This is a genomic window from Rhodococcus sp. Leaf278, from assembly GCF_001426085.1.
Taxonomy (GTDB): Bacteria; Actinomycetota; Actinomycetes; order Mycobacteriales; family Mycobacteriaceae; genus Rhodococcoides.
Map to the genome: position 1 here is coordinate 115343 of NZ_LMRR01000012.1, position 57523 is coordinate 172865.

General features: G+C 64.3%; 55 protein-coding genes, 1 tRNA gene, 1 other RNA gene and 1 pseudogene (2 of these 58 cut by a window edge). 43 read left to right on the top strand and 15 right to left on the bottom strand.

Features of this window, described 5'->3' with window-relative positions; all coding sequences use genetic code 11:
- The 11 genes from ssrA to ASG84_RS13300 form a co-directional block, all read left to right on the top strand.
- Window positions 1-225: a transfer-messenger RNA gene (gene ssrA / locus ASG84_RS26940) on the top strand (it extends 146 nt beyond the left edge of the window).
- Window positions 226-343: 118 nt separating this feature from the next.
- Window positions 344-1003 carry an alpha/beta hydrolase gene (locus ASG84_RS13255; protein ID WP_057477521.1) on the top strand — a complete coding sequence of 220 codons (660 nt, stop codon included), beginning with the start codon at window positions 344-346 and terminating at the stop codon, window positions 1001-1003.
- Window positions 1000-2271: an NAD(P)/FAD-dependent oxidoreductase gene (locus ASG84_RS13260; protein ID WP_057477522.1), complete on the top strand. Its 1272-nt coding sequence runs from the start codon at window positions 1000-1002 to the stop codon at window positions 2269-2271. Before ASG84_RS13255 ends, ASG84_RS13260 begins: the two co-directional genes overlap by 4 nt.
- Window positions 2262-3041 (top strand): DUF1365 domain-containing protein, encoded by a 780-nt coding sequence (locus ASG84_RS13265; RefSeq protein ID WP_057477523.1) that lies wholly within the window; start codon window positions 2262-2264, stop codon window positions 3039-3041. The genes ASG84_RS13260 and ASG84_RS13265 overlap by 10 nt, the downstream gene beginning before the upstream one ends.
- A complete protein-coding gene (locus ASG84_RS13270) occupies window positions 3038-4351 on the top strand; it encodes an SAM-dependent methyltransferase (protein ID WP_082520966.1) in 1314 nt (437 codons plus the stop codon). Before ASG84_RS13265 ends, ASG84_RS13270 begins: the two co-directional genes overlap by 4 nt.
- Window positions 4348-5673, top strand: a complete 1326-nt coding sequence (locus ASG84_RS13275) for an SAM-dependent methyltransferase (protein WP_057477524.1) — start codon at window positions 4348-4350, stop codon at window positions 5671-5673. The genes ASG84_RS13270 and ASG84_RS13275 overlap by 4 nt, the downstream gene beginning before the upstream one ends.
- 56 nt (window positions 5674-5729) lie before the next feature.
- Window positions 5730-6461: a DUF1295 domain-containing protein gene (locus tag ASG84_RS13280; RefSeq protein ID WP_235581667.1), complete on the top strand. Its 732-nt coding sequence runs from the start codon at window positions 5730-5732 to the stop codon at window positions 6459-6461.
- An 86-nt stretch (window positions 6462-6547) separates the two neighbouring features.
- Window positions 6548-8188, top strand: coding sequence for a phosphoglucomutase (alpha-D-glucose-1,6-bisphosphate-dependent) (gene pgm, locus ASG84_RS13285; RefSeq protein WP_057477525.1), 1641 nt, complete (start codon window positions 6548-6550; stop codon window positions 8186-8188).
- Between the two features lie 77 nt (window positions 8189-8265).
- Window positions 8266-9423: an MFS transporter gene (locus ASG84_RS13290; RefSeq protein ID WP_057477754.1), complete on the top strand. Its 1158-nt coding sequence runs from the start codon at window positions 8266-8268 to the stop codon at window positions 9421-9423.
- Between the two features lie 25 nt (window positions 9424-9448).
- Entirely contained in the window at window positions 9449-10195 is a 747-nt protein-coding gene (locus ASG84_RS13295) for a DsbA family protein (RefSeq protein WP_057477526.1), read from the top strand.
- A 127-nt stretch (window positions 10196-10322) separates the two neighbouring features.
- Window positions 10323-10395, top strand: a tRNA-Ala gene (locus ASG84_RS13300).
- An 84-nt stretch (window positions 10396-10479) separates the two neighbouring features.
- Here the strand turns inward: ASG84_RS13300 and ASG84_RS13305 are convergent.
- Complete coding sequence (locus tag ASG84_RS13305) at window positions 10480-10824, bottom strand: histone-like nucleoid-structuring protein Lsr2 (protein WP_057477755.1); 345 nt, start codon at window positions 10822-10824, stop codon at window positions 10480-10482.
- A 540-nt stretch (window positions 10825-11364) separates the two neighbouring features.
- Here ASG84_RS13305 and ASG84_RS13310 point away from each other — a divergent pair.
- Together ASG84_RS13310 and ASG84_RS13315 are read left to right on the top strand one after the other, a co-directional pair.
- The gene (locus ASG84_RS13310) at window positions 11365-12450 is read left to right on the top strand and encodes an N-acetylmuramoyl-L-alanine amidase (RefSeq protein ID WP_057477756.1); all 1086 of its coding nucleotides are present in this window, start codon (window positions 11365-11367) and stop codon (window positions 12448-12450) included.
- Window positions 12451-12461: 11 nt separating this feature from the next.
- Complete coding sequence (locus ASG84_RS13315) at window positions 12462-13505, top strand: CobW family GTP-binding protein (protein ID WP_057477527.1); 1044 nt, start codon at window positions 12462-12464, stop codon at window positions 13503-13505.
- Window positions 13506-13510: 5 nt separating this feature from the next.
- Here ASG84_RS13315 and ASG84_RS13320 read toward each other — a convergent pair whose 3' ends face one another.
- Genes ASG84_RS13320 through ASG84_RS13330 form a run of 3 tightly spaced genes read right to left on the bottom strand, consistent with a single transcriptional unit; the run spans window position 13511 to window position 16114 of the window.
- Window positions 13511-13924: a molybdenum cofactor biosynthesis protein MoaE gene (locus ASG84_RS13320; protein WP_057477528.1), complete on the bottom strand. Its 414-nt coding sequence runs from the start codon at window positions 13922-13924 to the stop codon at window positions 13511-13513.
- The gene (moaCB, locus tag ASG84_RS13325; protein WP_057477529.1) at window positions 13917-14936 is read right to left on the bottom strand and encodes a bifunctional molybdenum cofactor biosynthesis protein MoaC/MoaB; all 1020 of its coding nucleotides are present in this window, start codon (window positions 14934-14936) and stop codon (window positions 13917-13919) included. The genes ASG84_RS13320 and moaCB overlap by 8 nt, the downstream gene beginning before the upstream one ends.
- A complete protein-coding gene (locus ASG84_RS13330; RefSeq protein ID WP_057477530.1) occupies window positions 14924-16114 on the bottom strand; it encodes a molybdopterin molybdotransferase MoeA in 1191 nt (396 codons plus the stop codon). Before ASG84_RS13330 ends, moaCB begins: the two co-directional genes overlap by 13 nt.
- A 186-nt stretch (window positions 16115-16300) precedes the next feature.
- Here ASG84_RS13330 and moaA point away from each other — a divergent pair, with 186 nt between their 5' ends.
- On the top strand, window positions 16301-17356 hold the full coding sequence (gene moaA / locus ASG84_RS13335; protein WP_156399523.1) for a GTP 3',8-cyclase MoaA: 1056 nt from the start codon (window positions 16301-16303) through the stop codon (window positions 17354-17356).
- A 22-nt stretch (window positions 17357-17378) separates the two neighbouring features.
- The gene (locus ASG84_RS13340; protein ID WP_057477758.1) at window positions 17379-17633 is read left to right on the top strand and encodes a MoaD/ThiS family protein; all 255 of its coding nucleotides are present in this window, start codon (window positions 17379-17381) and stop codon (window positions 17631-17633) included.
- 34 nt (window positions 17634-17667) lie between these two features.
- On the opposite strand, the gene nadE is transcribed toward ASG84_RS13340, so the two are convergent.
- On the bottom strand, window positions 17668-18513 hold the full coding sequence (gene nadE / locus ASG84_RS13345; protein WP_057477531.1) for an ammonia-dependent NAD(+) synthetase: 846 nt from the start codon (window positions 18511-18513) through the stop codon (window positions 17668-17670).
- A gap of 67 nt (window positions 18514-18580) precedes the next feature.
- On the opposite strand from nadE, the gene ASG84_RS13350 reads away from it, so the two are divergent.
- Entirely contained in the window at window positions 18581-19363 is a 783-nt protein-coding gene (locus ASG84_RS13350) for a fructosamine kinase family protein (RefSeq protein ID WP_057477532.1), read from the top strand.
- A gap of 10 nt (window positions 19364-19373) precedes the next feature.
- Here the strand turns inward: ASG84_RS13350 and ASG84_RS13355 are convergent, their stop codons facing one another.
- Window positions 19374-19973 carry a TetR/AcrR family transcriptional regulator gene (locus ASG84_RS13355; protein ID WP_057477533.1) on the bottom strand — a complete coding sequence of 200 codons (600 nt, stop codon included), beginning with the start codon at window positions 19971-19973 and terminating at the stop codon, window positions 19374-19376.
- Between the two features lie 104 nt (window positions 19974-20077).
- Here ASG84_RS13355 and ASG84_RS13360 point away from each other — a divergent pair, with 104 nt between their 5' ends.
- The 7 genes from ASG84_RS13360 to nrdF all read left to right on the top strand — a co-directional run bounded on the left by ASG84_RS13360 (window position 20078) and on the right by nrdF (window position 26367).
- Window positions 20078-20644, top strand: coding sequence for an NAD(P)H-dependent oxidoreductase (locus ASG84_RS13360; protein ID WP_057477759.1), 567 nt, complete (start codon window positions 20078-20080; stop codon window positions 20642-20644).
- A 43-nt stretch (window positions 20645-20687) separates the two neighbouring features.
- The gene (ykgO, locus tag ASG84_RS13365; RefSeq protein WP_027496600.1) at window positions 20688-20810 is read left to right on the top strand and encodes a type B 50S ribosomal protein L36; all 123 of its coding nucleotides are present in this window, start codon (window positions 20688-20690) and stop codon (window positions 20808-20810) included.
- Window positions 20811-21224: 414 nt separating this feature from the next.
- Window positions 21225-21458 carry a redoxin NrdH gene (locus ASG84_RS13370; RefSeq protein WP_032398330.1) on the top strand — a complete coding sequence of 78 codons (234 nt, stop codon included), beginning with the start codon at window positions 21225-21227 and terminating at the stop codon, window positions 21456-21458.
- A gap of 24 nt (window positions 21459-21482) precedes the next feature.
- Window positions 21483-21944: a class Ib ribonucleoside-diphosphate reductase assembly flavoprotein NrdI gene (gene nrdI, locus ASG84_RS13375; protein WP_057477534.1), complete on the top strand. Its 462-nt coding sequence runs from the start codon at window positions 21483-21485 to the stop codon at window positions 21942-21944.
- A 35-nt stretch (window positions 21945-21979) separates the two neighbouring features.
- The gene (gene nrdE / locus ASG84_RS13380) at window positions 21980-24145 is read left to right on the top strand and encodes a class 1b ribonucleoside-diphosphate reductase subunit alpha (RefSeq protein ID WP_057477535.1); all 2166 of its coding nucleotides are present in this window, start codon (window positions 21980-21982) and stop codon (window positions 24143-24145) included.
- Window positions 24146-24236: 91 nt separating this feature from the next.
- On the top strand, window positions 24237-25331 hold the full coding sequence (locus tag ASG84_RS13385) for a type IV toxin-antitoxin system AbiEi family antitoxin domain-containing protein (protein ID WP_057477536.1): 1095 nt from the start codon (window positions 24237-24239) through the stop codon (window positions 25329-25331).
- Window positions 25332-25401: 70 nt separating this feature from the next.
- Window positions 25402-26367 (top strand): class 1b ribonucleoside-diphosphate reductase subunit beta, encoded by a 966-nt coding sequence (gene nrdF, locus ASG84_RS13390; RefSeq protein WP_057477537.1) that lies wholly within the window; start codon window positions 25402-25404, stop codon window positions 26365-26367.
- A 24-nt stretch (window positions 26368-26391) separates the two neighbouring features.
- Here the strand turns inward: nrdF and ASG84_RS13395 are convergent, their stop codons facing one another.
- The 4 genes from ASG84_RS13395 to ASG84_RS13410 form a co-directional block, all read right to left on the bottom strand.
- Window positions 26392-26589 carry a hypothetical protein gene (locus tag ASG84_RS13395; RefSeq protein WP_057477538.1) on the bottom strand — a complete coding sequence of 66 codons (198 nt, stop codon included), beginning with the start codon at window positions 26587-26589 and terminating at the stop codon, window positions 26392-26394.
- 3 nt (window positions 26590-26592) lie between these two features.
- Window positions 26593-27510, bottom strand: a complete 918-nt coding sequence (locus ASG84_RS13400; protein WP_057477539.1) for an SPFH domain-containing protein — start codon at window positions 27508-27510, stop codon at window positions 26593-26595.
- 99 nt (window positions 27511-27609) lie between these two features.
- Window positions 27610-28083, bottom strand: a complete 474-nt coding sequence (locus ASG84_RS13405; RefSeq protein WP_057477540.1) for an NUDIX hydrolase — start codon at window positions 28081-28083, stop codon at window positions 27610-27612.
- A 4-nt stretch (window positions 28084-28087) separates the two neighbouring features.
- Entirely contained in the window at window positions 28088-29173 is a 1086-nt protein-coding gene (locus ASG84_RS13410) for an iron-siderophore ABC transporter substrate-binding protein (RefSeq protein ID WP_235581652.1), read from the bottom strand.
- A 301-nt stretch (window positions 29174-29474) separates the two neighbouring features.
- On the opposite strand from ASG84_RS13410, the gene ctaD reads away from it, so the two are divergent.
- From ctaD to yczE, 4 genes and pseudogenes are all read left to right on the top strand, one after another.
- Window positions 29475-31265, top strand: a complete 1791-nt coding sequence (gene ctaD, locus ASG84_RS13415) for an aa3-type cytochrome oxidase subunit I (protein WP_057477541.1) — start codon at window positions 29475-29477, stop codon at window positions 31263-31265.
- Between the two features lie 144 nt (window positions 31266-31409).
- Complete coding sequence (gene serB, locus ASG84_RS13420) at window positions 31410-32636, top strand: phosphoserine phosphatase SerB (RefSeq protein ID WP_057477542.1); 1227 nt, start codon at window positions 31410-31412, stop codon at window positions 32634-32636.
- Complete coding sequence (locus tag ASG84_RS13425) at window positions 32633-33454, top strand: peptidyl-tRNA hydrolase (protein ID WP_082520969.1); 822 nt, start codon at window positions 32633-32635, stop codon at window positions 33452-33454. Before serB ends, ASG84_RS13425 begins: the two co-directional genes overlap by 4 nt.
- Window positions 33455-33532: 78 nt before the next feature.
- Window positions 33533-34114, top strand: a pseudogene (gene yczE / locus ASG84_RS28755) (membrane protein YczE); the annotation flags it as partial.
- 11 nt (window positions 34115-34125) lie between these two features.
- Here the strand turns inward: yczE and glgX are convergent.
- Complete coding sequence (glgX, locus tag ASG84_RS13435) at window positions 34126-36291, bottom strand: glycogen debranching protein GlgX (protein WP_082520970.1); 2166 nt, start codon at window positions 36289-36291, stop codon at window positions 34126-34128.
- Window positions 36292-36322: 31 nt separating this feature from the next.
- Here glgX and ASG84_RS13440 point away from each other — a divergent pair, with 31 nt between their 5' ends.
- Genes ASG84_RS13440 through ASG84_RS13460 form a run of 5 tightly spaced genes read left to right on the top strand, consistent with a single transcriptional unit; the run spans window position 36323 to window position 41098 of the window.
- On the top strand, window positions 36323-37165 hold the full coding sequence (locus ASG84_RS13440) for an ABC transporter ATP-binding protein (protein WP_057477763.1): 843 nt from the start codon (window positions 36323-36325) through the stop codon (window positions 37163-37165).
- A 50-nt stretch (window positions 37166-37215) separates the two neighbouring features.
- The gene (locus tag ASG84_RS13445) at window positions 37216-38031 is read left to right on the top strand and encodes an NUDIX hydrolase (RefSeq protein ID WP_057477543.1); all 816 of its coding nucleotides are present in this window, start codon (window positions 37216-37218) and stop codon (window positions 38029-38031) included.
- A 26-nt stretch (window positions 38032-38057) separates the two neighbouring features.
- Window positions 38058-38837 carry an enoyl-CoA hydratase/isomerase family protein gene (locus ASG84_RS13450; RefSeq protein ID WP_057477544.1) on the top strand — a complete coding sequence of 260 codons (780 nt, stop codon included), beginning with the start codon at window positions 38058-38060 and terminating at the stop codon, window positions 38835-38837.
- A gap of 58 nt (window positions 38838-38895) precedes the next feature.
- The gene (locus ASG84_RS13455) at window positions 38896-39885 is read left to right on the top strand and encodes a class I SAM-dependent methyltransferase (protein WP_057477545.1); all 990 of its coding nucleotides are present in this window, start codon (window positions 38896-38898) and stop codon (window positions 39883-39885) included.
- Between the two features lie 40 nt (window positions 39886-39925).
- Window positions 39926-41098, top strand: coding sequence for a THUMP-like domain-containing protein (locus tag ASG84_RS13460; protein ID WP_057477546.1), 1173 nt, complete (start codon window positions 39926-39928; stop codon window positions 41096-41098).
- On the opposite strand, the gene ASG84_RS13465 is transcribed toward ASG84_RS13460, so the two are convergent.
- On the bottom strand, window positions 41086-42408 hold the full coding sequence (locus ASG84_RS13465; protein WP_057477547.1) for an outer membrane protein assembly factor BamB family protein: 1323 nt from the start codon (window positions 42406-42408) through the stop codon (window positions 41086-41088). The two genes, ASG84_RS13460 and ASG84_RS13465, sit on opposite strands and share 13 nt — an antisense overlap.
- 148 nt (window positions 42409-42556) lie before the next feature.
- Between ASG84_RS13465 and ASG84_RS13470 the strand changes: the two genes are divergently transcribed.
- A complete protein-coding gene (locus tag ASG84_RS13470) occupies window positions 42557-43318 on the top strand; it encodes an acyltransferase (protein WP_057477548.1) in 762 nt (253 codons plus the stop codon).
- A 57-nt stretch (window positions 43319-43375) separates the two neighbouring features.
- Here the strand turns inward: ASG84_RS13470 and ASG84_RS13475 are convergent, their stop codons facing one another.
- Genes ASG84_RS13475 through ASG84_RS13485 form a run of 3 tightly spaced genes read right to left on the bottom strand, consistent with a single transcriptional unit; the run spans window position 43376 to window position 46964 of the window.
- Window positions 43376-44623 carry a glycosyltransferase family 4 protein gene (locus ASG84_RS13475; protein WP_057477549.1) on the bottom strand — a complete coding sequence of 416 codons (1248 nt, stop codon included), beginning with the start codon at window positions 44621-44623 and terminating at the stop codon, window positions 43376-43378.
- Window positions 44620-46152, bottom strand: coding sequence for a 1,4-alpha-glucan branching protein domain-containing protein (locus ASG84_RS13480; protein ID WP_057477764.1), 1533 nt, complete (start codon window positions 46150-46152; stop codon window positions 44620-44622). Before ASG84_RS13480 ends, ASG84_RS13475 begins: the two co-directional genes overlap by 4 nt.
- Before the next feature lie 23 nt (window positions 46153-46175).
- Window positions 46176-46964 carry a class I SAM-dependent methyltransferase gene (locus ASG84_RS13485; RefSeq protein WP_082520971.1) on the bottom strand — a complete coding sequence of 263 codons (789 nt, stop codon included), beginning with the start codon at window positions 46962-46964 and terminating at the stop codon, window positions 46176-46178.
- 220 nt (window positions 46965-47184) lie between these two features.
- Here ASG84_RS13485 and ASG84_RS13490 point away from each other — a divergent pair, with 220 nt between their 5' ends.
- From ASG84_RS13490 to ligA, 10 genes are all read left to right on the top strand, one after another.
- A complete protein-coding gene (locus tag ASG84_RS13490) occupies window positions 47185-47985 on the top strand; it encodes an electron transfer flavoprotein subunit beta/FixA family protein (protein WP_057477551.1) in 801 nt (266 codons plus the stop codon).
- Between the two features lie 42 nt (window positions 47986-48027).
- A complete protein-coding gene (locus ASG84_RS13495) occupies window positions 48028-48984 on the top strand; it encodes an electron transfer flavoprotein subunit alpha/FixB family protein (RefSeq protein WP_057477552.1) in 957 nt (318 codons plus the stop codon).
- Window positions 48985-49132: 148 nt separating this feature from the next.
- A complete protein-coding gene (locus ASG84_RS13500) occupies window positions 49133-49951 on the top strand; it encodes a GNAT family N-acetyltransferase (RefSeq protein WP_057477553.1) in 819 nt (272 codons plus the stop codon).
- Window positions 49948-50877 carry a lysophospholipid acyltransferase family protein gene (locus ASG84_RS13505; RefSeq protein WP_057477554.1) on the top strand — a complete coding sequence of 310 codons (930 nt, stop codon included), beginning with the start codon at window positions 49948-49950 and terminating at the stop codon, window positions 50875-50877. Before ASG84_RS13500 ends, ASG84_RS13505 begins: the two co-directional genes overlap by 4 nt.
- Window positions 50878-50960: 83 nt before the next feature.
- Window positions 50961-52199 carry a cysteine desulfurase family protein gene (locus ASG84_RS13510; RefSeq protein WP_057477555.1) on the top strand — a complete coding sequence of 413 codons (1239 nt, stop codon included), beginning with the start codon at window positions 50961-50963 and terminating at the stop codon, window positions 52197-52199.
- Entirely contained in the window at window positions 52199-53287 is a 1089-nt protein-coding gene (gene mnmA, locus ASG84_RS13515) for a tRNA 2-thiouridine(34) synthase MnmA (RefSeq protein ID WP_057477556.1), read from the top strand. The genes ASG84_RS13510 and mnmA overlap by 1 nt, the downstream gene beginning before the upstream one ends.
- Complete coding sequence (locus ASG84_RS13520) at window positions 53284-54303, top strand: methionine synthase (RefSeq protein WP_057477557.1); 1020 nt, start codon at window positions 53284-53286, stop codon at window positions 54301-54303. The genes mnmA and ASG84_RS13520 overlap by 4 nt, the downstream gene beginning before the upstream one ends.
- Window positions 54304-54436: 133 nt before the next feature.
- Entirely contained in the window at window positions 54437-55624 is a 1188-nt protein-coding gene (locus tag ASG84_RS13525) for a GGDEF domain-containing protein (protein WP_057477558.1), read from the top strand.
- A gap of 66 nt (window positions 55625-55690) precedes the next feature.
- Window positions 55691-55873: a hypothetical protein gene (locus ASG84_RS13530; RefSeq protein ID WP_032378171.1), complete on the top strand. Its 183-nt coding sequence runs from the start codon at window positions 55691-55693 to the stop codon at window positions 55871-55873.
- Between the two features lie 55 nt (window positions 55874-55928).
- On the top strand, window positions 55929-57523 hold the 5' portion of the coding sequence (gene ligA / locus ASG84_RS13535; protein WP_057477559.1) for an NAD-dependent DNA ligase LigA. Its footprint extends 556 nt past the window's final position; only the first 1595 of its 2151 coding nucleotides appear in the window; its start codon is at window positions 55929-55931; its stop codon lies beyond the right edge, outside the window.

A 57523-nucleotide genomic window follows, 5' to 3' on the forward strand; every position in this document is an offset into this window, starting at 1 on the left:
GTCTGTCAGTCCGGGCTTGCCCTCGGTCCGGGTACTGGCATCAGCTAGAGGGCTTACCGATTCATCCGGCCGCGGGATGATGAGGAACATCAAACAGTGGCTGGGATCGTCATCCTGACTTGTTCGCGAGATCGGGAGATCCAAGTAGAGACATAGCGGACTGCACACGGAGAAGCCCTGGCAATGCAGCAGAGGACCCGGGTTCGATTCCCGGCAGCTCCACCGCAGGAGACCGGGCCGAGAGAGACTCTCTCGGCCCGGTCTTCTTTGCTTTGTCGGACAGGTCACATGTGCCCCTCCGAACCGATCCCACCCGAAGCGGCCTCGGTGCCGAATAACCGGCATGAGCAACGAGCCGACTCCAGTACTGCGCACCGGCAGGCGGGTGTCCGACCCTGCATTGGTCGTGTTGGTCCTCGGCGGCGGCAAAGACGTCAGCCGGGCGCGCAGTCGACCGTGGCACCTGGCCGGTCTGCGAATGTGGCCCTTCACCTGGATGCTTCGGCGTGTGGGACGCGCACACGACATTTCGGTGCAGCAGTTGCAGTACCGGTTCCGCGGCTGGAACGCCCCCGAACGGTCTCCGGTCGAGGACGCCCGGTGGGCGTTGAACCGAATCCGCGCCGAGCATCCTGACGTTCACGTGGTGGTCGTCGGCCATTCGATGGGGGGCCGCACCGCAGCTGCCCTGATCGACGACCCTTCTATCGTGGGTGTCGTCGCTTTGGCCCCGTGGTGGCCGGAGGGGGCGGAGGCCGATGCGTCCAGGCCGGGTAAAAAGCTGCTCGTGATGCACGGAACTGCAGACAAGTGGACCGATCCGAGAACCTCGCGCCGGGCGACCGAACGTGCGTCGGAGCGCGGGGCGTCCGCTCGCTACCTTTCCGTTCCGGGTGGGCATTTCATGCTCCGCAATCCGCGGCTGTGGTCGAGGGCGACGCGTGACTTCGTTCTCGGTATCGCCGCCGATGTGCAGGTCGACTGCATGGGCACACAGTCGTGACGCGCCGTCGGGTTGCGGTTGTCGGGAGCGGTGTCGCCGGACTGACGGCCGCATACGCCCTGTCGAAGAATTCGTCGGTGACGTTGTACGAGGCGGACTCCCGCCTCGGGGGCCACGCGGACACGCATTACGTGGACGGCCCGGACGGTCCGGTAGGAGTCGACACCGGGTTCATCGTGCACAACGACCGCACGTATCCGACGCTGCTTCGACTGTTCGACGAGCTCGATGTGCCTACTCAGGATTCGGACATGAGCATGTCCGTGCGCTGCGACGGGTGCGGGCTGGAGTATTCGGGTGGCCAGGGAATGCGCGGAATCCTCGCGCAACGTACGGCGGTGTTCAAGCCACGATTCGTGTCGATGTTGCTCGATGTCAAGCGGTTTCACCGGCTGGCGACCGAATTGCTCGACCGGGACGACTCCGCGGATTCCGACATCACCCTCGGACGTTTTCTCGCCCAACACTCGTTCTCGGCATATTTCGAATCCCACTTCATGACGCCGTTGGTGTCGGCGGTGTGGTCGTGTGATCCGGACACTGCTCTCGCTTACCCAGCTCGCTATCTGTTCTCCTTTCTTCAGCACCACGGAATGCTCACCGTCACAGGGTCTCCCAGCTGGCGTACGGTCACGGGCGGGTCGATCGAATACGTTCGGCGGGTGTCGTCGCATATCGACGAGGTGCTGGTCGATACCCCGGTGCGCGCGGTCTACAGGTCGCACGACTCCGTGCAGATCCGGGACGGTCACGACGATCTGCGCACGTTCGACGCCGCCGTCGTCGCGGTTCATCCCGGTGCAGCGCTGAAGATGCTCGCAGAACCGACTGCGCTCGAACACAGCGTTCTCGGAGCGATGCCGTACTCGACCAATCACACTCAATTGCACACCGACTCATCGGTGCTACCACGAAACGCCAGGGCTCGGGCCTCGTGGAACTACCACCTCCCGTCCTGTGCCGCCAGGCCCGACCGAGTTCTGGTGAGCTACGACCTGACGAGGTTGCAGCGATTGGACGATACGCATCGAAGAATGTTGGTCACCCTCGGTGGAGCGGATCGCATCGACCCGAACACGGTGCTCGACGACATGACCTACGAGCACCCGCAGTACACCCCCGAATCCGTGGCAGCGCAGCGACGGCTTCCCGAATTGGACACCGATACGGTGGCGTTCGCCGGGGCGTACCACGGCTGGGGATTTCACGAGGACGGTGCGTTGTCCGGAGCACTCGCTGCACGACGAGTGGGTGCCACGTGGCTCTGACGTCCGTTCTGCCGGCCACTCGCGCACACGGAGCGGCCCTCTATGTCACGCGGATAGATCACGTGCGGCGCGCGCCTATTCGAAACACGTTCTCGTACAAGAGTTACAGCTGGTTCGTCGACCTCGACGCATTGCCCGAACTGCCGCGGATACTGCGGCCGCTGGCCTCGTTCGATCCCCGTGATCACCTCGGAGACCCCAACTCGACCATCCGCCGGAACGTCGACGCGTTCCTGGCGGAGAACGGTATCGATCTGGGCGGCGGACGAATCACGATGCTGGCCAGCGCGCGGGTATTGGGGCACACGTTCAACCCACTGAGTGTCTACTGGTGTCACGACCCGGACGGAGACCTCCGCTGCGTGGTGGCCGAGGTGCACAACACCTACGGAGAGCGATACCGGTATCTCCTGCATACCGATCGTCGCGGCGCGGCCCGGACCTCCAAGAAGTTCTACGTCTCGCCGTTCAACGACGTCGACGGTGAATACTCCATGCAGCTACCCGAGCCGGACGCCGCACTCCGCCTGTCGATCGTGCTCGAACGTCCCGGCCAGCCTCCGTTCGTGGCGACCGTCGACGGCCGTCGGCGCGAGGTGACGACGCGGTCGATTCTTCGCACCGTACTCGAGATCCCGATTGCGCCGCTGCGAGTGGTGATACAGATCCGCTGGCAAGGCATTCGGCTCTGGGCGCGGGGCCTGACGATCGTGCAGAAACCTACCCCTCCGGGGGAACGAGTATCCCAGAAGGAAGAGGCCCACAGATGACGACTGTGTCGAGATCCAATTCTGTGTCGAATCCGTACGGTGGTGCCGCCACGGGTCCGCGCCCGTCGGTCGATCCGCGCGTCTGGCCCCAGATCGCGCATGTTCCCGGCGGCATGAAGGTGGCTGCCGCCGCGCCCGTCGCCAATTTCCTGTTCCGTCGTGCGGTCGCGGGACTGCAGGTCCGGGTCGCGATGCCCGACGGCGAAGTGATCGGGGCCGGGTCGGACGACGCACCGTTGATGACCGTCTATCGGCCGCACGACTTCGCCGCACGGGTCGGCGACAGTGGACTCATCGGATTCGGTGAGGCATACATGGCCGGAGACTGGGATGCCGAGGACCTCACTGCCGTGCTCGAGGTCTTCGCCCGGCGGATGGCGTCGTTGATTCCCAAGTCCCTCCAGCGACTCCGAGGGCTCTACATCCCGAAACCGCCGCGGAGCGAGCGCAATACGACGAAGAACACGCGATCCAACATTTCACGGCACTACGATTTGTCCAACGACCTCTTCGAGCTCTTCCTCGACGACACGATGACCTACTCGAGCGCGTTGTTCGCCGGATCGGGAAGCGACAACGACAGTGAGGAGCTCGCCGACGCCCAGCGTCGCAAGATCGACCGGCTACTCGACCGCGCGGGCGTCGGAGATGGAAGCAGGGTTCTCGAGATCGGCACCGGATGGGGCGAGCTGGCTATCCGAGCGGCCGCTCGCGGTGCGACGGTACGGTCGGTCACGTTGTCGACCGAACAGCAGGAACTCGCGCGCAAGCGTTGCGCCGCTGCGGGTTACGGAGATCGGATTCAGATCGATCTGCTCGATTATCGTCTGGTCGACGGCGAGTACGACGCGATCGTGTCGGTCGAGATGATCGAGGCCGTCGGTCATCAGTACTGGGGAACGTACTTCGAGACGATCGACTCGTTGCTTGCGCCGGGTGGGCGAGTTGCACTCCAGGCCATCACGATGCCGCACGACCGCATGCTGGCCACCCGAAACACCTACACCTGGGTACACAAGTACATCTTTCCCGGCGGGTTCCTCCCGTCGGTGCGGGCCATCGAGGAAGTGACCGAGCAGCACACCTCGCTTCGGGTTCGCGAGCGTCTGTCCATGGGCGACCACTACGCGCGCACACTTGCGCTGTGGGACAGCCGCTTCCGCGAATATCGAAGCGAGGCAGAGGATCTCGGTTTCGACGAGGTGTTCGCGCGTATGTGGCACTTCTACCTGTGCTACTCGGAGGCCGGATTTCGATCCGGGTACCTCGATGTTCAGCAGATCGTGCTCGACCGAAGGGACAATCGATGACCACCTCGACACTTTCCGTGGACCGGACCGATCGCAGCGTCGGTGTCGCGCATCGGATTGCCGAATTGATAGAGCCCTTGGTGGGTGGTCCACTTCCCGTTCGGCTGGAGGCGTGGGACGGATCCGTCGCAGGCGATGCCTCGGCACCGAGAGTGCTGTTGCGGAGTCCGAGCGCCCTTCGTCGATTGCTGTGGAGCCCCGGCGAACTCGGTGCTGCGCAGGCGTACGTCACCGGGGAGTTGGACGTCGACGGCGACCTTGCCGCGGCTCTCGATCACGTGTGGGGTGTGGTGCGTGAGCGCCGACTCTCGGCGGTCCGACCGGGGCCGGCGTCCCTACTGCGATTGGCGAGACTGGCAAAGGATCTCGGAGTGTTCGGCCGCCCACTCCCGCCGCCCGTGTCGCAGGCCTCGGTGAAGGGTCGGCTGCACTCGGTGCTCCGCGACCGCGCTGCGATCAGCCACCATTACGACCTGTCCAACGATTTCTACGAACTGGTCCTCGATTCGCACATGGCGTACTCGTCCGCGTACTGGACTTCGAATTCGCCGGACTACACCCTCGATGACGCCCAGCGCGACAAACTCGATCTCGTGTGTCGCAAGATCGGCCTCGACAAGCGCACCGGGCAGCGCTTTCTGGACGTCGGCTGCGGCTGGGGGTCCTTGAGCCTACATGCAGCTCAGGAGTACGGAGCGAAGGTCGTCGGCGTGACGATCTCCCGCGAACAGAAAGCGTTCATCGACAAGCGAATTGCCGATCGGGGACTGCAGGACAACGTCGAGATCAGAATCCAGGACTACCGGGAGATTCCGGACGGCCCGTTCGACGCGGTGGCGTCGATCGAGATGGGTGAGCATGTGGGGGAGGCCAACTACCCGACCTACACCGCCGCGCTGCACGCCAACGTCAAGCCGGGGGGACGCGTGCTGATCCAGCAGATGTCGCGGAGAGAAGGCGACAACCCCGGCGGCGGAGCATTCATCGAATCCTTCATCGCGCCGGACATGTACATGCGCCCGGTCGGGCGGACAGTTGCCATGATCGAGGAGGCGGGGCTCGAGGTTCGGGACGTGCATGCGCTCCGGGAGCATTACGTGCGGACCGTCGACGTCTGGACCGAGCGCTTCGAGGCGCGCTTCGACGAGGTGGTGGCAATGGTCGGTGAAGAGGTCGCCCGGGTGTGGCGGTTGTACCTGATCGGCGGCGGAATGGCCTTCCGGGACAACCGGATGGGCGTCGACCAGATTCTTGCGGTCCGGTCGGAGAACGGATCGTCGGAGATGGAACCGGTTCGACCGGTCTGGGTGCCCGCGCGGTGAACTGGTCCGATTTCCTGACCGTATCGCTCGCGAGCCTCGGCGGCACCGCCGTCCTCATGGTCGTCACCGCCCTCATCGGTGCGCGTATCGGACGGCACAACGTCGTGGACGTGACGTGGGGCGGCGGGTTCGTTCTGATCGCGTTGATCTCGGCTGCGACCGGCACCGGTGATGTATGGCGTCGATTGCTGCTGCTGGTGCTCGTCGGTGTGTGGGGACTTCGGCTCGCACTGCACGTCTTTCAGCGCTCACGTGGACACGGTGAGGATCCGCGCTACACCGAACTGCTGTCCAAGGCCACCGGAAACGAAACCCTGTATGCCCTGCGCAAGATCTATCTGACGCAGGCGGCCGCCTTGTGGTTCGTGTCCCTGCCGTTGCAGGTGTCCGCTGTCGCGCACGGATCGGTCGTACCCGTGGTCGTGCTCGGGGTGCTCGTCTGGATTCTCGGATGGACGTTCGAGGCAGTGGGTGATGCGCAATTGAAGGCCTTCAAGGCCGACGCGTCGAACAAGGGCAAGATCATGGATCGTGGTCTGTGGTCCTGGACGCGGCACCCCAACTACTTCGGAGACTCGGCGGTGTGGTGGGGACTGTTCCTCGTGTCGGCGTCGGCGTGGCCCGGGGTGTTCACGATTCTGTCGCCCATCGCGATGACGTACTTCCTGGTGTTCGCCACCGGCGCACGGTTGCTCGAGCGCAGCATGGAAAAGCGTCCGGGATATCGCGAATACCAACAGCGGACCAGCTATTTCCTCCCTCGGCCGCCGAAAGGACCCAGCAAGTAGCTCGCGGGTGGGGTAGCGGCGTTAGGGTTGTCGAGGAGCTCGATCCATCGATCGAGTTCGGTTCGACCACAACGAGGAGGCGCACCGTGGCGCACGAGAGAGCTGGAACCACTGCATTGCCGGAGGATCTGGTGGATCTTTCGCAACTCGTGACGGCGTACTACTCGCGGGTTCCCGACGTGTCGGAGCCGAGCCAGCAGGTGGTGTTCGGTACGTCGGGGCATCGTGGGTCGAGCCTGGATTCGGCGTTCAACGAGGCGCATATCGTGGCGACCACCCAGGCGATCGTGGAGTACCGCGCTGCGCAGGGCATCACCGGGCCGTTGTTCATCGGCAGGGACACCCATGCGTTGTCGGAACCGGCGTGGACGACTGCGCTGGAAGTGTTGGCGGCCAACGATGTAGACGTATTGGTCGACTCGGGGGATCGATACACCCCCACTCCCGCCGTCAGTCATGCCATTCTGCGATACAACGAGTCCGGCCCGGCCGCGAAGGCCGACGGAATAGTGGTGACCCCGTCGCACAACCCGCCCCGGGACGGCGGCTTCAAATACAACCCTCCGCACGGTGGACCCGCCGACAGTGATGCCACGTCGGTCATTGCCGCTCGCGCGAACGAGCTACTGCGCGAGGGTATTTCGGGCATCAAGCGGGTGACTCTCGCTCAGGCGTTCGCGGGGAGCGTGTCGCGGTACGACTTCCTCGGTACCTACGTGGACGATCTGCCGAACGTGCTCGACCTCGATGCCATTCGGGCAGCCGGGGTGCGCATCGGTGCCGACCCGTTGGGCGGCGCAAGCGTCGACTACTGGGACGCCATTGCCGAGCGTCACAACCTGGATCTGACCGTCGTCAATCCGTTGGTGGACGGCACGTTCCGATTCATGACGCTCGACACGGACGGCAAGATCAGGATGGATTGCTCGTCGCCCAATGCGATGGCGTCGCTCATTGCTGCTCGAGACCGATTCGACATCTCGACGGGCAACGATGCCGACTCCGATCGGCACGGCATCGTCACTCCCGACGGTGGCCTGATGAATCCCAATCACTACCTCGCCGTGGCCATCGACTACTTGTTCACTCATCGGCCAGGTTGGTCACCGACGGCGGCGGTGGGCAAAACACTGGTGAGCTCGTCGATGATCGACAGGGTCGTCGCCGGACTCGGCCGTCGGCTCCTGGAGGTGCCCGTCGGATTCAAATGGTTCGTACCCGGCCTACTCACCGGTGAACTCGGGTTCGGCGGTGAGGAGAGCGCCGGCGCGTCGTTCCTTCGGCACGACGGCCGAGTGTGGACCACCGACAAGGACGGAATCACGTTGGCGCTGTTGGCGTCGGAGATCACCGCTGTCACCGGATCGACGCCGTCTCAGCGCTATGCCGAATTCACTGCGAAGTTCGGCGATCCGTCGTATGCCCGCGTCGATGCACCGGCCACCCGGGAGCAGAAAGCGGTTCTCGCCAAGCTCTCGCCGGACCAGATCACCGCCACCGAGCTGGCCGGCGAACCGATCACGGCGACGCTGACCGAGGCTCCGGGCAACGGGGCTGCCCTCGGTGGCCTGAAGGTGACGACGGAGAGCGCCTGGTTCGCTGCGCGCCCGTCCGGAACCGAGGACGTGTACAAGATCTACGCGGAGTCGTTCCAGGGCGCAGACCATCTCGCCCAGGTGCAGGCTGCAGCACGTGAACTGGTGTCGTCCGCACTCGAGAGCTCGTGACCGACTCACCTTCACCCGACCACGACAGTTCCGCTCCCGAGCCGGCGTTCCAACCCGGAGGCAAGCTTCCCCCTGAGATCTGGGTTCTGGTGTCGGCGGCGTTCGTCATCGCGCTCGGATTCGGGATCGTCGCGCCCGCTCTGCCACAGTTCGCGCGGGAATTCGGCGTCGGATACACGGCGGCGTCGGCGGTCATCAGTGCGTTCGCTCTCATGCGGTTGCTGTTCGCCCCTGCCAGTGGCGCTCTGGTGCAGCGGCTCGGCGAGCGACCCGTGTACTTGATCGGACTGCTGATCGTTGCGGTGTCCACCGGTGCGTGCGCTCTGGCCCAGACGTATTGGCAGCTGCTGCTCTTTCGCGGACTCGGCGGCATCGGTTCGACGATGTTCTCGGTGTCGGCACTGGGTTTGCTGATCAGGATCAGTCCTCCGACCAGTCGTGGCCGCATCTCCGGCCTGTATGCGACCGCTTTCCTGCTGGGAACCATCGGCGGTCCGCTCGTCGGCGGCGCGCTCGTGGGATTCGGTCTGCGGGTGCCGTTCGTCATCTACGCAGTGGCTCTCGTGATCGCCGCTGCCGTCGTGTATTTCACCCTGGGTAATTCAGACCTCGTCAAACGGGAGAAGGGCTCGGCACCACCCACGATGTCGTTGCTCGCCGCGCTGCGGATCCCGTCGTATCAGGCGGCGCTGGCGTCGAATTTTGCCAACGGTTGGGCAGTGTTCGGTGTTCGGGTGGCGCTGGTGCCGTTGTTCGTCGTCGAGGCGATGCAGCGATCCGAGGTGTTCGTCGGTGTCGCACTGACCGTGTTCGCCGTGGGAAATGCGTTGGTTCTCACCAGCGCAGGTCGCCTGTCCGATGTGCGCGGACGCAAGCCCTTCATGGTGGGTGGGTTGGCGGTGTGCGGCCTGGGCACCGTCGTGATGGGCTATGTGCACGATCCGGTGTTGTTCCTGGTGGTGTCGTTGATCGCCGGCATCGGATCAGGTCTGATGAGTCCTGCCCAGCAGGCATCGGTCGCTGACGTGATCGGCTCGAAGGCGCGCGGGGGACCCGTGTTGGCGGCCTTCCAGATGGCGTCCGACGTGGGTGCGGTGATCGGCCCGATCGTCGCCGGAATGATCGTGGAGCGCGTCTCGTTCGGTCCGGCTTTCGCCGTGACGGGTGCGCTGCTTCTGGTGGCCGGACTCTGGTGGTCTCGCGTACCCGACACCCTCGAGCGCGAGCGCACCTGACACGCACATCCGTAGTATTCGGTCTGTGAGCCAGAAGAAGACATCGAGCACGAAACACACGCCACAGGCGACGTCCAACACGATGACCTATGTATTGGGCGGTATCGCATTCTTGGTGGTGGTGATAGTCGTCGTGGTCGCGATCATGTGGCAGAGCGGAAGCGATGCCCCACGTAACGACGGTTACGGAACCGTCAAGAATCCCGAGGTCGAATTGTCGTTGCCAGGCGACGGTGTGGTGCAGCTGGCGCGTCCGGGAGCACAGCGTGTCGTCGATGTCTTCGAGGATCCGATGTGCCCCTTCTGCGGTGACCTCGAAGTGAAGCACGGCCAGGAGTTGGCTCAGAAAATCGACGACGGCATCGTCGCGGTGAAATACCACCTGGTCAATTTTCTCGATGCGCAATCGGCCTCGGGTGACTATTCGACGCGGGCCGTGGCCGCGTCGCACTGCGTGGCGGCGACGGAGAACGCTCGGGTCTACTCCGCTTTTCACAGCGGATTGTTCGACCCCGAATTCCGCCCGGAAGAAGGTGCAGACTCGGACAGAACCGATGCAGAACTGGCGGACCTCGCTCGGTCCTCGGGTGCGAGTGACCTGGCGGTCGAATGCATCGTCAGTGGCGCGCAACGAGATGCTGCGGTAGCGGATGCGAACACTGGACGCGACGCGCTCGCGGCGTCGGGAGCGCGGGGGACACCGGGTGTGCTGGTCGACGGACAGGTGGTAGACGCACTGGGGGACTCGGAATGGCTGGCCTCGATCAATTGATCCACTGCCGTGTGTGCGGCCGTCGGTCGAGTTCTCGGTACCGGCCGGACCAGGTGATTTGTTGCTGCTGCGACCGATGGTGTAACTTCGTTCGAGCAACCGCATGAGCGGTTGCATGCAGTAACTCGGGGCTATGGCGCAGCTGGTAGCGCACCACACTGGCAGTGTGGGGGTCAGGGGTTCGAGTCCCCTTAGCTCCACCGAGATAGTCTGTTCCTAACAAGAAAAAGCGCCGCTCTCGAGCGGCGCTTTTTCTCGTTTCGTTGCTGTACGTCAGCGGTGACTCAGTGGGCTGCGTCGAAGGCCTGCTCGACCTCGGCGGGGATTCTGCCCCGCGCGGAGATATTGTGGCCGTTCGCCTTCGCCCATTCTCTGATGGCTTTGGTTTGATTGGCATCGCGCTTGGCGCCGGCTGCAGAGGTAGTCGACTTCTTGGTCCGCTTTCCACCGACCTTGGTGGAGTGTTCGATGTAATAGTCGAGCTTGCGGTGAAATTCCTTGGCGTTCTTGTCGCTCAGGTCGATTTCGTAGGTGACTCCGTTGACCGAATAGGTTATGTGTTCGCCACCGGATTCGATCGGTTTTTCGTCGATGTCGTCGACTAATTGCACATAGACTTTTCTGGCCATGCTGAAGCTCTCCAATGGTGCAGGGGATGATGCGGGGATGTCCAGATCGAACTGAACCGACTATACGGCCGAGCAATGTGTTTATCCATGCAGGCCTGGGAATTGTTACTCGATTCGCAGAATTGTTGGGAATCGGATCCGGCGGTCGTCGAAACGTAAGGGTGCGCGCGAGTGCATTGTTCCGGCGCGATGTCGCTGCTTATCGAAATCGACGACCGACCGGCCGAAGCGCAGACAATTTTCCATCCTCGGGTCGGTTCGCGGTGGTCGAAGTGGGGAGACGGCGCGCGGTTGCTCGAAGCCGCCCGTGCGTCTGCAACAGATCGATTACGGAACGCATTCTTTTCACTAACGAAAGATGATTCACGGCGCGTCGAGGGCAACATCTGGTTCACTCGAGGCGCAAGTGTCTGCTGTTTCGCGTGTGTCCCGTGTTGTCGGCGACCCACTGCCAACAGCGCAACCGAAGGGCCGAGAGGGGAGTAGCGCCACCTGTCACTCCGGTGCGCTCGACAGCATATGAAATCTGCACGAATCACCATGTCGGCAACAACAGCGCTGATGTGCGCGGGAATCCTCGGTGCGGGCCTGATCGGCGCTGCTCCAGCAACAGCTGCTCCGTCCGCCACGACTCCGTCGACGACCGGTAACGAGTTGTCGGGCAAGACGGTTTTTCTCGACCCGGGTCACCAGGGCACCGCACATTCGCAGAACCTGCAGCGCCAGGTGGACGACGGCCGAGGCGGGACGAAGGATTGCCAGACCACCGGAATGACCACCGTGGACGGCGTCCCCGAACACACGATCAACTGGAAGGTCAGCGAACTCGTTCGGTCCAGTCTGGAGAGCCTGGGTGCAACGGTGAAGACCAGCCGTGCCGACGACTCCGGGTGGGGCGGATGCGTCGACGACAGAGCGCGTGCGGCGAGCGAGTCCGGAGCCGACGTCGCCGTGAGTATTCATGCCGACTCCACGAGCACGGCGACCGATGCCGATAAACACGGATTCCACCTGATCGTGCCGACGTTGCCGATTCCGAACGCAGCGGCCGACGCGGCCCAGTCCGAAGGAGGACGGTCGGCGTCGACGCTGATGCGCGACTCGTACGTTCGGGCCGGGTTCGAGCCGGCCAACTACGCAGGCGTGGACGAGGGAATTCAGGAGCGCTCGGATGTGGCCGGGCCGGCACTGACCACCGTCCCGTTGGTATTCGTCGAAATGGGCAACGGATCCAACCCCGACGACGCAGCCCTTCTCGAAGGTGCCGACGGTCAGTTGAAGCATGCGATCGCAATCTCGACCGGAATAATCGACTACCTGCTCGGTGCCGAGACTGCGTCCGCGCCGGCCGCGGCGACTACGACCACCCCGACGACGACGGCTGCCGCCCCTGCGGCGAAGATGACCGACACTGCTGCGCCCAGCGAGTCCTCGGCTACCGGAACGGGGAGCATCGGAGCGCCGACGGCAGGCCGCAGTGCGCTCTCGCGATTGCTCGACAGCGTCTCTCCGTACGTCCAGACGTTCGGAGTGGACGGATTGAAAGGGCTCGCCACCCCGGAGAACGTCAGCAGTGTGTCCACCTTCGCGCAAGGCCTGCTGAAACAGATTCTTGCTGCCCGGTAGTCTCGGACGCCGTGACGCGTCGAAAAATACCGGTGGTGATAGTCGCGGGCTTCCTCGGCGCGGGCAAGACGACTCTGCTCAATCACCTGCTGCGCAACGATGCCGGAATCCGAATCGGCGTCGTGGTCAACGATTTCGGAGCGATCAACATCGACTCCATGCTCGTCGCAGGGCAGGTCGACTCGATGGTCTCCCTCGGCAATGGATGCATCTGTTGCGCGGTGGACATCAGCGACATGGATGCGATGTTCGACGCCCTCGCGCAGCGACGTTCGGCGATCGACGTCATCGTGGTGGAAGCCAGTGGCCTCGCCGAACCCCGCAATCTGATCCGAATGGTCCGAGGTAGCGAGAACGAATTCATCGTCTACGGCGGGCTCGTAGCAGTTGTCGATGCGGTGGAATTTCCACAGACTCGCGTCCTGCATCCCGAGATCGACCAGCACGTGCAGTTGGCCGATCTGGTGGTGTTGAACAAGTCGGACGCAGTCTCGGAGTCCGGCCGCTCCGCAGTCGTGTCCACCGTGCGGTCCATCGTGGGGGACGTCCCCGTCGTCCCCGTCGCGTTCGGCCGAGTGGATCCGCTGCTGCTGTTCGACCGTCGAGACGACCTGTCGGTCGAGTCGACGCTCCCCGTTCAGTTGTCGTTCGACGAGCTCCTACGTGAAAACCACAGTGACCACGACCACGAGCACCACCTGCACGCCCAGTATTCTCACACCGAGTTCGTCAGCCCCGATCCCATCGAACCACGACGACTGATCGAGTTTCTGGAGAATCCCACCGGAAATCTCTACCGCATCAAAGGGTTCGTGCACTTCGCCGTGGCGGGCTATCCGCAGAAGTTCATCGTGCACACCGTCGGCCGACACATTCGGTTCGAGGCGACCTCGTGGGCGCGGGGTGAGACCGAACAGACGTCATTGGTGCTGATCGGTACAGACCTCGATGCAGAGGCCATAGAGAAACGACTGCGAGCATGCGTGCGGGAGCAATCCGAGCAGTGCGATGCGTCCTCGATGCTCCCCGTACACAGATACCTGGACGCTGGGTAGAACTCCTACAGTCCGACCCATTCGGTGCGTCCGCCCTCGAATCCCTGCCGTTTCCAGATCGGGACCTCGGCCTTGATGCGTTCGACCAATCGTGCGCAGGCCTCGAAGGCCTCGGCCCGATGGGCGGATCCGACGGCTGCCACCAGTGCGAGGTCTCCGACGCGCAAGTCTCCGACGCGATGTACCGCAGCGACCTCGAGGCCGGTCTCGGCGGAGACCTCGGAGCAGCATCGGTTCAAGAAGCGTTCCGCGTCTGGATGCGCACGGTATTCGAGCGTTTCCACCGCCTGGCCGCCATCGTGGTTCCGAACTATTCCGCTGAACAGAACCACGGCACCGTGGCGTGAATCCTGTACGGCTGCTTCCACTTCGGCGGTGCTCAACGGTTCACTGGAAATTCGTGCGACGAGTTCACTCATCGTGGGGTCCTCCTCCGGCGATCTGGGCCAAGACATGGTCGAGTAGTGGATCGAGAACTGCGAGACCGTCCTTGACGCCGCCCGGCGAGCCCGGCAGATTGACCGTCAGCGTGCGGCCGATCAGTCCCGAAACCCCTCGGCTGAGGACCGCGTGCGGCGTTGCGGACGTCCCGCGGGTACGGATGGCGTCGGCGATCCCCGGCATGTCGATGTCGAGGAGAGCGGCAGTTGCCTCGGGAGTCGCATCGGTGGGCGATACGCCGGTGCCTCCAGTGCTGACGATCAACGACGGTTCGCCGCGCAACGCGTCCTGCAGGCCGGCTGCTATGTCGGCGTCGGCGTACACCAGCGGGCCACGAACGGTGAAGCCTCGATCGTTCAACCAGGACGCGATGGTGGGGCCGGTGGTGTCCGGTCGAGTTCCCTTCGCGCCGCCGGTGGAGGCCACCAGCACCACTGCGGATCGTGTGGTGTCGAGCGTCGGGGCAGCGTCGGCGGCGGGAGTGACCGGGACCCCGTCTCGCTGCCAATGACCATGCTTACCACCGTCTTTGGTGATCAATCGGACGCCGTTCATCGTGGCACCCGGGTCGACGGCCTTGACCATGTCGTGCAGCGTGAGACCCGCGACCGCCACCGCGGTCAAGGCCTCCATCTCCACCCCGGTGCGTCCGGTGGTGCGCGCCGTGGCCTCGACCGTGATCGACGAGTCGGTGAAACCGAACGAGATCTTCACCGACGAGAGCGCGAGCTGATGGCACAGCGGGATCAGTTCCGACGTCCGCTTCGCTGCCGAGATTCCCGCGATACGGGCAGTGGCAAGTACATCGGCCTTGGGCATGTCGTCCGCGCGCACGAGCGCGATGACCTCGGCAGTGGTGACGAACTCACCGGCGGCGACGGCCGTGCGCGAAGTCTCCTTCTTGTGCGCCACATCGACCATGCGTGCGCGGCCCTGATCGTCGAGATGAGACAGGTGGGGTCGGGGGGCGTCGGTGGTCACAGTGGCCATACCTCCACGTCGGATCCTGCGGCGAGTTCGGTTGTGTCGGAGTCGATGTCGATCAGAACGTCGGCCCAGGCCAATGCAGCGACCAGATGGGATCCCGGGCCTGCCACGAGCTCCACTCGGCCGTCGTCCCGCACCCGGCCACGGAGAAGCTGTCGGCGGCCCGGCCGCGAGACGATCGATTCGTGCAAGATCGCGGTGCTCGGGAGTATCGGAGAAAGACCGGCTGCTCGCCGAACTATGTTGCGCGCGAACATGATGTACGAGACAACGGTGCTGACGGGGTTGCCGGGAAAGCTGAGCACCGGGGTGCCGTCGAACAGTGTCATGCCCTGCGGTCCGCCCGGCTGCATACGGACCGACCCGAAGGTGCCGCCGAGTGGACCGAGAACGTCCTTGACCACCTCGAAGTCGCCCATCGAGACGCCGCCGGACGTGATGATCAGTTCCGCCGATCGTCTTGCTTCGTCGAGAACCTCGCGAAATCGTGTCGGATCGTCGGAGCTTCGCGCGACGGCAACCACTTCCGCGCCGCTGGCCTGTAGGTGGGCCGCAAGGGTGATGCCGTTCGAGTCGTAGATCTGACCGGGAGTGAGAGTCGATCCGGCCTCGACCAGTTCGGCACCGGTGGTCACGACGGCCACGCGAGGACGCGAGCGCACGGCGACCTCGGCGAAACCGACAGCCGCGAGAACCGAGATGTGCCGGGGTTCGAGTACTCGACCGGCCTCGACGAGAACTGTTCCGACGCGCACGTCGCTTCCCTGTTCACGGACGAATTCGCCTGCGCCGCGGCCGCGTTCGATAGTCACCGAACCTTCCGACGATATCGTCGTGTCCTCGACGGGGACGATGGCGTCGGCCCCGTCGGGAATGGGTGCGCCGGTCATTATCTTCGCCGCGCTACCTGCAGCGAGAACGGCCGATTCCGTGGGCCCTGCGGCGATGATCGTCGAGACCTTCAACGTCACCGGGGTCGTGGCGACGGAACGCGAATCGACTGCGTAGCCATCCATCTGCGAATTTCGGAAGAGCGGTAGATCGACCGGCGACCGCACGTCCTCGAACGAGACCCGTCCCAGAGCCTCGGCCAGGGGGATTCGCTGCGCAGTTCTGGTGCCCAGTGCCGCAAGAAGAGTCTCGACCGCGGCGGCATGCTGCTCGACGGATACGGCGCTCACTGCGCTGGTCCGGTGATCGCGCACTTGTGCTCAGCAGTCATGGGTGCCAATCCTAAGCACGCCGACAATGCCGGCGAGTGTGGGCTGCGGCATACTGGGTAGACACGTCTGCGACAGGCGTGCTCGAGATCGACGAAGGTGAGGTAAGAGGTGACGGTGGACAGTGTCACCTCGCTGGGCATTCCGGTGTTCGGCGGTGCTGCTCCGACAGATCGGTCGCCGCAGGCGAATTTCGTGGCGGATCGGCCGGACGTACCCCATCTGATCGACCGCTTCGGCCGAGTCGCCCGCGACTTGCGTATCTCCATCACCGAGAAGTGCTCGTTGCGGTGCACCTACTGCATGCCGGAGGAAGGGCTTCCGGCCATTCCTGCCGCGAACCTGCTCACGCCGGCCGAGATCGCGCGAGTGGTGTCGGTGTCCGTGCGGCTGCTGGGTATTCGCGACGTGCGGTTCACCGGCGGCGAGCCACTCATGCGCCGCGACCTCGATGAGATTCTGCGGCTGTGCTCCGATGTTGCGGCAGGTGTTCCGCTGTCGATGACCACCAACGCAGTGGGTTTGGAGCATCGGGCCGGGGCACTGGCCGATGCCGGGTTGACCCGGGTCAACGTGTCCCTGGATTCGGTCGACCGCGAGGACTTCGCGCGGCTGACCCGACGCGACCGACTGCCGTCGGTGCTGGCCGGAATCCGAGCGGCGAAGCGAGCAGGCATCGGTCCGGTGAAGGTCAACGCCGTTCTGATGCGCGACACCCTGTCCGGTGCAGTCGATCTACTGCGCTGGTGTCTCGACGAGGGCGTGGCGCTCCGCTTCATCGAGCAGATGCCGCTCGATGCCGACCACGAGTGGGCTCGCGCGAACATGATCGATGCCCAGACATTGCTCGACGAGCTGTCCACCGAGTTCGAGCTGCGTGAAGTCGGACGCGCCGATCCGTCGGCACCGGCCGAGGAGTGGAGCGTCGACGGTACCGACGCGACCGTCGGAATCATCGCCTCGGTGACGCGCTCGTTCTGCGGGGACTGCGACCGCACGAGAGTGACCGCCGAAGGAACCATTCGGTCCTGCCTCTTCAGCGACGACGAAACCGATCTGCGCGCGGCGCTGCGAGGCGGTGCCACCGACGACGAGTTGGCCGCCGTGTGGCGTGGGGCGATGTGGAACAAATGGGCCGGACACGGTATCGACGCCGAAGGCTTCGTTCCACCCACCCGCAGCATGGGAGCGATCGGTGGTTGACGTGCAGTCGAGCGAGGACACCATGCCCTCGGCCGAGGTCGAAGTGCGGTACTTCGCCGCCGCCGTAGACGCATCGGGGTGCGATTCGGAGTACGTCACCGTGCCCTCCGGAGCCACACTCGCCGACGTGCGAGACGTGATCCGGTCGAAGCACGGCGCGAAGATGGACCCGATCCTGCGCGTGTCCGCTTATCTCGTCGGGGACGACCTCACGCGCGATCTGGGGCGTGCGGTCGGCAGCAGAGTCGATGTGTTGCCGCCGTTCGCAGGCGGCTGATCGTCCCGTTCGGCTCTGCGTCCGCTCGCCCGGCTCAGTGGGAGCTCTTCCACCAATCGTCGAACGGCGTCACCGGCACCGCTCGCTTGTGGCGCGTCGCCATGAACATCTTCTCCAGCTTGTCGGCGACGTCGTCGGAGACGTCTTTGCCCTCGAGGTAGTCGTCGATCTGTTCGTACGTCACGCCGAGTGCCTCCTCGTCCGGCAGTGCAGGGCGATCGTCCTCGAGATCTGCGGTGGGGACTTTGCGCCACGTGCTTTCCGGTGCACCAAGTTCACGGAGCAGTGCGGCACCCTGACGCTTGCTCAGGCCGGTGAGTGGAGTCAGGTCGACACCACCGTCGCCGAATTTGGTGAAGAACCCGGTGACGGCCTCGGCAGCGTGGTCGGTGCCGACCACGACGTAGCCGAGTTCTCCGGCGATGGCGTATTGCGCGACCATGCGCTGGCGAGCTTTGATGTTGCCGCGAACGAAATCACGGACCTCGGCGGTTCCCAGGGCCTCTGCCGTGGCGGCCGCCGATGCGTCGGCAGCGGGCTTGATGTTCACCGTCACGGTTCGATCGGGGTCGATGAACCGTAGCGCGATCGACGCGTCGTCCTCGTCGGCCTGCACACCGTAGGGGAGCCGTACGGCGACGAACTCGGCCTCGTGGCCGTCGGCTCGCAGCTCCGTCACGGCTTGCTGGGCGAGCTTGCCGGTGAGTGTGCTGTCCTGTCCGCCACTGATACCGAGTACGAAGCCCGTTGCCGGGGTCGACGAGAGGTAGTCCTTGAGAAAATCCACCCTCCGGCGAACTTCCGTGACCGGATCGATAGTCGATTGCACTGCCAGCTCACGCGTGATGCTCGTGCGCACTTCCGAGTTGATGAATCCCATCAGCTCATACTAATGACGTCGGCAGGTCTGTGGCCGCGCGCACACGCCGTGCGTAGGGTCGGTCTTCGTGAGTGGATCCTCCGATACGTTCGTCAAACGAAACCCGCAGGCTCATCCCGACTTCTTCGCCGCCGAGGCACATGGGCTCCACTGGCTCGGTGAGGCGGGCGCGCCCGTCGCCCGAGTCCTCGGGTTCGGGCCGACACACATCGAACTCGAGCGCTTGATCGCGGCGCATCCGACGGCGCCCGCGGCCAGAAGATTCGGTCGAGTGTTGGCGTACATGCACGGCGGTGGAGCAGCCGGCTTCGGCGCGCCGCCCGTCGGCTCCGACGGTGCACCCTTTCCCGGCCAACTGTTCATCGGGGCTCGTGCCATGAGCAATGCGGTGCACCGGACGTGGGGTGAGTTCTACGCAGCCGAACGGGTACTGCCCTTTCTACGAATCGCCGTCGATGCGGGCACCGTGACGCCGACCGAGGCTGCCACCGTCGAATCGGCGTGCCGACGCGTTGCGGACGGCGATTTCGACGACACGGAGCCGCCCAGCCGAATTCACGGAGATCTGTGGAGCGGCAACGTGTTCTGGACCGAGGCAGGCGTGGTGCTGATCGACCCGGCAGCGCACGGCGGGCACCGTGAGACGGACCTGGCGATGTTGGCGCTCTTCGGGTGCCCCCTGTTGGAGGACATCGTCGACGGGTACGAGACGGTACATCCGCTGGGAGCCGGGTGGCGAGACCGCATTGCACTGCACCAATTGCACCCACTCGCGGTCCACGCAGCGGGGCACGGTCGCTCCTACGGTGTGGCGTTGCACACCGCGGCCACGGCAGTCGAGAAAATCTGAGTCGGGCAAGCTATCGAGCGCGAGTTGCTCTGCGTACCAAGTCTTCCCAGCCGTCGGCCAACCGGTCCATCGGCATTCCGAGATCGCGGTACTGGTGTAGTACCAGGGTGGCTTCGAGTGGTGTGAGCAGCCAGTGCGTCAGCAGTGGAAGATCCCCGTCCACGCCGGCCGCGCGGAGCAGCGACAGGACGTGGGTGAAGTTGACCATGTGTGCGGGGGCCGAGTATCGCGCGTCGGCCGACGTCTCGGCAGCCCGCAACACCTCGCCTTGAACATTGACGAACTCGAGACGAGCCCGGCCGAAAGCAACGAGACGGTCGATCGGATCGGCTCCGGGACCGAGTGGTGGATCGCCGAACATGAACGAGCGCTGCAACTTCTGCTCGGTGTGATCGAGAAGCGCTCGCATCAGCCCGGCGCGGTTGCCGAAACGGCGGAACACGGTGCCTTTGCCCACTCCGGCCTTGGTCGCCACCGCATCCATGGTGATGGCGTCGGCTCCGATGGTTGCCACCAGATCCGCTGCGGCGTCGAGCAACAGTCGACGGTTGCGTGCTGCGTCGCACCGTTCGGAGTCCTCACCCGCAATGGGGAGCATGGGTCCGGTCACGAATGTCAGCGTACCCTGTCGGGAACATAAGTGGACCATGGTCCGTTTGAATGGTATGAATTGACGTGACGATCACGTCATCCGAACTTTCGAAGGAAGATCTCATGTCAGACGCTCACGTACTCGTTCTCGTCGGAAGCCTGCGCGCCGAATCGGTGAACAAGCAGATTGCCGAGACTGCTGTCACCGTGGCACCCGCCGGCGCAGAGATCGTGGTCTACGACGGACTCGGAGATGTCCCCTTCTACAACGAGGATATCGACGTCGAGGGTTCCGTACCGGCTGCGGCGCTCGCTCTGCGAGCTGCTGCCGAGAAGGCCTCGGCCTTGCTGCTGGTCACGCCCGAATACAACGGCACCATTCCTGCCGTGCTGAAGAACGCCATCGATTGGCTCTCGCGCCCCTACGGTGCCGGTGCGATGGTGGGCAAGCCGGTCGTCGTCATCAGCGCATCGCCCAGCGGTAACGGTGCCAAGTGGGCACATGAGGACACGAGCAAGGCCGTGCGTATCGCCGGTGGTTCGGTGCTCGAGGACGTCCAGCTCTCCATCGGCAGCACCATGGACAAGTTCGGCTCGGCTCACCCGAGCGAGAATGCCGAGGTATCCGGAGAGATCGGACACGTGGTGGCCGAGTTGGTCAAGGCATCGAACGAACTCGTGAGCGCCTGACCGCTTGATGGTTTCGATAGTCGTTTTCATGTAGGGTGAGCTCATGAAGGTGAGAAACTCTCTGAAATCGCTCAAGAACAAGCCCGGTGCTCAGGTGGTCCGCCGCCACGGGGTGGTGTTCGTGATCAACAAGAAAGAGCCCCGGTTCAAGGCGCGTCAACGCTGACAGTCGCGCACGCGCTGACAACGGCCCCTCGGATTCGAATCCGAGGGGCCGTTCTCGTGCGCGGGAGGAACGGTTGTCCTAGGGGCTCGTCACTGCCGATGCAGAAATGGGTGGTGACCGATAACACAACCCGACTGTGACCTGCGACACGCCGTAATGACGCGTCGATCCTCTCCCGGCAAGGCCGTGACCAGCGAATACCAAGCATGTTGTTCGCAACATCTCGTGTTGTAGTCAGATGTCGGACACTAGGTGTAGTGTTTGTCCGACCGAGAGGCCACAACTCGAAGAGCCAGCGAAAGCAGGTTCGAGCAGGTCGAAGTCGCCCTGAGCGGGAGATGTTCTCGGTGCCACACGCAGAGCACATCGGTCGCCGTCGGTGCACCCGATGGCGACAACGGAAAGAGGGACACCATGAGCATCACCGTTTACACCAAGCCGGCCTGCGTTCAGTGCAATGCCACCTACCGCGCCCTCGACAAAGCGGGCATCGAGTACTCGGTCATCGATATCTCGCAGGACCCCGAGGCGCGTGACTACGTCATGGCTCTGGGCTACCTGCAGGCTCCCGTCGTCGTGGCCGGAGACGATCACTGGTCCGGCTTCCGTCCGGATCGCATCAAGACCCTCGCAGCGAACGCTGCTTGAACAGAACGAGGAAGTGAGTGAGCGGTGAGTTCGCAACCGCAGTCGTCCCACTCACTGGTGTATTTCTCCAGCGCATCCGAGAACACGCATCGTTTCGTCTCGAAGCTGGATATCCCCGCAACGCGCATTCCGCTTCGTGATCCCGACGGTACGTTCCGAGTCCATGCCCCTTATGTTCTCGTCGTTCCGACCTATGGGGGAGGGACCACCTATGCCGGGCGTGACACCAATTACGTACCCAAGCGTGTGATCAAGTTTCTCAACGACGAGCACAACCGATCGTTGATTCGAGCGGTCATCGCTGCCGGAAATACCAATTTCGGTGATTCGTTCTGCTTTGCCGGAGATGTCATTTCGCAGAAATGTGCGGTTCCGTATCTGTACCGATTCGAGTTGATGGGCACCCCCGAGGACGTAGTGCGAGTCCGCGAGGGACTGGAGGACTTCTGGGAACGTGAAGTTCGCCGCGCGGCCCACACGCACTAGAGCATTACCCACCACATACCAGTAGGAGCATCGCAGTGGCACCGACCATCACCGACGCAGCACCCGCGCCCGCAACGATTCGCGGCGACGGCGACATGGATTACCACGCGCTCAACGCGATGCTCAATCTCTACGGCCCCAACGGCGAGATCCAGTTCGAGAAGGACCGCGAGGCTGCCAATCAGTACTTCCTGCAGCACGTCAACCAGAACACGGTGTTCTTCCACGATCTGGACGAGAAGCTGGACTACCTGGTCGAGGAGAACTATTACGAGCCCGAGGTTCTCGATCAGTACTCGCGAGAGTTCGTCAAGTTCCTCATCAATCACGCGTACTCGAAGAAGTTTCGGTTCCCCACGTTCCTCGGTGCGTTCAAGTACTACACCTCGTACACGCTCAAGACGTTCGACGGCAAGCGCTACCTCGAGCGCTTCGAGGACCGCGTGTGCATGGTCGCGCTCACGCTCGCAGCCGGTGACGAAGCCCTGGCCACCGATCTCGTGGACGAGATCATCGCCGGCCGATTCCAGCCCGCGACGCCCACCTTCCTCAACTCGGGCAAGAAGCAGCGCGGCGAGCCCGTCTCGTGCTTCCTGCTCCGTATCGAAGACAACATGGAGTCGATCGGTCGATCCATCAACTCGGCGTTGCAGCTGTCCAAGCGTGGCGGCGGAGTTGCGTTGCTGCTGAGCAACATTCGCGAAGCAGGTGCGCCGATCAAGCGCATCGAGAATCAGTCGTCCGGTGTCATCCCCATCATGAAGCTGCTCGAGGACTCGTTCTCGTACGCCAACCAGCTCGGGGCACGTCAGGGCGCGGGCGCGGTGTACCTGCACGCGCATCACCCCGACGTCTACAAGTTCCTCGACACCAAGCGTGAGAACGCGGACGAGAAGATCCGAATCAAGACGCTGTCCCTCGGAATCGTCATCCCGGACATCACGTTCGAGCTGGCGAAGAAGAACGAGGACATGTACCTGTTCTCGCCGTACGACGTGGAGCGCATCTACGGAGTGCCGTTCGCCGATATCGACGTCTCCGAGAAGTACTACGAGATGGTCGACGACAAGCGGATTCGTAAGACGAAGATCAAGTCGCGTGAGTTCTTCCAGACTCTCGCCGAGCTGCAATTCGAGTCCGGATACCCGTACATCATGTACGAGGACACCGTCAATCGCGCGAACCCGGTCAAGGGCAAGATCACCCACTCCAACCTGTGCTCGGAGATTCTCCAGGTCTCGACGCCGTCGACGTTCAACGACGACCTCTCGTACAGCCATGTCGGCAAGGACATCTCGTGCAACCTGGGCTCGCTGAACATCGCGAAGACGATGGATTCACCCGACTTCGGTAAGACCATCGCCGTGGCCATCCGCGGTCTGACCGCGGTCTCGGACCAGACCCACATTTTCTCCGTGCCGTCGATCGAGCAGGGCAACAACGACTCTCACGCGATCGGCCTGGGGCAGATGAATCTGCACGGCTACCTCGCCCGCGAGCGCATCCACTACGGGTCGACCGAGGGAATCGATTTCACCAACATCTACTTCTACACGGTGCTGTTCCACGCCATTCAGGCGTCGAACCAGCTGGCGAAGGCGCGCGGCCAGTACTTCAAGGGCTTCCCGGATTCCAAGTATGCGTCGGGGGAGTTCTTCGACAAGTACACCGATCAGGCCTGGGAGCCTGCTACGCCGAAGGTCGCGAAACTGTTCGCCGATTCCGGCGTTGCCATTCCGACTCAGGCCGAGTGGACTGCGTTGAAGGCGTCCGTTCAGGAGTACGGAATTTACAACCAGAACCTGCAGGCCGTTCCGCCGACCGGATCCATCTCGTACATCAACAACTCCACCTCGTCGATTCACCCGGTGGCGTCGAAGATCGAGATTCGCAAGGAAGGCAAGATCGGCCGCGTCTACTACCCGGCACCGTATCTCGACAACGACAACCTGGACTACTACCAGGACGCGTACGAGATCGGGTACGAGAAAATCATCGACACCTATGCTGCCGCAACACAACACGTCGATCAGGGCCTGTCGTTGACGCTGTTCTTCAAGGACACTGCCACCACTCGCGACATCAACCGCGCGCAGATCTACGCATGGCGCAAGGGCATCAAGACGCTGTACTACATCCGTCTGCGTCAGATGGCCCTCGAAGGTACCGAGGTAGAGGGCTGCGTTTCCTGCATGCTGTAGGGCTTTGCCCTCGTGCGCGTTTTGCGTAGCTGGAGGGGCGCAAAACGCGCACGACGGACGCTGTCGTACCCACGGGGCAGGATGCGCGGCCATGGAACATGGTCGGGGGGATGGTCGAGAACTTCAGGTTCTGATCGACACGCAGTGGGGGCTGTTCACGCAGTCGCAGGTTACGCAGTTGGGGTACAGCCGAAATAGGGTCCGCAAACTGGTGGACAGTGGCGCGTGGATCGTTGTTCTGCGCGGCGTCTATTCCATCTTCACCGGACCGTTGACGCGGGATCGGATCCTGATGGCAGCGCTTCTGTACGGAGGTGGGCACGCAATGCTGAGCCACCGGTCCGCAGCCGAAGAGTGGGGATTGCGACAGCCAGATCCCGATTCGGCCGTCCACGTGACTGTGCCGTATGGAAAGTCTGCCTGCAATCAGCGCGCGACGTTGCGCTCTGTTCCTAGGGTCGGAACGAGGCTGGTGGCGGGCATCGGACTACCGCTCCATCCCGGAGTGGTCGTGCACAGATCTCGGGCGCACCGGCACATCGGCATACCAGGGGACATGCCGCGAACGACGTTGGTGGACACTGCCCTCGATCTGGCAGTGTCGGAACCCACGCCGAGCCAGGCCTTCCACAGCTTGGTGTCGTCGGTGACTCAGCGAAGAATCCGATTGACGGACGTTCGGGAGCAGATCGCCGTCCGCAGGCCGTACCGGTATCTGACATCGCTGAGCGAAGCCGTCGCCTTGCTCGCGAACGGCGTTCAGTCCATTCTCGAACTCGAATACGCGATCAACGTCGAAGAGGCTCACGGGCTTCCGACTGCCGAACGGCAGAGCTCGATACAGGTCGACGGTCGAACACTCTATGAGGACGTCCTGTACCGAGTGGGATCTCGCACTTTGACGGTCCGCTTGGACGGTCGCAGGTTCCATTCGATGCAGGAGGTCGCATTCCGCGATCGGCGACGTGACAATGCGGCCGAACTCGAGGGGCGTGCGCGACTGGTTTTCGGGTACGACGAGGTCAGCAGCGATCCGTGCGGCGTTGCAGAAGACGTTGTGCGGGTTCTTCGGCGTGAGGGCTGGGAGGGCGAACTCACGTCGTGCGCGTTGTGCGCCCCTCCAGGTACGCAAAACGCGCACGACACAGATCTTGTGTTAGCTATTGATGTCGGACACAACGGGTAGTGTTCGTGTCAGCGACTTTTCACGTAGCACCGTCCGCAATTCTCGCTCATCGACCTGTAGGTAGGCACCCATGGTAAAGCTCATCGATCGTGTCACCGCGATCAACTGGAATCGGGTCCAGGACGACAAGGACTCCGAAGTCTGGGAGCGTCTCACCAGTAATTTCTGGCTGCCCGAGAAGGTGCCGGTGTCCAACGACATCCCGTCGTGGGCAACCCTGACCGCCGTCGAGAAGCAGCTGACGATGCGCGTGTTCACCGGACTGACGTTGCTCGACACCATCCAGGGCACCGTCGGTGCCGTCAGCCTCATTCCCGACGCGATCACTCCCCACGAGGAGGCGGTGTACACCAACATCGCGTTCATGGAGTCGGTGCACGCGAAGAGCTACAGCTCCATCTTCTCCACCCTCAGCTCCACCCGCGACATCGACGATGCATTCCGCTGGTCCGAGGAGAACGTCAACCTCCAGCGCAAAGCCGAGATCGTACTGAACTTCTATCACGGTGACGACCCGCTCAAGCGCAAGGTGGCGTCGACTCTGCTCGAGTCGTTCCTCTTCTACTCAGGCTTCTACCTGCCGATGTACTGGTCCTCGCGGGCCAAGCTGACCAACACTGCGGACCTGATCAGGCTGATCATTCGCGACGAGGCCGTGCACGGGTACTACATCGGATACAAGTACCAGAAGGGTCTCGAGAAGGTCAGCGAGGAGCGGCGCGAGGAACTCAAGAACTACACGTTCGAGTTGCTGTTCGAGTTGTACGACAACGAGGTCGAGTACACCCAGGACCTCTACGACGAGATCGGTCTGACCGAGGACGTCAAGAAGTTCCTGCGCTACAACGCCAACAAGGCATTGAACAATCTCGGCTACGAGGGTCTGTTCCCCAAGGACGAGACGGACGTGAACCCGGCCATTCTGTCCGCACTGTCACCGAACGCCGACGAGAACCACGACTTCTTCTCGGGCTCGGGATCCTCGTACGTCATCGGAAAGGCAGTCAACACCGAAGACGAGGACTGGGACTTCTAGAGGCCCCTTCGCGCGCCGCGCCGCTCACTCTTTCGGTGGGCGGCCCGGCGCGCGAATGTCTTTGGCTTCCTTGGGCATTCGACCCTCGTCGCTCAATGCTCGACGCAGTAGGAACTCGATCTGAGCGTTGGTGCTCCGGAGATCGTCGGAGGCCCAGCGGGCGAGGGCGTCGTGCACCGCTGGGTCCAGCCGAAGCAATATTTTCTTACGCTCGACGGTCATGGCTCACTGGTACAGCGATCCGGTATTGACGACAGGTTGCGTGTCGCGGTCGCTGCACAGCACGACGAGCAGATTCGACACCATGGTCGCCTTTCTCTCCTCGTCGAGTTCGACCACGTGCTTCTCCTCGAGCTTCGACAACGCCATCTCCACCATGCCGACCGCGCCTTCGACGATCTGCTGACGCGCCGCAATGACCGCTCCCGCCTGCTGGCGCCGCAGCATTGCTTGTGCGATCTCCGGGGCATAGGCAAGACGGTTGATTCGGGTCTCGATCACCTCCACACCTGCCGACCGCACCCGCGCGTGTACCTCCTCCGACATCGCCGCGGTGATTTCGTCGGCGTTCTCTCGCAACGACATTCGGCCTTCGGCGTCGTACGGGTAGCTGCCGGCGATATGACGGACGGCCGATTCGGTCTGGACGGCGACGAACTCCTCGTAGTCGTCGACCTGGAAGGATGCCAGAGCGGTATCGGCAACCTGCCAGACGACGATGGCAGAGATCTCGATCGGATTGCCGTCGGCGTCGTTGACCTTGGATTGACCGGTCTCGTGGTTGCGAATTCGCGTCGAGATGGCCCTTCGGTACGTCAACGGATTGGTCCAGCGCAGCCCCGGTGTACGCAGCGTCCCGCTGTACGAACTGCCGAGTAGCTGCAGAACGCGAGCTTGATTGGGTTGAACCAGAGTCAATCCCATGAGTGCCGGCAGCGAGAGCACGAACAGCACGACTCCGCCGGCCGTGAGCCCCACCGTGGAGAAGACGAGTCCGAGAGCGAACGCGGCGATTCCGCCGAGAAACAGCGCGAGACCGACGCCGAGCATCGACCAGCCGGGCAGATCCCAGCCGGTGCGCTCGGCGATGGTCGTGGTCGGTGTTCCCGTCGGCTTCTCGGCGACGGTAGCGGGTGCGGACATGAGAACCTCCCTCTTGATGTTGATAGTAAAGTGATATCACATTACGAATCGAAAGGGTGACTGTTCGGCGGAGCTGTGCATTCGGTCCGGGTGGGGGAGTCAGCGTCGGAACCATGCCGTCGGGTCGTCGGCGATGGCTTTCTCGATCCGCAATCGTGAAGTGGCCGTGAGTTTTTCGGGTAACTCGTCGAGCGCGAACCAGGCTACGTCGAGATTCTCGTCGTCGGCGACATGAGGGGTGCCCGAGATGTAGCGGGCAAGGAAAGTGATGTCCAGATACTGTGCGACATCGCCGTTGGGGTACGTGATCGGCTCCGTCACGTCGACGCTCGTCAACCGCACGATCGTGGCCTCGATGCCGGTCTCCTCGCGGATCTCTCGCAGCGCGGCCGGTGCCGGTTCTTCGCCCGGCTCGAGGATTCCGGAGACCACGGCCCAGGTGTTGTTGTCCGCTCGCAGAGTCAGCAGTACTCGGCGGTCGTCGCTCACGACGACCGCACTGACACCGGACAACCAGAGCGGGGACGTACCGACGACGCTGCGGAGCGCCTGCACGAATTCCGGAATCGGCATCGCGTCAGGACACGTAGGCGTTCAGGGAAGCGGAGAGATCGGCCAGGATGGCACGCGCCGCGACAACTCCACTGCCGGACCAGACCGTGTCGTTCACGGCGAACACTCGCCCGTCGGTGACCGAGCCGAGTGCGTGCCATGCGTCGCTGTCCATCACCTCGCGGCCGAAGGCCTCGCCTTCGGTACCCGCGAATCGCACGTACACGATGTCGCCCTCGACTGGATCCAGATCATCCGACGCAACAGTGAAATCGGTATCGCGCTGACTTTGCGGCCGCGCAACACCCACCTCGGCGAGCACCTGGCCGGCGAAGGAGTTCGGACCGTCCACCTCGATCGTGTCCGCACCGAACCGGATGACCGACGCCTGCGTCTGCGTGGAATCGATCTCGCGACCGACCCGCTCGGCATCCGCAGAGAACGACGCGAGCTGCTCGAAACCGGCCTGCCCTCGGCCCAGTGCTGCCGCGGACTGCAGAAAGGTGTCCTTCCAGCCCTGCCCGGTCTCGGTGAACACGGTCGGCGCGATGGCATTCAGGGAGTCGTAGCTTTCGGCACCGAGAGAATCGGCACCGAGGATGAGATCGGGGTCGAGGGCGGCAATCGCCCCGAGATCGGGGGCTCCGACCGGGCCGACGGACGGAACGGACGACAAGCCTGTGCCGAGGTACAACGGTTGGTCTCCGTCTCCACGGAAATCTGGGTCGATCGTCGCCGCGCCGACGACGCGTTCCCAGATTCCGACCGCGCAGCTGGCGTCGAGGCCCGCGGCGTCGAGAACGACGATGCGCTGTGGGTCGGCAGGAATGGCGCTGATGCCCTCGGCGTGCCCAACGGGGCGGACATCGCCTTCGACTCCGGTTCGGTCCAGCGGGGCCAGTGCCGGGCACAGTCCCACGGTGTCCCGGTTGTTCCCGACCACACCCGCTCCGGCGATGTTCGTCGTTGTGCGAACGATGGTCGACGCGTCGTCCTGTGTCTCGGAATCGGAGCAGCCGACCACACTCACGGCCGCGGCAAGGAACGCCGCTACGACGGCGCCGGTCCTGCGCGATGCACACGAACGGGGGACTCGCAGGTGGAGTGGCAACGCGGGACTTCCTTCGACGGGTCGGGTGGTCTCACACAGTATCGGAAGACCGTTCTCGTAGAACACTCGAACGGGCACCGCCGAGGCCACTGAATCGACAGCGCGCGCGCTGCGCCCGGTGCCGCGGAAAGGCCCACAGCGCAGGCAGATCGCCCGATTCGAGCGGTGTCGAACGAGCCCAATACGACACACGGTAGGACCGGTTCGGCAAGTGTCGGTCCGACGGTCTACGATTCGAGTAGCGCACGACTAGATGACGTCGCCTCGTGATTCGGGGTCGGACGCGCAATCAGGAGGATCTGTGACTGCCCTAGCGCCTAGGCCCGCTCCCGCGGTGGATGCTGCTCGGCCGTTCCCGCCGAGGATGGGACCGAAGGGGTCGTTCCTGCACAAAGCGGTGACGACGACCGATCCCAAGGTCTTGGGAATCATGTATATCGCGACGTCGTTCGCGTTCTTCCTCGTCGGTGGACTGATGGCGCTGTTGATGCGCGCCGAGTTGGCCGTGCCAGGACTGCAGTTCCTGTCGAACGAGCAGTACAACCAGCTGTTCACCATGCACGGCACGATCATGCTGCTGCTGTACGCAACACCCATCGTGTTCGGGTTCGCCAACTACATCCTCCCGCTGCAGATCGGCGCACCCGATGTCGCCTTCCCGCGGTTGAACGCGTTCTCGTACTGGCTGTACCTGTTCGGTGCCCTGATCACCACAGCAGGGTTCATCACCCCCGGTGGCGCAGCCGACTTCGGATGGACCGCGTACACCCCACTCACCTCCGCTCTACATTCCCCGGGCGTCGGTGCCGACCTGTGGATCATGGGTCTGGCTGTGGCCGGTCTCGGCACCATCCTCGGTGGCGTCAACATGATCACCACGGTGATCTGCCTGCGTGCCCCCGGCATGACGATGTTCCGGATGCCGATCTTCACCTGGAACATCCTGGTGACGTCAATTTTGATCCTGCTGGCCTTCCCGCTGCTGACGGCGGCGCTGCTCGGCCTGGCGGCCGACCGCCACCTGGGTGCGCACCTGTTCGACCCGGCAACCGGTGGAGTGCTGCTGTGGCAGCACCTGTTCTGGTTCTTCGGGCACCCCGAGGTGTACATCATCGCGCTGCCGTTCTTCGGAATCGTCTCCGAGGTGTTCCCGGTGTTCTCCCGCAAGCCGATCTTCGGCTACTCGGGACTGATCTACGCGACCATTGCCATCGCCGCGCTGTCGATCGCGGTGTGGGCGCACCACATGTACGCGACCGGCGCGGTGCTGCTTCCGTTCTTCTCGTTCATGACGTTCCTGATCGCGGTGCCGACGGGCGTGAAGATCTTCAACTGGGTCGGCACGATGTGGCGTGGCCAGGTGACCTTGGAGACCCCGATGTTGTTCTCCATCGGCTTCTTGATCACGTTCGTGTTCGGCGGATTGACCGGCGTTCTGTTGGCTTCGCCGCCGATCGACTTCCAGGTCACCGACAGCTACTTCGTGGTGGCGCACTTCCACTACGTGGTGTTCGGCACGGTGGTGTTCGCGACGTACGCCGGCATCTACTTCTGGTTCCCCAAGATGACGGGCCGGATGATGGACGAGGCCCTCGGCAAGTGGCACTTCTGGCTGACGTTCTTCGGCTTCCACGCCACGTTCCTCGTCCAGCACTGGCTCGGAAACGAGGGAATGCCGCGTCGCTACGCCGACTACCTGCCGTCCGACGGATTCACCGAGCTGAACGTCATCTCCACCATCGGTGCATTCATCCTCGGTGCCTCGACCTTGCCGTTCGTCTGGAACGTCTTCAAGTCCTACCGCTATGGCGAGGTCGTCACGGTCGACGATCCATGGGGCTACGGCAACTCACTGGAATGGGCCACCTCCTGCCCGCCGCCGCGACACAACTTCACCGAGCTGCCTCGCATCCGGTCGGAGCGTCCCGCGTTCGAGCTGCACTACCCGCACATGGTCGAGAGGATGCGCTCGGAAGCGCACGTCGGGCCGGGCGCACACGGTGGTAAGACCACCGCTGTCATGGAGCAGGCCCGCCGGGCGCCGCTCGCCACCAGCGATCACGAAGGGTCCGGAGACCCCGACCCCAGGTAGTCACAGCACAGCGAGAGCCCCTCCCGGCTACCGGGTGGGGCTCTTCGCTTGCGACAATCTCGTGGCGCGTTCGGGTCGGCCCGCTCGCCGCGCGGTGACACGAAGACGTATCCGGCCGTTGGCCGAATGTGAAAGGGAGATCCGGTGAAGTCGAACGACACCGCAGTGCTGGTGACGGTGACGGGACCCGACAAGCCGGGCGTCACCTCGGTGCTGTTCGCGGCATTGTCTCGGCACGAGGTAAGCCTTCTCGACGTGGAGCAGGTGGTCATTCGCGGCAGGCTGACCCTCGGTGTCCTGTTGACTTGTCCGCGCGATCCCGAAGCGCTGCAGGAAGAGCTCGAAGACGCCATGGCCACGGTCGGGGTGCATGTGGACGTCGAGATCGGTGCTGCGCAGAGTGGTGGTCGCAGCCTGGGCACACATGTCGTCGTCGTTCTCGGTCGACCCGTGACAGCGCGGGCGTTCAGCACCATCTCGCGCGAGTTGGCCCGTCAGGGCGCGAATATCGACTCCATCCGCGGAGTTGCCGACTACCCCGTGACGGGCCTCGAACTGCAGGTAACTGCAACCGACACGTCACCGACTGCCGATGTCGCACTCCGTACCGGTCTCGCGGCGATCGCAGCGGGAATCGGTGTGGACGTCGCTGTCGAAAGGGCAGGCATCGCGCGTCGCTCGAAGCGGCTCATCGTGTTCGACGTCGACTCCACGCTGGTACAGGGCGAGGTCATCGAGATGTTGGCTGCGCGTGCCGGACGCGAGGAGGAAGTGAGAGCGGTCACCGAAGCGGCGATGCGCGGCGAGATCGACTTCACGGAGTCCCTCGAACAGCGGGTCGCCGTACTGGCAGGTCTCGACGAATCGGTCATCGACGAGGTGGGCGAAAGTCTGGAGCTGACGGCGGGCGCACGAACCACCATTCGAACCCTGCGACGACTCGGGTTCGCGTGTGGAGTCGTATCCGGAGGTTTCCGGCAGGTCATCGAAGGTCTGGCCCACGAACTCGAACTGGATTACGTCAAGGCGAACACGCTCGAGATCATCGACGGCAAACTCACCGGACGCGTGATCGGTGAAGTGGTCGACCGAGCGGCGAAGGCGACCGCATTGCGCGAATTCGCCGCACAATCGGGAGTACCGATGGAGCAGACGGTGGCGGTCGGCGACGGAGCCAACGACATCGACATGCTCACTGCGGCCGGCCTCGGCGTCGCCTTCAACGCCAAGCCTGCCCTGCGCGAAATTGCCGACACCGCCATCTCGCATCCGTACCTGGATGCGGTGCTGTTCATTCTCGGCGTCACGCGCCACGAGATCGAAGCTGCGGATGCAGTCGACGGGGGAGTCCGTCGCGTCCCGATCCCATGATCGGCGAGCACCCGGCCGGCAGTCCCGAGATCGGATATCCCGAGGTCGGCGATGTGACACCTGAGGTGACCGGCGAGAACGACGCCGAAGAGTTCCTGGCGGAGAACACGTTCGACTCGCGTCATGCCGAGCTCGCCCGTGGGTACGGAGGAGCCGAGGATCCGGCAGACCCGGCGGACGTTCTGGCCATGCCGTTGGTTCTGCACATTCCGAAGACGGATCCGCCGTTGCGCAGCGAGTTGCTCGAGGCAGCCGCCCGGGCGACGGTAGCGCTGTGCCTCGACCCGCGTGTGGGTCCCGGTGCCTCCTGGCACGATGCCTTCGCCGAATGGTCGTCGGCTCGAATTCGCAAGGTTGCCCGTCGGGCACGGGGTGCGCAATGGGCGGCCGCACAGGACGTCCCGGGAGTCACGGTCGTCGTGGGCGGCGCATCGGCACGAGCATTCGTTCCCGGTCGCGTCGGCGACCTCGATCCACGGATAAAACGGCTGCAGATCGGTGGTACCGATGTTCCACCAGACGAGGCATCCGAGCCAGGGGCGGGTCCGGTGCTGTGGGTCGATGCGTCGTTGTCCATGACGGTGGGGAAGGCTGCCGCTCAGGTGGGGCATGCCTCGATGTTGCTTGCCGGAGCGATGAGCGTGGAGGAGTGCCGAGACTGGGCGTCGGCGGGCTACCCGTGCTCCGTTCGTCCAGCGGATCGACAGCAGTGGGCACGCGCGCAGGACGAGGTTCGCGATGGGCGTGCCGTCGCGGTGCGAGATGCGGGCTTCACCGAAGTGGCACCGGGCTCCACGACAGTGATCGCGGTTCGCTGACGCCCGTGTCCCGAGTGGGGGTCCACTGTCGTAGAACTGGCTATGCAGAACATATCCAGTAGTACGGAGACTGGGAGTATGTTCACCTCACCACGTCGTGCAGTCGCCGGTCGTCGTCTCCCGTCCCGGTTGGGTGCTCTCTACGTCGGGTTGTGGCTGTACGGGGCGTCCATGTCCTTGATGATCGCCGGTGGCCTCGGTGTCAATCCCTGGGACGTGTTCCACCAGGGCCTCGAACGCCACGTCTCGCTCAGCTTCGGGACCATCACCGCGCTCACCGGAGTGGCCGTGCTGCTGATGTGGATTCCGCTGCGACAGCGTCCGGGTCTGGGGACCGTGAGCAACGTCGTGGTGATCGCAGTGGCCGTGGATGCGACGTCGGCGCTGTTGCCGCATCTCGACGGTCTCGTGATTCGATCGCTGGCCATGGTGTCGGGGATCGTGCTGAACGCCTTTGCCACAGCCCTGTACATCGGTGCCGGAATGGGCCCTGGCCCACGCGACGGTCTGATGACCGGTCTGGTGGCGAGAACCGGGTGGTCGATCCGGCTCACCCGCACCGGAATCGAGTTGACCGTCGTGCTCACCGGTTGGCTGCTCGGCGGCACGCTGGGGCTCGGAACGGTGCTCTACGCCCTCGGAGTCGGTCCACTCGTGCAGCTTTTCATGACCTACCTGCCCGCGCTACGGAACACCAGCACCGTGGAGCCGGTCACCGATATCGTCGAACCTGCCTCCAGCGCAGCAGTATCCGGCGGTACTCCGTCCGGGTACGACGAATCGAGTACCGGGACGAACCGAGACGTCGACCAACTCGGGCAGGCCAAGGTGATCTCAGCGGGTCCGCCCGAGTGCAGGATCAAGAGCGAACTCGCATCGTCGACCTGCCCGCCGTCCGAGGCGTAGGACCGGACGTCGGAACCGTCGACCCACGCTGCGATCGTGCGTACCGAGTCGTCGTTCCACCGATCCGTGTCGAATTCCCTACCGGCAGAGTCGAACCACACCAGGTCAGGTCGGCCGGTCGGCGTTGCACGGCCGGTGAAGAATTCCTGCTGTCGCAGCGTCGGAGCACTCGCTCGGACGCGCAGCAATCGGCCGACGAATCGAATCATGTTCTGATCGGCGCTGTTCCAATCGATTGCCCACGCGTCTTCGATCGGTGCATCCTCGGGAACGCAGTACGCGTTGTTGTTGCCGACCTGCGTGTGGCCCAGTTCGTCGCCGGCGAGGAGCATCGGCGTACCGGTCGAGAGGGTCAACGTGGCCAGCAGGGCGCGCACGTGGCGACCACGGGCGTCGAGTACGGATGGATCGTCGGTCTCGCCCTCGACACCGTGGTTGACCGAGGAGTTGTTGTCGGTGCCGTCTCGGTTTTCTTCCCCGTTGGCTCCGTTGTGCTTTCGTTCGTACGACACCAGGTCGCGGGCGGTGAATCCGTCGTGTGCAGTGACGAAGTTGATCGACGCCCACGGCAATCGGCGGCTACCCGCGAACAGATCCTCGGAACCGGCCAGGCGAGAGGCCAGTTCACGAACGCCGTGGTGGCCTGCCCAGAAGCCTCGAACCGTGTCGCGGTAGCGATCGTTCCATTCGGACCACGCCATGCCGAAGTTTCCGACCTGGTAACCGGCACCGGTGGCGTCCCACGGCTCGGCAATCAGCTTGACCTGGGCCAGCAGGGGATCGACGGCTATCGCGGTCAGCAGCGGTGCGCGGGGGTCGAATCGCCAACCACCGGGCCGCCCGAGCGTGCTGGCAAGGTCGAACCGGAATCCGTCGACGCCCATCTCGTCCACCCAGTAGCGCAGACTGTCGCACACCATGCGTACGACCGCGGGCGATGCCGAGTCGAGGGTGTTGCCGCAGCCGGTCAGGTCGACGTCCGATCCGCGGCCGTCGAGCAAGTAGTAGCCGGGAGCGTCGAGGCCGCGCCAACTGATGGACGGCCCGTCGACCGAGGACTCGCACGTGTGGTTGTAGACGACGTCGAGGATCACCTCGATCCCTGCGCCGTGCATCGCGTCGACCATGGTGCGAAACTCGTCGACCTCGTTGCCGGTAACAGCAGCGAACCGGGGGTCCGGTGCGAAGTACGACCCCGTCGAGTAGCCCCAGTGGTTCCGCATTCCGCGGGCACGCACACCGGGCTCGGTGAAGGTGGTGTGGACCGGTAGCAATTCGATCGACGTGATGCCGATACGCGCGAGATGTTCGAGTACCGCGGGTTGGGCGAGTCCCAGATAGGTTCCGCGAAGATGTTGAGGGACAGCAGGATTGCGGGCAGTGAAGGATCCCACGTGCAGCTCGTAGAGAACGGTGCGGTCCCAGGGCACGGACGGGCGCGCCGGTCGATCGGAGCGCGCGAGAGATGCGCGAACCACGGCGAGAGGGAGGTGCCCGAGCGAATCGCGAGTGCTGGGCAACCCGAACGGATCGTCGTCGTAGGCCAACAGAGCCGACGGGTCCCCGAATTCTCCACTGACCTGGCGCGCGGACGGGTCCAGCAGAATTTTCGCACCGTTGAATCGACGTCCCGCGTGTGGATCCCACCGGCCGTACGCGCGGAAGCCGTATCGGTCACCGGGTCGAACGCCAGGAACGAAGCCGTGCCGAACGCCGAACGTGCTGCTCGTCAGTTCCAGCCGTCGTTCGCCGCCGTCCGGGTCGATCAGGCAGACCTCGATGCCATCGGCCTCGGGCGCGTGGACTGCAAATTGAGTACCAGTCGACATCGGGGTGGCCCCGAGAGGGAACGGTGATCCAGGTGGATTGGAGCCGGTTTCCGGGTCCGCTGTTCGATGGGCACCGGCGGGCAGATCGTGAGTGGGCGACACGCGTGCACATCCTGCCGTGAATGCAGGGTCGATGTGCGGGAAGATAGGCGTCGTGTCCGAACCAGATCCCGACCTGCTCGTAGATTTCACCGACGTCGTCGTCCGCCGTGGTGGTGTGACCTTGGTGGGGCCCGTCACCTGGAAGGTGGAACTGGACGAACGGTGGGTCGTCCTCGGGCCGAACGGTGCCGGAAAGACATCGTTGCTGCGCATTGCAGCGGCCGAAATCCATCCGACATCGGGTGTGGCCCACGTGCTGGGCGAGGTCATGGGCAAAGCCGACGTCTCCGAACTCCGGCCCCGGATCGGGTTGTCGTCGTCCTCGCTGGCCCACCGCATTCCGGCCGACGAGCTCGTGTCCGATCTGGTGGTCTCAGCGGGATACTCCGTGCTGGGGCGCTGGCGCGAGAAGTACGACGCAGTCGATACCGAACGCGCTGTGGAGATGCTGGAAAGTCTCGGTGCGGAGCACCTCGCCACTCGCACCTACGGCACCCTCTCGGAAGGCGAGCGCAAGCGGGTTCTGATCGCGCGTGCGTTGATGACCGACCCCGAACTGCTGCTGCTCGACGAGCCCGCGGCGGGCCTCGACCTGGGCGGCCGCGAAGAACTGGTGGCTCGACTTGCCGACATCGCCGCCGACCCTGATTCTCCTGCCACCGTGCTGATCACCCATCACGTCGAGGAAATCCCCCCGGGTTTCAGTCACGCATTGCTGCTCAAGGAAGGCGGTGTGGTGGCCCAAGGGCTGGTGGACGATGTCATCACCGCCGAGAACCTGACCGAGGCGTTCAGCCAGTCGATCTCGCTCGACCGTGTCGACGGCCGCTACTTCGCACGCCGCACCCGTGCTGCCGGCGCGCACCGACGCTAGCGCTGGACCGGACCGATCTCACTGGGCTGCTCAGCGGTACGTTGCCTTTCATGAGCTCGAACAGTGCTGCCGATCACGTACTCGCACGTGACGCCTCGACAGTCATCCTGATCCGTGACGGACGCGTCCGTTCCGAGATAGAGGTATTTCTTCTCGAACGGGTAGGCGGAATGGCCTTCGCGGGCGGAATGACGGTATTTCCCGGCGGCGGTGTGGACCCGTCGGACGCCGCCGCTGACGTGGGGTGGGCAGGCCCACCGCCCTCCTGGTGGGCCGAACGCCTCGGAACCGACGAGGGCAAAGCACAAGCGTTGGTGTGCGCTGCGGCGCGCGAGACGTTCGAGGAGTGCGGAGTACTGCTGGCCGGGTCGGCATCGGACTCCATCGTGGCCGACACTGCGCCGTTCGCCGCTGAGCGAGGTCGACTCGAACGTCGCGAGCTCTCGTTCGCCGAATTCCTCACCGCCCACGATCTGGTGCTGCGCTCGGACCTGCTCAGGCCGTGGTCTCATTGGATTACACCGGTGGGCGAAGCGCGACGGTACGACACTCGGTTCTTCGTCGCGGTGCTCCCGGAAGGCCAGAAGGCGGACGGGGAAACCAGCGAAGCAGCGTCGGTCAGTTGGCGTTCGACCGGTGATGCCTTGGCTGATTGGCGACAGGGAAACACCATCCTGCTCCCACCGACGTGGAGCCAGTTGGACGCACTGTCTCGGTTCGACACCGTCGCCGATGTCGTCGAACACGAACGAGACATCATCCCGATCCTCCCTGTTCTCACCCGCGAGGATGGCGCGGTCCGGGTGGTCTTCGACGGGGAAGACGCGTACTACGCCGGAGCGCGACATCCTTGGGCAGATCGCTGAACCGTCGCCGGGTAGCCTTTCCGCCCATGGCTGAGTTCGTGAATCTGGAAGTATCCGACGGCATCGGCACCATCCGCTTGGACCGACCGCCGATGAATGCGCTCGATCGTCAGATGCAGGAAGAGATTCGCCAGGCGGCGCGAGAAGCCACTGTGAACACCGACGTCAAGGCGGTCGTCGTCTACGGCGGCGAGAAGGTGTTCGCGGCCGGTGCCGACATCAAAGAGATGGTGGCGATGTCGGCGGCGGAAATGGCGGAGATCGCTGGGGACCTGCAGGCCGCTCTCGGCTCGCTGAGCACCATTCCCAAGCCGGTGGTCGCCGCGGTCACCGGATACGCGCTGGGCGGTGGACTCGAGGTCGCTCTCGGTGCCGATCGTCGCATTGCCGGAGACAACGCCAAGTTCGGTGTCCCCGAAGTGCTCCTCGGTGTCATTCCCGGCGGCGGCGGCACTCAACGACTCGCGCGGCTGATCGGCCCGAGTCGAGCCAAGGACATGGTCTTCACCGGCCGGTTCGTCGGAGCGGAGGAGGCCCTGCGGATCGGTTTGGTGGACGAGGTGGTGGCCCCCGACGAGGTGTACAACGCTGCGCGGGCGTGGGCCGAGCAGTTCACCACGGGAGCATCGCGGGCGCTCGCTGCCGCAAAAGCCTCGATCGATCAGGGGCTCGATGTCGATCTCACCAGCGGCCTTCGTATCGAGGCCCAGCAGTTCGCGGCCCTGTTCGCCACCGACGATCGCACGATCGGGATGAAGTCCTTCGTGGCAGACGGCCCGGGCAAAGCGACCTTCACGGGCCGGTGACCCAGCCCCCGGAAACCGACGGAGTTGTTTCACAGCTACTGGATAGTAGGCTCGCCTGATGACTGCAAGCCCCCACGATCCTGCCCCGAACCCGCACGCCACTGCCGAGCAGGTCGAGGCAGCACGATCGGACACCAAACTGGCGCAGGTGCTCTACCACGACTGGGAAGCCGAGACCTACGACGACAAGTGGTCGATCTCCTACGACGAGCGCTGCATCGACTACGCCCGCGGAAGGTTCGATCAGGCTGTCTCCGGGGATGCCGACGCGCAGGCCGCTCTGCCGTACGGCCGCGCCTTGGAATTGGGCTGTGGAACCGGTTTCTTCCTGCTCAATCTGATGCAGGCGGGCATTGCGAACAAGGGCTCGGTCACCGACCTGTCTCCGGGAATGGTGAAGGTTGCTTTGCGTAACGCCGGGCACCTCGGTCTCGACGTGGACGGCCGAGTTGCCGACGCCGAGACCATTCCGTACGACGACAACACGTTCGATCTGGTTGTCGGACACGCGGTGCTGCATCACATCCCGGACGTCGAGCAGTCCCTGCGCGAGGTGTTGCGCGTGCTCAAGCCCGGCGGGCGATTCGTCTTCGCGGGCGAACCCACCACCGTCGGCAACTTCTACGCTCGCTGGCTCGGACGGATCACCTGGGAAACGACCACTCGCGTGACGAAGCTGCCGTTCCTGGCGAGTTGGCGCAAGCCGCAGGAAGAGCTCGACGAGTCTTCGCGAGCCGCTGCGCTCGAGGCCGTCGTCGACCTGCACACATTCGATCCCACCGATCTGGAAAGCATCGCGCTGTCGGCCGGTGCCGAGCGCGTGCAGGCCAACACCGAGGAGTTCGCCGCTGCCTTGCTCGGGTGGCCGGTGCGGACGTTCGAGGCGGCGGTCCCCGCGGGGAAGCTTGGCTGGAACTGGGCGAAGTTCGCTTTCGGCGGTTGGAAGACGCTGAGCTGGGTCGACGAGAACGTGCTGCAGCACGTGGTGCCGCGCGGGCTGTTCTACAACGTGATGATCACCGGCACCAAGCCCGCCCCTCGCGCTTGATCGGCTCGGGCCGCCGCACACCCCGCGCTCGAGTCCGCTAGTGGGCTACGACTTCACCGGCACCGACCTCGACTTCCTAGGAAGCGAGGCCGGTGCCGGAGCTCTTGCTGTGGTCGAGGGTCTCGAGCTGAACGCTCGAACCTCGGTGCGCGACACCGCCTTCGTGCGCACCCGGTTCCCCGATCACGCGAGCGCCCTGATCGAAACCGTCACGGTCCGTCGCAAGGCCCGAGTGAAATTGTTCGGCTCCGATCATTGGCTGGTGACCGACGACGCCGTCCAGCAAGCCACTCCGACGCTCGTGGCGCGCAGGCGTGCCGCGCGGCTGGCCGGCCGTCGAGTACACGATGTGACCTGCTCCATCGGCAGTGAACTGGCGGTGCTGGTCGGGTCGGCCGAGTTGGCGGTGGGGAGTGATCTGGATCCGATCCGGCTTCGGATGGCCGCACACAACGTCCCGGGTGCAACCCTGCTGCAGGCCGACGCACTGACACCGACGACGCGGGGGACCGTCGTCGTTGCTGATCCCGGCCGACGAGCGGGCGGGCGGCGACGCCATGATCCGGCAGCGCTGCAACCTCCGTTACCGGATTTGTTCGACGCCTATCGTGGCCGAGATCTGGTGGTCAAATGTGCTCCCGGTCTCGATTTCGATACCCTCGAATGGCCCGGCGAGATCGAGGTGGTCTCGCTCGACGGGGGAGTGCGCGAAGCGTGCCTCTGGTCGGAAGGGCTCAGCGAGAGGGGCATTCGGCGTCGAGCGGCAGTTCTTCGATCCGACGGCAGTGCACTGGACATCACCGATTCCGAATCCGACGACATTCCGGTTCGGCCGCCGGGGCGATACATCGTCGACCCCGACGGGGCGGTGGTCAGGGCGGGCCTGGTTCGTCACTACGGTGCCAGATTCGGTCTGTGGCAACTCGATCCGAGAATCGCATACTTGACGGGGGATACGGTACCGGCGGGGGTACGCGGCTTTCGGATACTGGAGCAGTCCAAGTTCTCCGAGAAAGTGCTTCGGCAGCAACTGAATCGGCTGGATTGCGGCTCGGTCGAAATTCTCGTGCGCGGGGTCGACGTGGATCCGGCGATATTGCGACCCAAGCTCAAGCTTCGTGGAACCGTCGCGCTCTCGGTGGTGATCACGCGCATCGATCGGTCCGCGGTGTCTTTCGTCTGCGCTCCCGGCGCGATCGATCAGCCGGTGTAGGTGAAGATTTCACCCAGGTAGCTGGCGGTGACCACCTGTCCGTCCGGCCCGATCGACGTACCGACCGTGGAGCCGACGACGTCGGGAACAGGCTGAGAGTCCACCGTCTCGCCGGTTGCGGAGTCGAAGGTGATCAGCGCCAGTCCGTCGCCGTCGCGGACGACGGTATGGCCGCGGCCGTCTGCGGATTGCGCTGCGGCTCCGGCCTGTTCGATATCGTCGCGCACCCACTTCCGCTCGACGGAATCACCGTTGTCACGCAATCCGATCAAGGTGCCGTCGCCCCCCGCAGGGACGATCGTGCCGTCCGAGGCGATCGACGGGGAGGCGCCGACGCCGATTCCGGTGCCCTCGGTCCACTTCTGCCGGCCGTCGGCGGTGTCGAATGCGGTCAATCGGCCGTCGACGTCGGCCACGTAGACCGTCGACCCGTCGTCGGACAACACCGGAGACGACGCGACTCCTGCGGGCAACAGGTCCGAGGACCATCGTTCGGTCAGCCCGGGGGAGCCGTCTCGGTCGTACTGCAGTGAGACGAGTTGCGGCGCAATCGAACCCGGACGCCACAGGGTGAGGTAGATCGTTCCGGTTGCGGCGTCGACCGCTGGTGCGGCGGGGACGAGGCATTCCGACCCTCCCGCACTGCATGCGTCGAGCCCGGTGTCGACCGGTTGAAAATCGGAGTTCGGATCGGTGAGAAAGTTCGGCGTGGGAACGAGGTCGAGGATGGGCACTCGAAGCTGCCCGTTCTGTGTGTCCAGAACGCTGATCTGACCCATCTGGGTCACCGAGAGCAGGCTCCCGTCTCCGAGGAACTGAGCGGACTTCGGTACCCCGTACGCCGGTGTCCGCCAACGAAGTTGCCCATGGTCGTTGTACGAGTTCATGCCGCCGTCGTCACCGATGTAGGTGTTGATCGCGGAGTCGACGGTAGGCGTTGCGGTCACGACCGAAGGCCCGACGCGGTTGCACCAACGCTTGCGAGCGGAGTCGATCTCGAAGGAGAAGAGGTTGCACCCGGACTCGGTGGCGGCCGTGACGAACATCTGACCCGTCGAGCCGATGGACACCGGAGAGCTCACGGTGCCGCCGGTGGGCCGGGTCCAGTCCAACGCGAGAGGCGAATCAACCGATACTGCGGTCGATCCACTGTTGTGCGCGTTCGCGTGCGCCGCAGGCCACGAATCGGGTGAGAGCGGTTCGATGGCGGTGGTGTCGGAACTGCAGCCGCTCAGGGTCACCAGCACAATCGCAGCAGCGAACGCAGTGACCTTTCTGCCGGTCCTGCCCTGGGCACTGCCGCCGTGCATCGATCGCTCCCCATCAGTTCATTCGTGCCCGACGCGGTGCCGGGGCGTCCTGTTCTCCTGCGCCGACGAGCAACAGTCGACAGGCAACACTAGCCCGCCGACGGGTGCCGGCAGAGAGCGGGCGAACGAGAAACTAGGGTGATCGTCCATGACGAGTATGTGGAACGCGCCGCTGCGGACACGCTGGCGCGGGTCGAGACGACGCGACACCGAGCAGGCGCGTTTCCTCACGCGTGCGTCCCTCGATTGGGTGCTCGCGAACAAGGCGTACACACCCTGGTATCTCGTGCGGTACTACCGATTGGCGAAGTTCAAGCTGGCCAATCCGCACGTCATTCTCAAGGGGATGGTGTTCCTCGGCAAGAACGTCGAGATCCACTCCACCCCCGAGCTCTCGCGACTCGAGATCGGGCGTTGGGTACACATCGGCGACGGTAATGCGATTCGTTGCCACGAGGGTTCGCTGCGGATCGGTGACAAGGTGGTGTTCGGCAAGGACAACGTCGTCAACACCTACCTCGATATCGAGATCGGTGCTTCGACGCTGGTGGCCGACTGGTGCTACATCTGCGATTTCGATCATCGAATGGACGATGTGAACATGCCCATCAAGGATCAGGGAATCGTGAAGGGGCCGGTGCGAATAGGGCCGGACACCTGGATCGCCGCCAAGGTGACGATTCTGCGCGAGACCAGGATCGGCCGGGGCTGCGTGCTCGGTGCCCATGCCGTGGTCAAGGGCGAGATCCCCGATTACAGCATCGCCGTAGGTGCCCCGGCCAAGGTCGTCCGCAACCGCAAGGACGCGTGGGAAGCCGGTGCGGCAGACCGCGCGAAATACATTGCTGCGCTGGAGGATATTGCGCGCAAGAAGGCCCTCGGGCAGGCCGAGGCCGCGCGGGAGAGCTGACACCGAGGTGAGCGGAACTTCGTAGCCCTTTACGAAGTTTCGTGCACGTCGGGTGGCTCAGGTACGGCCGGGGAGGGCGCGTTCGACGATGTGCGGACGGCCCAGCGGGTGGCGAACTTTGCGCTTGGCTTCCAGGTAGACCCGGGCTGTCGATTCGGCAACGTGTTTCCAGTCGAAGTCCACGGTGAGGCGTTCTCTGGCCGCTACCGCCCGTTCCTGCGCGGCGTCGGCGTTGTCGAGCACCTTCCGCACGGCCGCGGCCAGCCCGGCGACGTCCGCCGGCGCGAACGACAGGCCGGTGACACCGTCGACGATTGCTTCGCCGAGTCCGCCCGCGGTGGACGCGACCAGCGGTGTGCCAGCGGCGGCGGCCTCGAGGGCGATGATGCCGAACGGTTCGTATCGACTGGGCAGGACGATGGCGTCGGCTCCGTGCAGCCAACCGAGCAATTCGGTGTGGTCCAGGTTGCCCAGAAACGACACTGCGCGGCTCACCCGGTGCGTGCGCGCCAGCCCGGCCAACCACGCGAACTGCGTTCCCTCACCGGCGATGTGCAGGGTGGTACCCGGGTGGCTCCGCCGGATACGAGGGAGCGCGGCGATGGCGTCCTGGATGCCCTTCTCGTATTCCAGCCGACCCACGTAGAGCAGCTTCGCGGGCTCGGATCGGGGCTCCCGTCTGCGAAAGCTCCACGTGGAACCGTCGATTCCGTTGTGAATGACCGAAACCGCCGACTCGGTCACACCGAACAACGCGGTCACCTCGTCTTTCATCGACGCCGAGCAGGTGATGACCGCATCCGAGTCGTTCGCCAGCCACCATTCGACGGAATGCACCTGACGGTTCACCCGACCGGAGATCCAGCCGCTGTGACGTCCGGCCTCGGTGGCGTGGATGGTCGAGACGAGAGGTACGTCGTAGAACTCGGCCAGGGCGATGGCGGGGTGCGCAACGAGCCAGTCGTGGGCGTGGACGACGTCGGGCTGCCAGCCCTCGCCGAGTCCGGGTTTCGCCAGCGCAACACCGGCCCGGACCATCGCGTGTCCCATCGCGAGGGTCCATGCGAGCATGTCTTCTCCGAAGACGAAGTGAGCCGGGTCCTCCGCGACGGCAACCACGAGAACGCCGTCCTCGATGTGATGCGAGGTCGGGTGGGTTGCAGCGTCGGTGCCGGTGGGTCGACGCGACAGGACGACGACCTCGTGCCCGCAGCGGACCAGTTCGGTCGCCAGGTGATGAACGTGCCGACCGAGTCCACCGACCACCACCGGAGGGTATTCCCACGACACCATCAGGATCTTCATCGTTGCCCCCCTGCAGATCCGAGCTCGCTGCCACGGTGCGCACCGGGTAGGCGGCGCGCGTCCAACGCGGGGAACAACCCGTCCGCGCGGTTCCACTGCTCCGCCAGTTCGGTCGCCCGGGTTGCCGACCCGCCGACGGCCGCAGCAGCGATCTCGCGCAGAGCGTGCGCGTGGACGTGCGCACGTTCCCGCGCATAACCGGCGGCGGAGTCCTTGCTGACCATGAAAGCCCAGTCGCTGGCCACGGCCATCAGTGTCTCACGCAGGATCTGATCGCTGACCCGATTGCGCAGTTCGGGCCCACCGTTTCGGCGTCGGTCCTCGCGGGCGGCATCGACTGCATCGAGTGCGGTTCGCGAGACCTCGGAGTTCAGCTTCACCAGGTCGGCGACATCGTTTCCTGCCCACACCCGCCAGTCCTTGCCCGATCCCCACGACGAATCCTGCAGCTCCAGCGGTGCACCGACGTACCCCTGCTCGCGCGCATCGTTCAGCGTTCCGACGGTGATTCCGGCGGCCGGGAGTGCGCGCATGAGCTTGTCCAACCACTGAGGACCCTCGTGCCACCAGTGACCGAACAGCTCGGTGTCGAATGCAGCCACGACCAGAGCGTCTCGGCCGATCCGGTCGGATTCCGAGACCAGGCGTCGGCGAACCACCTCCACGAAGTCTGCGACGTGGCGATCCACGGTTGCCGCAGCCCGTTCGGGGTCGTAGGGGGCCTTGTCGTTCGAGGCGACCGTGCGGCCGGTGACTCGGGCGGGTTTGAGTCCTGTGTCGTGATCGTAGGTGTGAAAATCCCGATAGGCACCGTGGCCCGGATAACCCGATTTGGGGGACCAGACGCGATAGCTGACCGGAAGATCTCGACCGAACGCGACGACGTCGGAACCCCATACGGGCCTGCCGAGAGAGGTGTCACCGCGCATCGCGGGGCCGTCGACCATGAAGTGCGAGACCCCGGCCGCCGCGTATTCGGATTCCATCCCGGGGGTGAAGCCGCATTCCGGTGCCCAGATGCCCGAAGGAGCGGTACCCCAGCGTGCGCGGGCGTCCAACAGGCCCTCTCGGAGAGAGAATTCACGCAGACGCGGATGGAGCAGCGGTTGGAACGGGTGCGCGAGCGGGCCGCCCAGCAGCTCCACCGTCCCGGCGTCGAGCAGCGGCCGAAGCACTGCCGATCCGCCGTGCCGCCAGCGTGTCTCGAACTGTTCGAGGGCAGCTGCGGCACCTCGGTGTTCGCGAACGGACAGTTCTCGATCGCGGGCCTCGTGGGCGCGCAGTTGCCAATTCCCGAGCCAATGATGCATACCCGACAGGCAGTGTGGATCGTCGAGCTGGGCCGCGAGGACCGGAGTGACTCCCAGCGACAGCACGTCGGTGTGGCCGTCGTCGGCCAAGCGTTCCAGAGCTGCGGTCAGCGGGAGGTAGCAGTCGGCCCAGGATTGGTACAGCCATTCCTCGCCGACGGGCCACCTGCCGTGATTGGCCAACCAGGGAAGGTGGGAGTGCAGCACCAGAGAGAACATGCCCGGCACGGTGGTGCCGGATGTCACCCGATCACCGCACTCGAACTCTTCCGAGCGACGGCCACGAGGTCGAGGCTCTCGTCGATGCGGTCGGCGGCGATCTCGAAGTCGTCGATCGTGATCGCCGCGACGTCCTCGGCAAGCTCGGTCGGCCACGGCTCGCCTGCCAGAGCCCGTTCGATCTGTGCGTCGATGAAGGAGCCACCGTGTTTGACATCGAGGGCGGCCAATGTGCTGCCGTGACGGACACCGGTGAGTCGGTCCACCTCGAGGCGGGCGTCGACGAGAAGTTCGGTCAGCTCGGCGGCGTCGAGTTCGCGGGTGTGGAACGGGTTGAGCGGTGTGTCGCGGCCCGGCGAGAACGTGATCCGGTTGGGTGTGCTGATCAAGAGCGTGCCGCCGGGCTTGAGAACACGATGCACTTCGGCGAGGAACGCGCCCTGGTCCCAGAGATGCTCGATCACCTGGAAGTTGACCACGACGTCGACGCTGGAATCGGCGAACGGAAGGCGGTCGAGGTTGCCCCGCAACATGCTCACCCGGGGGTAGCGTGCACGCACGTGCGAGGCTGCAGAGGCGTCGTAGTCGAGACCGATGACATGTGTTGCAACATCGGCAATCATGTTGGCTCCGTAGCCTTCTCCCGATCCTGCCTCGAGTACGGTGCAGTCGCGACACTGCTCGACCAGGGCTCGGTAGACCACCTCGTGTCGGCGGAACCAATAGTTCTCCTCGGCGATACCCGGCACTGTTCGCTCGCCGGTGAGGGGGAGTGGATCCGGTACCGGTGCCTGAGCCGAAGAATCGTTCACCGACGGAAGGTTAGTGGAGGCGTGGGAGAGGTAAGCCAACGTGGTCTCCGTAACAGTCGGAGCGCAGATGTATGGTCGGACGGACGGGAAGGTAAGTTACCCATGAGTAACTACGGTGAGGTAACCTCGTCTCAGGCCGTAGAACTGCACCACCAGAACTGCACGAACCGTTAGAACACTCACGATCAGCAGAACATGACCAGGAGGTCGACGCAGACCCATGACGAACATCGTTGTTTTGATCAAGCAGGTTCCAGACACGTGGTCCGAGCGCAAGCTCACCGACGGTGACTACACCCTCGATCGCGAGGCCGCCGACGCCGTCCTCGACGAGATCAACGAGCGGGCCGTCGAAGAGGCGCTGCTCATCAAGGAAGCTCAGGGAGGTGAGGTCAAGGTTCTGTCCGCAGGACCCGATCGCGCCACCGATGCAATTCGCAAGGCTCTGTCGATGGGTGCCGACAGCGCAGTGCACCTCAACGACCCGAGCCTGCACGGCTCCGACGCCATCCAGACCGGGTACGCCCTGGCTGCGGCGCTGGGCAACGTCGCATTCGAGAACGACGAACCGGCCGATCTCATCATCGCCGGCAACGAGGCCACCGACGGACGGACCGGCGCTGTCCCCGCGATCATTGCCGAATACCTGCAGATCCCGGCGCTGACGCAGATGCGCAAGCTCACCGTCGCCGACGGCAAGGTCTCCGGCGAGCGCGAGACAGACGAGGGCATCTTCGGCCTCGAAGCCACGTTGCCCGCCATCGTGAGCGTCACCGAGAAGATCAACGAGCCACGGTTCCCGTCCTTCAAGGGCATCATGGCCGCCAAGAAGAAGACGGTGCAGACCATCACGCTGGCCGACATCGGTGTCGAAGACGGCATCGTGGGTGTCGACAATGCCGGCACGACGGTGACCTCGTCGACCCCCAAGCCTCCGAAGACTGCCGGCGAGCGGCTCACCGACGAGGGCGACGGCGGCGACAAGATCGCCACCTACCTCGTAGGCCAGAAGATCATCTGATCCCGCCCCACCGAGCAATCGAAGACAAACGAGGAGCAAGTCATGGCAGAAGTACTCGTGCTCGTGGAGCACGTCGAGGGAACACTGAAGAAGGTCAGCTCCGAGCTGATCACCGCCGCACGCGCACTGGGTGAACCGTCCGCGGTCGTCACCGGCCCGGTCGGCACCACCGACAAGGTCGCCGACGCCCTGGCCGAAGCCGGTGCCGAGAAGATCTACGCCGCCGAGTCCGACGACGTGGACGGTTTCCTTGTCACGCCGAAGGTCGACGTCCTGTCGTCCCTCGCCGAGTCGGTCTCGCCTGCGGCGATCATCACCGCGGCGACGATCGAGGGCAAGGAAGTTGCCGGCCGCCTCGCCGCCCGTCTGGGCTCGGGCTACCACAACGACGTCGTCGCGATCAACGGCGACGGCAGTGCCGTCTACTCCATCTTCGGTGGTGCGTTCACCGTCGAGGCCAAGGCAAACGGCGACGTCCCGGTCCTCTCGCTGCGTCCCGGCGCAGTCGAGGCCGAGCCGAAGGCCGGAGCAGGAACTCGCGAAACCGTCGAGGTGCCGGCGCAGGAAGACGGCACCGTCAAGGTCACCTCGCGTGACCCGATCGTGGGCGGCGACCGTCCGGAGCTCACCGAGGCGACGGTCGTCGTCTCCGGCGGACGTGGCGTCGGCAGTGCCGACAAGTTCTCGGTTGTCGAGCAGCTCGCCGATTCGCTCGGTGCCGCAGTCGGTGCTTCGCGCGCTGCCGTCGACTCCGGGTACTACCCGGGCCAGTTCCAGGTGGGCCAGACGGGTAAGACCGTTTCCCCGCAGCTGTACGTTGCGCTCGGCATTTCCGGAGCCATCCAGCACCGCGCCGGAATGCAGACCTCGAAGACCATCGTCGCAGTGAACAAGGACGAAGAGGCTCCCATCTTCGAGATCGCCGACTACGGCATCGTCGGCGACCTGTTCAACGTCGCGCCGCAGCTGACCGACGCAGTCAAGAAGCACAAGGGATAGCGACCCGTCGCTGCTCCACGAGAAGGCCCTCACCGCGTCGACGGTGGGGGCCTTCTCCGGTGAGGCGGGCAACCTTGTTCATGCAAACTCTTCCGACACGTTCCCCCGTCGACGCCCGGTAGTCTTCCTGGCTCGTTAGACACACCTCATGACCACTTCCGTCATGAGCTCGACTGCATCGATCGTCCCGGCCACCGACCGCTACTCACTCGTGTTGTCCACCGACCCGGAGCACCGGCTCGCGGCGCAGCGTCTGCGCCACGACGTGTTCGCGTCCGAGCCGGGATTTGCTGTACCCACCGACCCCGACGGCCTCGACGCCGATCGGTTCGACGAATTCTGTGATCACCTTCTCGTCCGCGACCAGTGGACCGACACGTTCGTCGGCTGTTACCGCATGTTGCCGCCACCGGCTGCGGTGGCCGCGGGCGGCTATTACACGGCAACCGAATTCGACATCTCCGCACTCGATCCCGTAGGTATGAACATCGTCGAAATGGGAAGAGCTGCAGTGCATCCCGACCACAGATCCGGGTCGGTCCTCGGCCTGATGTGGGCGGGAATCCTGCATTACCTCGACGTGACGGGGTACGAGTGGGTGATGGGCTGCGTATCGGTTCCCATGCAGTCGGCCCCGGGCGAACCGATCGGTGCCAACGTTCGCAATGTCCGAGACCGCCTGTTGGACAAGCATGCAACGGCGCCCGATCGGCGGGTTCGGCCCTACGCTCCGGTCGTCGTCGACGGAGTCGACCTTGTCGATATCGCACCCGCGAAGCGAACGGCCATGCCGCCGTTGTTGAACGGATACCTCCGACTCGGGGCCTCCATCTGCGGTGAGCCGGCGCACGACCCCGACTTCGGGGTGGCGGATTTCGTCGCGTTGCTCGGGCTGCACGAGGCCAATACCCGCTACCTCGATCGGTTGCGCTCGGCCGCAACGACATTCGAGTCGGGTGCTCGATGACGCAACCGGTTGTGCACGCTCACGCGTGGATGCCGTCGTCGCCGTGCAGCGACGGCTGTCTACCCAAGAATCCGCCGACAGTGGGACGGATCGTTCTTGCCCTCCGGATCGTGCTGGCACTGATTGCGTTCGGAGTGCTGCCGGTGCTGGTCGTCCTCGGAGTGCCCTTTCCCGGGGTTCGCCGTTCGCTGACCCGGATCGGTGCTCGCACCCTGCTGTTCGCCATCGGTATCGACCTGACCGTGCTCGATGCTCGCTCCGATCGGGAAAGATCCAGAACTGCCGCCGGTGCACTGCACGTTGCGGGACACATCTCCTGGACCGACGTCGTGGTGCTCACCGCGGTACAGCCGTCGACCTTCGTCGCGCGTGCCGACCTGGTGGACTGGCCGCTGCTCGGCCACCTCGCGCGGGCCATGAAGGTGCTCCCCATCGATCGCGCTCGGCTGCGAGAGCTGCCCGGCGTCGTCGACCAGGTGGCCGAGCGGGTTCGAGCAGGCGGATCGGTCGTCGTGTTCCCCGAGGCCACCACCTGGTGTGGGCGGGCCTACGGCTCGCTGCGGCCGGCGTTGTTACAGGCGGCCATCGATTCCGAAACCTGGGTGCAGCCGATCCGGTTGCGGTACCTCGATGGGACGGGAGAGCAGACCACGGCGACCTGCTTCGTCGGCGACGAGACCATCGGCGCGTCCATCGGCCGGATCTTTCGACTCGGAGGACTGCGGGCAGAAGTGGAGTTCACGGCACCCGAGGCACCCGGCAGCGACCGTCGCGACCTCGCTCGCCGCTGTGAGGTGGCGATTCGTCGCGACGCCGGAGTGGAGCCCGCGGAACGACCCCGGAAGGACGTGTACGACCCCACGGTGCACGAGGTGATGACAGAAGCCGAGCGCAGCCCGAGTGCCCCGACGGTTGCGGCAGCCTGACCGAGGCGTCGACCGACGTGAGTGCGGACCCGCCTCGCGCAGGTAGGTCCGCACTCCGGGCAGCGGGTATCGTCTAGCCTGTTATGCCTTCTGTGCGCAGTACGACTGCTACCGTCCCGTCTCGGCCACCGGTGTACCTCGATCACGCAGCAACGACCCCGATGTTGCCGAGCGCGATCGAGGCGATGAACTCTGTGTTCACCACGGTCGGCAATGCGTCCTCGCTGCACACGTCCGGCCGATCGGCCCGCCGGCGAGTGGAGGAGTCCCGCGAATCGATAGCCGCAGACCTCGGCGCACGCCCGTCCGAAGTGATCTTCACCTCCGGGGGCACCGAAAGTGACAACCTCGCCGTCAAGGGAATCTTCGCAGCTCGTCGAGACTCCGACGCCAACCTGACCAGAATCATCGCCAGCTCCGTCGAACATCACGCGGTGCTCGACGCGGTGGAGTGGCTCGTTGCGCACGAGGGTGCGAGTGTCACGTGGCTCCCGGTGGATGCCGACGGCCGAGTGACTCCGGACGTACTGCGCGCCGAACTCGCCCTGCACGCAGACGAGACCGCCTTGGTCACGATCATGTGGGCCAACAACGAAATCGGTACCATCATGCCGATCACCGAGTTGGCCGGCGTCGCTGCCGAGTACGGCGTCCCGATGCACAGCGACGCGATTCAGGCCGTGCCGCATCTGCCCGTCGGTTTCGCGGACAGCGGCCTGTCTGCGCTGAGCATCGCCGCACACAAGTTCGGCGGACCCCAGGGCGTCGGCGCTCTGCTGCTGGGTCGTCAGGTTGCGTGCGTTCCCTTGTTCCACGGCGGTGGCCACGAGCGAGACGTACGTTCTGGCACTCCGGACACCGCGGGCGTCGTCGCGATGGCGGCTGCGCTGAGGTCGACCACACAGAATGCGTCTCGTCACCGTGCCGAGCTGAGTGCATTGCGTGATCGGCTGATCGCAGGAATTCGAGACATCGTTCCGGACGTCATCCTCAATGGTCCCGAGGGTGACGACCGGCTGGCGGGAAACGTCCATTTCACATTTCCCGGCTGTGAGGGCGATTCTCTGTTGATGCTGCTCGACGCAGCGGGAATAGAATGCTCGACGGGCTCCGCGTGTACCGCGGGCGTGGCCAGTGCCAGTCATGTGCTGATCGCGCTCGGCCTCGATCCCGGCGTCGCTCGTGGATCGTTGCGGTTCTCCCTTGGGGCCGGATCGTCCGATACAGACATCACCACTGTGCTTGCGGCCCTGCCGCAGGTCGTCGAACGTGCTCGTGCCGCCGGATTGGCCGGCGTCGGAGCTCGAGGAGGAAATCGCTGATGCGTGTTCTGGCTGCTATGAGCGGGGGAGTCGACTCGGCGGTGGCCGCGGCTCGTGCCGTGGACGAAGGCCACGATGTCGTCGGCGTGCACCTGGCACTGTCTACCGCTCCCGGTGCGCTTCGCACCGGTTCGCGCGGCTGCTGCTCGAAAGAGGACGCCGGTGACGCTCGTCGGGCCGCCGACGTACTCGGAATACCCTTCTACGTCTGGGACTTCGCCGATCGCTTCAAAGAAGACGTCATCGACGACTTCGTGGCGTCGTATGCAGCGGGTGAAACTCCCAACCCGTGCCTCCGGTGCAACGAGAAGATCAAGTTCTCCGCGCTGGCAGACCGCGCTCTTGCGCTGGGCTTCGACGCCGTCGCTACCGGACATTATGCCCAGCTACACGACGGAGTGCTACGCCGAGCCGTGGACGCGGACAAGGACCAGTCCTACGTCTTGGCCGTGCTGAACCAGGGCCAACTCTCGCGTGCGATGTTCCCTATCGGCGACACTCCGAAGTCCGAGATTCGCGAGGAGGCAGCCGAGCGCGGGCTGGCCGTCGCGGACAAGCCGGACAGCCATGACATCTGCTTCATCCCCTCGGGGGACACCCGCGCCTTCCTCGGCGCGCACATCGGAGTGCGCCCGGGCAAGGTCGTCGACTCCGACACCGGAGTCGAATTGGCCGACCACGACGGTGTGCACGGTTTCACCATCGGACAACGCAAAGGGCTCGGAGTCGAAGGGCCTGCCGCCGACGGCCGTCCGCGCTACGTCACTTCGATCGAGCCCGACAGCGGTACCGTCATGGTCGGTTCCGCTCAGAAGCTCGATGTCTGGGCCATCAGCGGAGACCGAGCGGTGTGGACCGAAGGCGTTGCCCCGACCGGTCCTATCGAGTGCATCGTCCAGGTTCGCGCGCACGGCGGGCTGACCGAGGCCGTCGCCGAGGCGGTGGGCGACGGGGTGGAGATCCAGTTGCGCGCTCCACTCACCGGAGTGGCCAAGGGGCAGGCAGCGGTGTTGTACCGCAAGGACATTCACGGAGACATTGTCATCGGTAGCTCGACCATCTCGGGCACGCGATCCGAGCGCGAGTGACCGAGAGCACTTTCGCAGGGCTCGCCACCGGCATCGGTTCCTGGCCGGGCATCGACATTCGTGAAGCTGCCGCCATCGTTCTCGGTGAGTTCGACGAGTTACCGCACATCGTCGAACTGCCCGCACGCGGACTCGGTGCCGACACGATAGGGCGCACCGGAGCCATCATGGTCGACGTGGAACTCGACGTACGTACGTCCGGATACCGAGTCGTACCGCGTCCGATGCTTGCCGGTCGTCGGGCAAACGATTTTCTGGCCGAGGACCTCGATGTGCTCGAGGAACTGTGGGAGGTCTCGGGGCTTCGGGGCAGCGGCCGCACGATCAAGGTCCAGGCCGCGGGACCGTTCACGATGGCAGCTCAGGTCGAACTTCGGCACGGGCATCGGGCGTTGACCGACCGCGGTGCCGTCCGGCACTTCACCGAAGCCCTCGGTGAGGGACTGCGGCTGCACTGCGCGGAAGTGGCGCGTCGGCTCGGCGTCGACGTCGTGGTTCAGCTCGACGAACCCAGCCTCGCAGCCGTTCTGGCCGGGAGCCTGACGGGAATCACCGGGCTCGATACAGTGCGTCCGGTCCCCGAACCGGACGCACTGGAACTGCTCGACGTCCTCATGGAGACCGTTGCACTCCCAGTTGTGGTGCACTGCTGCGATTCCGACGTCCCCTTCGATCTGCTTCGCCGTTCACGAGCCGCTGCGGTCGCCGTGGATGCGGCCGGACTGCGCCGCACCGACTTCGACGGGATCGGCGAGTTGCTTCAAACAGGAAAGACGCTGATGCTCGGCTTGATTCCAGCGCAAGACCCCGAGCGGCCCAGGGGTTGGCGGGAACTGGCGGAGCCGGGCGTGACCTTGATCGATCGCCTCGGGTTCGATCGTTCGGTGCTCGCCTCCCAGATCTCGGTGACGCCCAGTTGCGGTCTGGCCGGCAGCACGCCGGAGTGGGCCCGTCGCGCAACAGGACTCGCCCGCGACGTGGCCGCGGCATTCGCCGACTCTCCCGATTCGTTGTGAGATAACACAGTCGCCTCGGGTGACCGTGCACAGACTCCATGGCCTCGAGCCCCACGAGTATTGGGACGTCGAACAGGTGTGACACTATTCACAGGGCCGTCGGGGGTCTATCGAATCGGTGGGAGTTCGGAACATGGCATCAGGCGGTCGCGACTTCGATGAGGTCGCCTCCATCCGACGTTCCGGCAGACACCGCCGAGGTGTGCTGGCCAAACTCGCTGCCGCCACCTCCGACTGGTACCGAGCGCCGCACGATTTCGAGTGGATTCTGAACCACAGATCCACCCGCCCGCTGACCGGAATCATTCGCGCAGTTTTCGGCACGGCAACGATGATGTACGCCCTGACGTCGATCCTGATGCTCTTCAGTGACCTGGGGCCGCGCGGAACGACTGCGATCGGCTGGGTCGCGCTGGTGCTCGCGATCCAGGTGGCCGTCGCCGCTCGGTGTGTGCTCGGGCCGATCCCGGGAAAGAAGTGGTTCATCGGCTTTCTCGCCTTCGGCGACATCCTCACGACCTCGGTGTTGATTCTGTACGACCCCATCGCCTCACTCATCGGAACAGTGCTGTTCGCCATCACGGGCGCGTTGTGCACCTATTTCCTGAGTCCACGCCTGCTGGTGGCGCACCTGGTGTGGACCGCAACGTTCATCGTCGGGTTCGGCATTCGCACCTTCGTGACGGTGATGCACGACGGTGTGGGATACATCGACGGGCCCGCTGTCGCGACCGCCACGGTGGTGTTGCTCCTGGCAACCGTAGGCGTGCCGGTGTTCGCTCAGGTTGCGTGGACCACGCTGTCCAACGATGCCAAGCGTTCCGTCCTCGATCCACTGACCGGGGTGTACAACCGTCGAGGCATCGACAGCGAACTGTTGGATCTGTGGCAGCAGGCCCAGAAGCGAGAATTGTCGATGGCATTCCTGGTCGTCGACATCGACAAGTTCAAATCCGTCAACGACCGATTCGGGCACAGCCGCGGCGACGATGTGATCGTTCGAGTCGCCGACCGACTGCGCCGCTTGGTTCGGCACCAGGGTGGAGTGCTCGCCCGAACCGGTGGCGAAGAATTTCTCGTCGCGCTGGCCGGTGACGCGCGGGCAATGGTCGATCTCGGCTTCGACATCGTCCGGGTGCTCTGCGACGCGCGTGACGACATCCCCGTCACCGTCAGTGTCGGAATGGCTTTGCTCCGCGACGACTCGGCTCTGTGGGACGTGGGAACATCGGTGGTCGGGAGAGCGGCGCGTACGGCGGACGCCGCCATGTACCGGTCCAAGCAGTCCGGCGGAAACAGTCTGGTGATCGACGAGATCTGAGTTCGCACTGTGCCCGTGGCTCGGTGCGCCGGCGTGCTCGCCCGAGGCCTCTGCGATGATCGTCGGATGTATCGACTTTCGGATGCTCAACGACGCGGACTGCCTGCCGGAGTGCTGCTGTCTGTGATGGCGTCCGTGCTCGGCGGCATCTACTCCGACTCCTTCGTGACAGGTTTCGCACTGACTGCCGGTATCTGCGCGGTGGCGCTCGTGGCCGCGACGCTGTTGCTGGGACTGATGGGTCGCTGATCGCAGGGTGTCGGCCGATGGGTCACTGTCGGTGGGGTCGGATAATCTTCGAGACGTGCCCGAGCCGACCGAATTACCCGCAGGAACCGACGACAGCGCAGGGACAGTCGGTGTAGAACTCGATGCTGCATCCTCTGCCGATCGCGAGCGATGGCAGACGCTGGCCGAGGAAGTGCGCGGCCACCAATTCCGCTACTACGTTCGTGATTCGCCCATCGTGTCCGACGGCGAATTCGATGCTCTGCTGCGTGAGCTCAACGACCTGGAAGAGGCACACCCGGATCTACGGACCGCGGACTCGCCGACCCAACTCGTCGGAGGCGGCTTCGCGACGGAATTCACCGCCGTGGACCATCTGGAACGAATGCTGAGCCTGGACAACGTGTTCGACCACGACGAGCTCCGTGCCTGGGCAAAACGAGTCGAGACCGAAGCGGGGCCGGATCTGCACTACCTGTGCGAGGTCAAGATCGACGGCGTCGCACTGAATCTGGTCTACGAGAACGGAACTCTCGTTCGTGGTGCCACCCGCGGCGACGGACGTACCGGCGAGGACGTGACCCTCAACGCCCGCACCATCGACGACATCCCGGACACCTTGACGGGCAGTGCGGAGTACCCGGTGCCGGAAGTGCTGGAAGTGCGCGGCGAGGTCTTCTTCCGCCTCGAGGATTTCCAGGCCCTCAACGCCTCTCTCGTGGAGGAGGGCAAACCCCCGTTCGCCAATCCGCGGAACTCCGCGGCAGGGTCGCTGCGACAGAAGAATCCGGCCGTGACCTCCAAGCGGCGTCTGGGAATGATCTGCCACGGGTTCGGGCGCATGGTGGGCTTCACCCCGGATTCGCAATGGCACGCCTACCAGGCACTCGAAGCGTGGGGCTTGCCGATCTCCACGCACACCACCCGGGTGCGGGGGATCGAGGAGGTCGTCGAGAAGGTCGTCTACTGGGACCAGCACCGCCACGACGTCGAACACGAGATCGACGGTCTGGTGGTCAAGATCGACGAGATGTCGCTGCATCGGCGTCTGGGAACTACCTCCAGGGCACCGAGGTGGGCGATCGCCTACAAGTACCCACCCGAGGAGGTCACCACGACTCTGCTCGACATTCGGGTCAGCGTGGGCAGGACGGGCCGAGTGACCCCGTTCGCGTACATGACTCCGGTTCTCGTCGCCGGTTCGACGGTGTCGTTGGCAACTCTGCACAACGCCTCCGAGGTCAAGCGTAAGGGCGTGTTGATCGGCGACACGGTGACCATCCGCAAGGCCGGCGAGGTCATTCCGGAGGTTCTCGGACCTGTCGTCGACGCCAGGACCGGTGACGAGACCGAATTCGTCATGCCCACCGAATGCCCGGAGTGCTCGACGCCACTGGCCCCGGCCAAGGAGGGGGACGCAGACCTACGGTGCCCCAACTCGCAGTTCTGCCCGGCGCAACGGCGCGAGCGGGTGTTCTTCGTGGCCGAGCGGCAGCGATTCGATATCGAAGGACTGGGATACGAGGCAGCATCGGACCTGTTGACCACCGGTGCGATCGAGGACGAGGGCGATCTGTTCTCGCTCACCGAAACGGACTTGATGAAGACGGCGATCTTCCGTACCAAATCGGGGGCGCTCTCGGCCACCGGTCGCAAGCTGCTCGACAACTT

Coding starts and splice junctions, on each gene's coding strand:
- mnmA (WP_057477556.1), top strand. CDS start 52,199: ATGCGTGTTCTGGCTGCTATGAGCGGGGGAGTCGACTCGGCGGTGGCC.
- ASG84_RS13280 (WP_235581667.1), top strand. CDS start 5,730: ATGGTCGTCACCGCCCTCATCGGTGCGCGTATCGGACGGCACAACGTC.
- ASG84_RS13405 (WP_057477540.1), bottom strand. CDS start 28,083: ATGCCGATTCCGGAATTCGTGCAGGCGCTCCGCAGCGTCGTCGGTACG.
- ASG84_RS13360 (WP_057477759.1), top strand. CDS start 20,078: ATGTCAGACGCTCACGTACTCGTTCTCGTCGGAAGCCTGCGCGCCGAA.
- ASG84_RS13270 (WP_082520966.1), top strand. CDS start 3,038: ATGACGACTGTGTCGAGATCCAATTCTGTGTCGAATCCGTACGGTGGT.
- ASG84_RS13395 (WP_057477538.1), bottom strand. CDS start 26,589: ATGACCGTCGAGCGTAAGAAAATATTGCTTCGGCTGGACCCAGCGGTG.
- ASG84_RS13305 (WP_057477755.1), bottom strand. CDS start 10,824: ATGGCCAGAAAAGTCTATGTGCAATTAGTCGACGACATCGACGAAAAA.
- ASG84_RS13275 (WP_057477524.1), top strand. CDS start 4,348: ATGACCACCTCGACACTTTCCGTGGACCGGACCGATCGCAGCGTCGGT.
- ASG84_RS13500 (WP_057477553.1), top strand. CDS start 49,133: ATGACCACTTCCGTCATGAGCTCGACTGCATCGATCGTCCCGGCCACC.
- ASG84_RS13440 (WP_057477763.1), top strand. CDS start 36,323: ATGTGCGGGAAGATAGGCGTCGTGTCCGAACCAGATCCCGACCTGCTC.
- ASG84_RS13470 (WP_057477548.1), top strand. CDS start 42,557: ATGACGAGTATGTGGAACGCGCCGCTGCGGACACGCTGGCGCGGGTCG.
- nadE (WP_057477531.1), bottom strand. CDS start 18,513: ATGGGATTCATCAACTCGGAAGTGCGCACGAGCATCACGCGTGAGCTG.
- ASG84_RS13370 (WP_032398330.1), top strand. CDS start 21,225: ATGAGCATCACCGTTTACACCAAGCCGGCCTGCGTTCAGTGCAATGCC.
- ASG84_RS13450 (WP_057477544.1), top strand. CDS start 38,058: ATGGCTGAGTTCGTGAATCTGGAAGTATCCGACGGCATCGGCACCATC.
- ASG84_RS13310 (WP_057477756.1), top strand. CDS start 11,365: ATGTCGGCAACAACAGCGCTGATGTGCGCGGGAATCCTCGGTGCGGGC.
- ASG84_RS13255 (WP_057477521.1), top strand. CDS start 344: ATGAGCAACGAGCCGACTCCAGTACTGCGCACCGGCAGGCGGGTGTCC.
- ASG84_RS13385 (WP_057477536.1), top strand. CDS start 24,237: ATGGAACATGGTCGGGGGGATGGTCGAGAACTTCAGGTTCTGATCGAC.
- ASG84_RS13505 (WP_057477554.1), top strand. CDS start 49,948: ATGACGCAACCGGTTGTGCACGCTCACGCGTGGATGCCGTCGTCGCCG.
- ASG84_RS13340 (WP_057477758.1), top strand. CDS start 17,379: ATGCCCTCGGCCGAGGTCGAAGTGCGGTACTTCGCCGCCGCCGTAGAC.
- ASG84_RS13480 (WP_057477764.1), bottom strand. CDS start 46,152: ATGTTCTCTCTGGTGCTGCACTCCCACCTTCCCTGGTTGGCCAATCAC.
- ASG84_RS13490 (WP_057477551.1), top strand. CDS start 47,185: ATGACGAACATCGTTGTTTTGATCAAGCAGGTTCCAGACACGTGGTCC.
- nrdF (WP_057477537.1), top strand. CDS start 25,402: ATGGTAAAGCTCATCGATCGTGTCACCGCGATCAACTGGAATCGGGTC.
- moaCB (WP_057477529.1), bottom strand. CDS start 14,936: ATGGCCACTGTGACCACCGACGCCCCCCGACCCCACCTGTCTCATCTC.
- ASG84_RS13530 (WP_032378171.1), top strand. CDS start 55,691: ATGTATCGACTTTCGGATGCTCAACGACGCGGACTGCCTGCCGGAGTG.
- ASG84_RS13400 (WP_057477539.1), bottom strand. CDS start 27,510: ATGTCCGCACCCGCTACCGTCGCCGAGAAGCCGACGGGAACACCGACC.
- ASG84_RS13425 (WP_082520969.1), top strand. CDS start 32,633: ATGATCGGCGAGCACCCGGCCGGCAGTCCCGAGATCGGATATCCCGAG.
- ASG84_RS13510 (WP_057477555.1), top strand. CDS start 50,961: ATGCCTTCTGTGCGCAGTACGACTGCTACCGTCCCGTCTCGGCCACCG.
- ASG84_RS13495 (WP_057477552.1), top strand. CDS start 48,028: ATGGCAGAAGTACTCGTGCTCGTGGAGCACGTCGAGGGAACACTGAAG.
- ASG84_RS13320 (WP_057477528.1), bottom strand. CDS start 13,924: ATGAGTGAACTCGTCGCACGAATTTCCAGTGAACCGTTGAGCACCGCC.
- ykgO (WP_027496600.1), top strand. CDS start 20,688: ATGAAGGTGAGAAACTCTCTGAAATCGCTCAAGAACAAGCCCGGTGCT.
- ASG84_RS13445 (WP_057477543.1), top strand. CDS start 37,216: ATGAGCTCGAACAGTGCTGCCGATCACGTACTCGCACGTGACGCCTCG.
- ASG84_RS13525 (WP_057477558.1), top strand. CDS start 54,437: ATGGCATCAGGCGGTCGCGACTTCGATGAGGTCGCCTCCATCCGACGT.
- ASG84_RS13475 (WP_057477549.1), bottom strand. CDS start 44,623: ATGAAGATCCTGATGGTGTCGTGGGAATACCCTCCGGTGGTGGTCGGT.
- ASG84_RS13465 (WP_057477547.1), bottom strand. CDS start 42,408: ATGCACGGCGGCAGTGCCCAGGGCAGGACCGGCAGAAAGGTCACTGCG.
- ASG84_RS13455 (WP_057477545.1), top strand. CDS start 38,896: ATGACTGCAAGCCCCCACGATCCTGCCCCGAACCCGCACGCCACTGCC.